Source organism: Paenibacillus sp. ATY16 (assembly GCF_003399985.2).
Classification (GTDB): domain Bacteria; phylum Bacillota; class Bacilli; order Paenibacillales; family Paenibacillaceae; genus Pristimantibacillus; species Pristimantibacillus glycanilyticus.
Map to the genome: position 1 here is coordinate 1 of NZ_NMOK02000024.1, position 57671 is coordinate 57671.

Genomic DNA, 57671 nt, shown 5'->3' on the forward strand with positions numbered 1-57671 from the left:
ACGAAGTGTCTACTTTTTAGTTTAAGTCCAATTTTGAAGCAAAGAGGCGAATAGAGCGCATTACGCTGGATGGAATCCAACGTAGCCTCAATTCGCCTCTTTTTCTGGTTATTTTATTGGACAAAATCCAATGGACCGCAGCAAAAGTGGGGGGCGCCAAGTGTCCTTTCGAAAGGGCTTTATCCCTGCAGCTCAAACGCCTCGGCAATCAATCGGTACGACTTCTTGCGAGCTTCGAAGTTGTGGATCGAGCTCATGACAAGTACTTCATCCGCTTGGTATTGCTCGGCCATCTTCAGTATGCCGGCTTTGACCTGTTCCGGCGTGCCGATAACTCTCCGCTCGCGAGCCCGGTTAATCCGGTACAGGTCGGACTCCGTATACGGATAATCGTAAGCCGTCTTTACGGATGGGAAGCTGAGCTGGTCGATGCCGTTCTCCAGCAGAAGGAAGAATAGATCCGTGCTGAGCGCAAGCTCGTTAGCCTCTTCCTCCGTATCCGCGCAAATGGCCAGAACGGCGATCATCGAATGCGGCCTGTCGTACAGCACGGACGGCTCGAAATTCTCATGGTAATGCTTCATCGCGGTCTCGCCGCCCGGCGTACCGAAAAACTGCGCAAACGCGTAGTTCGTTCCAAGCTGCGCGGCAATCCGGGCGCTCTCGTAGCTCGAGCCAAGCAGCCAGACCTCTGGTACCTGCTCGATGGAAGGAGCGGCATGCAATCCGGCAAAAGGATGGCCTTCCGGCATTTTTCCCCGGAGGTAACCGATTAAATCGATAATTTGCTGTGGATACTTGTTAATATCCACAAACTTGTTTTCCTGAAGCGCACGGGTCGCTGTTGGCATGCCGCCGGGGGCACGGCCAAGGCCAACATCGATTCGGCCAGGATGAAGAGCTTCGAGCAGCTTGAAGTTCTCGGCAACCTTGTAGGAGCTGTAATGCGGCAGCATGATGCCGCCGGAGCCTACGCGGATGCGCGAGGTTGCCGCGGCCAGATGGGCGATCAGAATTTCCGGGCTGGAGAAGGATAGCATTTTACCGGCATGATGCTCGGAGATCCAGTAACGGCCGTATCCCAGTCTTTCCGCTTCTTGTGCCAGACGGGTCGTGTCCGCCAGCGTGGAAGCTGCATTCTGTCCTTCGTTAATATGTGACTGGTCGAGAATACCCAGTTTGATCATGAGTGCGGTGCACCTCCTGTGCATGTAAGTATGTGCAACCTTGATTATACCCTAATTCGCGAACTGTTACAAAAATAAGTACAGTAGGCGTCAGGGCCGCATCCCGTGCCGCAAATATTGACTTCAGGCGCTATAAAGGGTATTATTACACAAGCTTGAATACGAATAGTAAGGGTGAAGATCTTGAATTCGAAACTTCAAATTAAGAGCGTAACCTTAGCGGACAAAGACCTGAAATCCGGTTTATTCCAGTACATTATGACGCTTGCCGACGGCTCCAGAGCAAGACTTTTCTACAGCAACAAGCCAGAGTGGCATCTGACAGGCGTAACGCGTCTGCTCAACGTTCCATGCCCGCTGTGCATGAAAGACTACTACTGCGGCTGCTTTGAGAAAAATGCAGAGCTGTTCGACCGTCAAGTGAATGAGCATGATTTTATTCCTGCTTCCATGAGAGCTTAAGCTTTCTAAAAATGATGAAACGGCTTCTGCCAGTGTGAACCATTGTCCTCAAGGACGGCGATTCACCTGGGCAGAAGCCGTTTGTCGTTTTGCCGATTACTAAACGATATTCATTCTAATGCTCCTCCTTCCACGATGTTAAAGTAATAATTGATCTGGTCCTCGCACACGGACATTCTATCTAGAGACTGCGGCGCACATACGATCAGGCGGGTTGCCGTCACCGGAAGCTGATTATCTCCAATAGGGTAGACGCCTTTTTCATTAACGCCAAAGTTTGACTCATTCTTCATCGCATAACTCGCGAATAACGGATCCAACTCAAGCTTTACATAGCGGTGATCGCCGCCTGCGGGTTTCAGCTTCAACAATTCAAGCTCCTGAACCCTATTGATGAAGTTATCTGCCAGGACGGTTTGTGGAAATTTCAGCCATCCATCCGATATGCTGCGCTTCAGCGTAATGGATTGTTCTGAAGCATGGTAGACAGCGCTTATGTGGGTATAGCGGCCATTTGCAACAGAATCAACGAATTGGAACACTAGCTCCTTCACTTCGCCATTTTCGTCCAACACGGTTTCAAAGCTCTCAATTCGGGCCTGATTGCTTACCGGCGCGCGGGCGATTACCATCTTCAACAAGCCATCCACTCCAAGCTGTTCGACTGATACATGATGCAAAATGTTCTGTTTAGGTGCGGAATCGAAATGATGCACGACAGGAGGCGTAACGATTTGCAGAACATACATAGCTAAACCAAGCAGAGCCGCCTTATCCTTAACCGAGAGATTGGGTCTTGGCTTCCGGAAAAATAGCAGGTAAACTACGAACCCCAGCGGCAGCCGCAATCCGTTCAATGTAAAGGTAAATCCGCCAAGCAGCATATGACCGATCAGCTTCCAGCCCAAGTTTTTCTCCGGTTCCGAGCGTCTGCGGTAAAGCATAATCAGGCAGGCAATAACAAGGAGAGGGATTAGGGCAGACAGCCAAATTGAAATGATCGATTGGTCCAGCTTCGTATACCCGTATAAATAGAATCCCGAGAACCGGACATGAACCCCTTGAGCAAACTTTGCGAGCTGCGTGTCAGGAATATCAATGGATATAGCATTTCCTGGACCTTCGCCGCCTCCGTAAGTTCCTCCGAGCACGTCTTTCCCGGTTGCATCGGTAATTATCCACTCCGGGCCGTTTGTATTGATGAAGCTGTCCTTGGTAATTAGCGCGATATTTAGAATCTGCCCGGATTTCGGGTTCGGATGCGGAACAACATTTAGCTGGATGTACAAATCCTTTTCGCGTTTGCTAACCTTCTCCAACACAATATCCGAATCAAATTTCTTTGCTACAACAAGATTAAGCTTGGTTTCGCCAATTTCCTTCGGAATCCATTCCGGCTTTAGAAAAAACTCTACCGCGACGCCTTCCTTAACCAACGAGAGACTGTACCCGTCTTGGTTAATAATCCGCTGATATACCGCAGAGCTGCGGTTATGGTAGAGCTGGATTAGCTGCACCGCGGTAAAAAGGATAACTGCGGCGAGAATGCCGGCAGCTATTTTCCAAGCTAATTTCCATTTCAATATGCGTACACCCCGCTTTCAATCCGTCTTATGATCCGCTGTATAAACCTATAACTATATACTTTGGAAAAACAAGGAAAGTTGCGATTGAGGAAAAGAATATGAGGCACTGGAACAATAATAATCGAAGGCAGGGGATACCTTGGAGAAAATTCGTCTTCGGGCATGCGCATTAATTGTGGAGAATGACGCGATTCTATTGATCGAGTTCAAGAACGATCATGACGACGGCGTGCATTATAACCTGCCGGCGGGCGGCGTTGAACCCGGGGAAACGCTCGTGGAAGCCGCGAAGCGGGAAGCTATGGAGGAAGCTTGCGTTGAGGTGGAAGTAGGTCCCGTAGCGTTTGTCTATGAATATCAGCCGGCGAAAAATAACTGTATTTACGGCGATACGCATTCGGTAGGGGTTACTTTTGCATGCAAGCTGAAAAAAGGTTCATCACCCCAATTCCCCGATACTCCTGATCCCACCCAGATCGGGGTCAAATGGATCCCGATTTCGGAGCTGCCTGCCATTATGCTGTATCCGGAGATTCAAGAGGATATCATCCATTATTGCCGTGGAGAGGCTTACCGCAATTATGTGGAGGAACACGAGATCCAGCAAAGCAAGCAGAGCAAGCTATGATCAAAAGTGAAGGGGCAGTCCTCAATCAATAAGCGGCTGCCCCTTTGCGCATCACATTTCCTTCAGCGCTTTGACTCCCAGCAGCTTTAATCCGTCTTCGAGAGTTTCGGCCGTCATGCGGACAAGCGCCAGCTTCGCGGCTTGTTCGGCTGTATTGCCGGTAATGATCTTCTCGTGGTGATAGAACCGGTTAAACATCTGGGCGAGCTCGATCAGATAACGGGCGGCAACGGAAGGCTCATAACGCTGCGCGGCTTGCGCAAGCGCATCCGGATAGCGCATCAAGGCCTTCGCCAGCTGCCAGGATGGGTCGCTTTCGGTATAGCGGTAATCGGCAGCATCCGTATATCCACCGGGTTCTACAGGAGCGCTGCTGCCCGCCTTGCGAAGCAAGCTTTGCGTTCTCGCGTAAGTATATTGCACGTAAGGCCCCGTCTCGCCTTCAAAGTTAACGACGTCCTCGAGCGAGAAGTTTACTTCATGGAGCCGCGAGTGGAGCAAGTCGCCAAAGATAACGGCGCCGACGCCAACGGCTTCCGCAACCTCGGCTTTACCGGCGAGAGCAGGGTTCTTGTCCTCGATAATGCGAAGAGCATGAGCTGCCGCTTCATCCAGAACATCCTCCAGAAAGATAACCTTTCCTCTGCGGGTAGACATTTTTTGCCCGTCCATCAGCATCAGGCCAAACGGGATATGCTTGCAATCTTTCGCCCAATCGAAGCCCATCCGCTCGAGCACCAGGAATAACTGGCGGAAATGCAAGGATTGCTCCGCGCCAACCACATACAGCAGCTCATTGCCCAACATCTGATCGTGCCGGTAGATCGCGGTGGCTAGATCGCGCGTGGCGTAGATCGAGGAGCCGTCGGATTTTTTGATGATGCAAGGCGGAAGTCCTTCTTCATCCAGCCGCACAACTAACGCGCCATCGCTCTCCTGGAGCAAGCCTTGACGGGTCAGTTGATCGACTACCGCATCCATCTTGTCGTTATAGAAGCTTTCGCCAAGGTAATGGTCGAAAGCTACGCCGAGGCGGTCGTACAGCTTGTTGAAGGCGGCTAGACTATCCTCGATAAACATTCGCCAATAGCGGTTGGCTTCCGGGTCGCCGCTCTCCAGCTTGACGAACCATTCCCGGGCTTCCGACTCCAGCTCCGGCTGGAGCTCTGCTTCCTCATGGAAACGGACGTATAGCTCGAGGTAGGCTTTAATCGGGTCCTCGGCTTTGCCGGCGGGGGCTCCCCATTTCAGGTAAGCCGTAATCATTTTGCCGAATTGGGTTCCCCAGTCGCCTAGATGATTAACGTTAACCGTATCGTAGCCCACCTTGCGAAGCAGGTTGTAAAGGGCGTTGCCAATCATCGTCGAGCGCAGATGCCCGATGCCAAACGGCTTGGCGATATTGGGGGAGGACATGTCGATAATAACGCGTTTGCCTCCGCCAATCTCCTGTATTTGCGCTCCGCCATTCCGTGCGAATTGTTCGATTACCGCGGCACGGTTGAACTTGAAGTTCAGGTAGGGACCGGCAGCGGATATCGTCCACCGGCTGCTCTCCGGCAGGGAAGCCGCCAGTTGTCCGGCGATTAGCGCCGGGCTTTGCTTCATCAGCTTCGACAAGGCAAAGCAGGGGAAAGCAACGTCGCCAAGCTGCTCGTTAGGCGGAAACTCCAGAAGCTCCTCAATTTGCTGGCTGGATAAAGAGCAGTGCTCCGCCAGGCTGACGGCAATCATTTCTTTTAACATAAGGCAAGCCTCCCGAAAAATGGTGGTCAAAATAAAACATAAAACCCCCGTCTCGTAAGAGACGGGGGTTCATCCCGCGGTGCCACTCTTGTTGCTTGCAGGCAGGCGGAAATGTGAAATAATCGCGCTGCTGGAAGCATCTCGCCGTTGTAACGGTTCTGAACCGGGCAGGCCTACTGAATAAAGGTTCGGCGAGCCATCTCCTGGGTCCTCTTCGCAAAAGGTGCCATCGCCGGCTTTCACCACCCCGGCTCGCTGCTCATGGTCATCGGCTTTGCTACTGTCCCGTTCCTCGATGTTATATAACGACCATCATACTTGATGTTATCTGAATAATCAATCTATTGTTTCATGCGATGGTTAAGAATTTGAATAAACGACTGGCAAGCCACGAAAGTCCGCATCACCGTAATCGGTTGTCCATCCTTATACAAGGCCATGGCGGGAACGGCGCGCAGCTCAAGCGGAGCGGCTGTCTGCGGGAACAGATCGACATTGACCGAAGCAACGGTCATTTCGCCGCGAAGAGAAGGGATGGCGGCCTCGAGCTGTCCGGCAATCGTATGGCAGGGGGTGCAGAAGGTGCTGCGGTACAGAACAAGCACGGAGCCTCCGCTCGCGATTGCTTCCTGCAGCTGTTGATCAGTTAGCTGGTTCAAAGACATAGGACGGTTATCTCCCGTATACTAAGATTGAATGATGTCCTCCATTGTATCATCCCAGCTTCAACTGCTCAATTGCCCCGCGAATGATCCGGCATGAAAAATCCATCCGCCGATCCTCCTCCTGCGTCAAATTAAGCTCAATAATTTCTTTGACGCCGCTGCGGGTAATGATGGCGGGAACGCCTGCCGCAACGCCCGTCTGGTTGTATTCTTGCTCGAGGATAGAGGAGACGGCGATGATACGGTGTTCATCGTACAGAACGGAGCGAGTAATGTAAGCAAGCGCATTGCCGATGCCGTAATGGGTGGAGCCCATGCGGGTGTAAATTTCCCAGCCTGCATTCTTGGTCTGCTCGGCAATTTCATTCAGCTTGAGATGGCCGAACCGGACGGGATGCTGGTTCAAAATATCCTGAATCGGCTTGCCGCCAATCGTCACATGCGACCACGCCGGGAATTGGGATTCCCCGTGTTCGCCCAGCACGTAGCCGTGCACGCTGCGCGGGTCGACGGAGAAATGCTCGCAGAGCAGCGTTTTGAGCCGGGCGGAGTCAATGGATGTGCCGGAACCTATAACCTGGCTTCGGGGTAGTCCTGACAGTTTCCATACGATATAAGTAACCACGTCAACCGGATTAGCCGCCGCCAGAAAAATACCGTTAAACCCGCTGCCCATAATCCGCGGAATGATATCGCCATAAATATCTGCGACCGTGCTTAGCATGCCCATCCGGTCCTGGCCTTTGGGCGGATAGCCGCCTGCGGACAAAATAACGACGTCCATATCTGAGCAATCCTCATACGTACCGGTATAAATCTTAGTGCGGGAATGAATAAATTCCATGCCATGCGACATATCGAGCGCTTGGGCCACTGCTCTGTCAGGAGTTCGTCCGATTAGCATGATCTCGTCGCATATCGACTGATTGATAAGGGAATACGCGCAGCTTGAACCCACGTTGCCAACCCCGACGATCGCTATCTTGCGCGCTTTGCTCCTCATGCCCATCCAGCCCCTTACCCAAGTGTTGTTACTTCTAGTATATGGGCTTGCATACCAATGATGTGACGGCGAAGTTACGGTCATGTTTGTCTTTCTTACGCTTCGGATAAGCGGACGAACATAGGTTGTGAGAATGGCGCTTCCGCCGTAAGGCTATGTCTAAAGTCTTGCCGGCGAAAGCGAGGATTAGCGTTAATGCGACTAAAATCTCCATGATCCTACATGATGCGACAAACATATTTAATATATTATATAGATTAATGTGAATTAAGCGAGCTAGAAAAAAGAAGAGATACCTATATTTTGTTTGAAAAGTAAGCTTTTTTGCCCAAATTCCCCCTAAATTCGTTCATTGGTCGTATTGATTGTATATATTAAATATATTATATTATTATATATGAAACCGCTTTCACCTTAAGAGGGAGAGTTATCCGATTCCGCGATTGTGTGTTATCCATTTTAGGAGGTGGAAGAGACAATGATTGTGAATGAGGCAAAAGCCGAAGTTATGCCGATACCCAAAAAAAAGAACCAGACTTGGTCTAGAGTTTGGTATTTCAGGCATGCGTACTTGTTTATGCTTCCAGCTGTTATTTGGTATTTGGTGTTCAGCTATTATCCGATGTATGGCGTTTTAATCGCATTTAAAGATTTTAAGTACAATCTCGGAATAATGGGAAGTCCATGGGAAGGGCTGCGGTTTTTCAAGCAGTTCTTGAATGATTCCAATTTTTATTCCGTCCTCAAAAATACGCTGTCGATCAGCGGTCTTAAGCTGCTGTTCGGATTCCCGGCACCGCTAGTTCTTGCTTTAATGCTTAACGCCGTGATGCGCAGCAAAATCAAGCGCATCTTCCAAACGATTTCTTACCTGCCGCACTTTGTATCCTGGGTCGTAGTCGTAACGCTGATGCAAAAAATTCTTTCTCCCAACGTTGGTCTTGTGAATGACATTCGCGAAAAAATGGGGCTCGATTCGATCTTTTTTATGGGAATGCCGTCCTTATTTTATCCGCTCGTCATTTCCTCCGACATCTGGAAGGGTATCGGCTGGGGATCGATCATTTATTTGGCCGCGTTAACCAACATTGATCCACACTTGTATGAAGCCGCGGAAATAGACGGGGCGGGCCGCTGGAGCAAGCTGTTCAAAATCACGCTGCCAACCTTGGTGCCTACGATCGGCATTCTGCTGATTTTCTCCCTAAGCGGCATTCTGAATGCCGGGTTTGACCAAATATGGCTAATGCAGACGCCAGCTACCTTAAGCGTCTCTGAGATATTGGACACCTACGTGCTTAAGACGGGTATCCAGCAAGGACAATTCGCTTATTCCACGGCGATCGGCTTATTCAAATCGGCCATCTCGCTCATCCTCATCATTACGGTCAACAAGATAGCCAAGAAAGTAAGCGACGTGTCTTTATGGTGAAGAAAGGCAATCTCTGCATGAATATATTGCTTCACAATTCATTTTAGGTAAATGCTTTCGAAGTATGAATCATCACAATGGCCAGAACGGCCATTAGGGTGACAATTCATTTTAGGAGGTGCGGGAATGGGCACGAGAAGAATGTCGGCAGCCGATAAGATATATTCGACCTTGAATTATACCGTTTTGCTCCTATTTTGCCTGACGGCACTCTACCCCTTTATTTATTTTTTGGCGCTTTCGTTTAATGACGGCTACGACGCCATGAAAGGCGGCATTTACTTATACCCTCGCGTTTTTACACTTGAGAACTACGCCAAGGCATTTAATAATCCGCAGGTTTTGAATGCCTTTTGGATTTCCGTTTCAAGGACTTTAATCGTTACCTTATGTTCCGTCATGCTGACTTCTTTGCTCGCTTACGGCCTTTCGCGAAAAGGTCTGCCGGGAAGGAAATACATCGTCTTTTTCTTCTTCTTTACGACCTTGTTCAGCGGCGGATTGATTCCGACCTTCATCTTGTACCGGCAAATTCATATTATCGATACGTATTGGGTGCTGGTGCTGCCCGTGCTGTACGACTTTTTTAACGCGATTGTCATGAAGACGTTTTTTGACGGGATCCCTCCCAGCTTGTCGGAGTCGGCCCGAATCGACGGGGCAAGCGAACTACAGGTGTTTGCCCGCATCATTCTCCCGCTTTCCATGCCGGTACTCGCAACCATAGCTTTGTTTGTAGGGGTTGGCGTGTGGAACGACTGGTTTACCGGGCAGTTCTTCATCTCGAAAGAAAACCTTCAGCCTGCGGCGACGTTCCTGAACAAAATGATAAGCGAAGCGTCCTTCCAGACCATGACGGGTTCAAGCGGCGGATCGTCCATCCAAAACATGAGCCAATCCCAAATGGAGCTGCGGGGCGTAACGCCGGAAGCGCTCCGAATGACGTTCGTCATCATCATTACCACTCCGATCCTTTGCGTGTATCCGTTCCTTCAACGGTTCTTCGTAAAGGGTGTGCTGGTAGGTTCGCTCAAAGAGTAGTCGCGAGGGGTATAAGAGGCATTGCCTTTTATATATACAATTAAAAAATGAGAGGGGCTTGTCAAATGCGTAAAACCAGATTAAAAGGTTCTCTTGGCCTGGCTGCCGCGATCCCGCTTCTTGCATTGTCGATGACGGCGTGCAGCGATAACGGGGGGAACAACGAACCAGATGCATCTGCGTCTGCAGGCAATGCAACGAATACGGGGCAAAAAGAAGCGGATGCACCAAAGCAGGTCACGTTAACGTTCCTGAGCGCCTGGAATGGCGGCGGAGCGGGTTTCCCGCAAGATCAAGAGAACAATCCGGTAGCAAAAGCGATTAGAGACAAGACTGGCGTCACGCTCAAGATGGAATCCATCACGACAAGTGAAGTCGAGAAGCTGAATACCATGTTCGCTTCCGGCACGGTTCCGGATATCGTAAACGCTCCGTACTGGTCGACAACCGGCGGTGAAGGCCAAGTTATCAAAAAAGCCGCTCTGGAAGGTCAGCTTCTTGACTTAACGCCTTATCTCGATAAATATCCGAATATTAAGAGACTGGTCACGACTGGCATAGCGAAGGACTTTGCCGAGTTTGACATGAATAGCCCTGATCTGAAGGGCAAGCAATATATCATTCCGACGGAGACGCCGGACGGTTCGATCGAAAGCATTCATAACTGGAATTACGGCCTTTATGCCCGCGGCGATATTTTGAAGGCGCTGAATGTAAATGCGGCGGATATCGATACGCAGGATAAGCTGTACGACTTGCTGGAGAAGATCAAAAACGGCAATTTCAAAGATATTAGCGGCAAGCCGGTTATCCCTGCCGGAACGCTGCACAACGGTTGGGATTCCAGCCAATTCACGAAGGGCTGGACGGGTTACAATATTTCGGACTTCCGCGAGGAAAACGGCAAGCTGACCTTCTGGGCTTTATCCAAAGACGAAGAAGACAAAATGATGTATTTGCGCAAGTTGATCCAGGGCGGACTGTTCGATCCCGAAGCATTCAGCAACACCGACACGACAGCGATGGAGAAGCTGACTACCGGCAAGCTTGCCGTATTCGGAGCTCAGCCTATGCTTGGCGATCTGTCCAAAACGTTGTATAAGACGAATCCGGAAATGCAATACGAGCTGCTTGGTCCAATGAAGAATAAAAATGGCGAAATCGCTACGCAGGTTGAGAAGCCAGGACGTTCCGGATTCCCTGCGATCTTCTTGAGCGCGAAGATCAAAGACCCGGATGCGGCACTGCGTTATATTGATTTCGTAAACAGCGACGAAGGCCGTCTGCTTGCGTACTGGGGTATTGAAGGCAAGGATTACACGATGGTGGACGGAAGACCGCAATGGATTCCGGACGTGAAAAAGAAATTTGACGACAATCCGGACTTGAAGCGCGACGAAGGACTTAGCTTCCTGCCGGGCAGATTCACTGGCGCATTCTCCGATACGGTGACATGGCCGAAAACGGATGATCAAAAAACGCAATGGGATAAGCTGGAGGAAAGCTTCTCGGCGAAAATGCCGATTAAAATCATTGATAAAGTAAGCGCCTCTTATCTTGAAAGAGAATGGCCGAAATATCAGCAATATCGCGACAAGGTAGGCAGCTTTGATTTTAACGCGGAATTGCAGAAAGCCTACTTCGCGAAATCGGATGATGAAGCTTTGAAAATCCTTCACAAAGCCCAAGACAAATTCAAGGATGCCGGTGTCGAGGAAATGACCGAGTTTGTCGCTCAAAAAGCCGCGGAACGGAATGACATTGGCTTCTAAGATAAAATAGGACTAACACAAATAAACCGCCCGGTCGCCCGGGCGGTTTATTTGTGTTTATTGCTCCATTCACAGTAAGCATGCGCATCGTCACCGTCGCCGCGAAACGCGGCCGGAGCCCATCCGAATCTTCGGCGCCGATTTTTTCGGCTTGGTGAAGACCGAGCTCTTCTTCGATGAGCTTGATGACGAGCCGCCGGTAATGACCTTGCCGGTCTTGCCGGTGGAGCTGCTGCTGCCTGATCCGACCGCAGTGGAGTCGGCGTTCTTCGAACGTTTTAAGATGGATCCGGTACGGTTCACCGTCATTGGCGGTGCTTTTTTCAGATCCTGATCGGTTGGCGTATGGTAAGTGGTCTTCGGTTTGTAGACATCCTTCTGGGAGTAACCGCGGTAATTGCCGTGACCGTACCTGCCGTTATCGAACAGATCGCTCAGCACGCTGGCGAGCAGGTAGCCCTCCAGGAAGCTGCTGCTGTAGTTGTTGCGTACGTATTCCTTGGAGTCGATCTCGATCAGGGAGTCCGAAGGATCATCGGGAGCCTGCTGGATCTGGATGACCTCATCGCTGTAGACAAGGAACATCCTCTCGGTACTTTCCGCAGACTGCTGCTCCGGCTTCTTCTTATCGACAAGCTGCTTGGCGACCTCCGGAACGGTCTGGTCCGCAGCCCGGTAGACGTAAGACGTCTGGCTGCCCGAACCGTTCACCGATTCAAGCGGGTACTTCTCCTTTACGGTGTCGGAGATGGCGCAGGCCGCAAGCATGGGAATGACGAGGCTGAGTAATAGAATAATTTTGATGCTATGAAGCCACCACTTCTTCATCTTGCTCCTCCTAAAAGAATTGCGAAGCAATTCTTACTTCGAAAGCATAAACTTAAAGAATTGCGAAGCAATTCTTGCTTCGAAAGCTTAATCTTAAAGATAGCTTCGCCCTATGCGCCCCGGATCACGCGGACATCCGCGGGCAGCACGGATTCGCCGACATACAGCATGAAGCGTCCGTCCAGCCATTCCACGCGGAGCAGCTTCATATCGTCGGACTGATACTGCCATACGTATTGCTCGCCGCCTTGCATAAACGGCGTTTTGCCGTTGGCCGCGATCATACCCGAGAAGTTCTCTTCCATGTGATAAGCCCGGTCATCCAGCTCAAGGGTAGTCGGTACTTCGTCAAACGTATCCAGTCTTCCGTCGATTTGCTCGTACAGCGCGAAAACGGTTCTTTCGCGTTCTTCAATCGAGAGATAGCGGATGTCGCTGCCGTCCTGCAGCGTCAGCACAACCGCGTTGCGGCTGCGGTTCCGGCTGCTGCCGGTTACTTGATACGTGACCAGGGAAACTTCGCATACATCGCCGGGAGCAAGAGACAAGATGCTTTTCTCCGCTTTCACCGGCTCAGGCTTTGCCATAATATTTTTAATCCGTTTAAAAATGCTCATCTAGGTTTACTCCTTCGTACGATCGTTCTGTTAGACCGAAGCAATAATCAGCGCACCCGCAATGTGAAGGGACCCGGCGATTAACGCGTAGCCGACCTTGCCCTCGTGAATGCCTTTGTCCAGCTGAATGCCGGCAATGGCACCAAATATAATCCGGAAAATCGCTTCGACAATCAGCAGGGTGATAAACGATACAAGCGAGATCACAAGAGCTTCCCACATGTAAGTTGCCTGTCCGATCGACGATGCAAGGATGTAGGCCTGTGCGCCCAGCTTCATGACGAAGCGGACCGCTACAGCCATATTACCATCTTTCATTTCCTTAAAATCATGGTATTTCGTGGACAATGAGTCTAAATACATGAGGATAAAAAGCAGCAGCGCCCCAGCGCCTGTCCACACCGGAATTTGAAGCAAATCCGTCCAAGTCATGACCATCTTTCCCCCAATAAAGTAATAGAACCGCAAAATCCGCCGGCGCTGCCGTTAAGCTATGGCGCCGGCGGACATGTTTGCGTCAGTCCATTTTATTCCATGCGAGCAGGAGCTATTCCTTCTTTTCGTACTGTCTCATCAGCGCGGCCAGCTCGTCTTCAACCGCTTTGTCCTTGCCAAGAGCCGCAAACTCGTCGTCAAGTGATTTGCCTTTGGACTGGGCAAGTTCGTTCGATGCTTCGGCGCGCGCTTCGGCTTGAAGCATTTTTTCTTCCATGCGCTTCAGGCCTGCGGAAGCGGAATCGGAGCTGAAGCCCGCAAGCGATTTGTTGATGTGCTCTTGCGCTTTGGCCGCTTGGTAGCGGGCAACAAGCGTCTCGCGTTTGTTTTTCATCTCGGTCAGCTGTTTGCGCATTTCGTCGAGCTTCGCGCGGAGGTTATCCGCCATCGCTTTGTTGTTGTCAAAGCTTGTTTTGTATTCGGCGGCTTTCGCTTCAGCCGATTTTTTCTCTTCCAGCGCACGGCGGGCAAGGTCGATGTTCTGAGCTTGAGCCGCGATATGCGCTTGCTCGCCGCGTTTTTCCACGAGCTGTGCTTGCTCTTCGTATAGCTGCTTGAATTTCTTTTCGAGGGCGATTTGGGCCGCTACGGCTTTTTCGGCATCCTCGAGATCTTCTTGCATGTCACGGATATATTGGTCAGTCAGCTTGATCGGATCTTCCGCTTTCTCAATCAGAGCGTACACATTCGATAAAGTAAGGTCACGAAGTCGTTTGAAAATAGACATTTTAAACATCCTCCCGGAATTTTCGATTTTCAATATTGGAGCTTATATCACCTACATACGATTATACGCTCGATTAGGTTTCATTTCGATAGTTCGGGAAAAAGTGGTGCCCGGTTTCACAAACGGCTGTTCGAGCATTTGAGGCAGCGTATCGGGTATTATTCAGCATGTTGTTAACCATGGTACGTATCACCGGGGGAAAGTGACGGCAATACTAAGACAACAGGGGCATCCGGGCATTGCAACGGATTATATCTTTTTCCTGTACGGGCAATTTAATTAATCCACAGGCTTATCCACATTATCAACATGTATAATCCCCAATTATAGTGGGCCTTTACATTAAGTTAATAACATATCCACAACAGAGGATGTCCACATAAAGTCCTAGTCCGGAAGTCAGGTCATACATGCAAAAATGTTGAGATTTGTCGGAGGTACTATTTGAAAATAAGGATTCGTTTGGAGTGGCTGGCCGTTATCGTTGCAGCCGCTGTCTTGTTGCCGCTATTATTTTTCAGCCCCGTCGGGGTTGCGAATAATGGCGACTTTTACCGCATGATGCTGGCAGGCGGTATCGCCTTCGCCGATCCCGGCGAATCTTACCGGGACAAGTATTTCGGATATTTTCATAGGTTGTATCATTACGGGCCGTTCTCGGCGGATAGATATATTTCCTCCCAGATCATCCCCGTTTTTATTGCGGGAATAATCGGCAGAGCGGTCAACTCGCAGACGTTTGACATCCGGATCCTATCGCTGCTGTATTCCGTGCTGTATGCCGCGGCCTTGTTTGTCATCGTTAAATTCAATAAGCAGCGTTCGATCGTCTTTAATACCGTGCTTATCGCAAGCTTGGCGCTTGTATTTCTGGATATCGGATACGTCGCTTATTTCAACTCGTTTTTCGGCGAAGCGGTCACCGTCATCTTTATGCTGCTTACGTTCGGATTGGCGCTTGCTTTGCCGCATTCGGACAAGCCTTCGGTCTGGCTTCTGACGGCCTTTTATTTGTCGGCGGTTTGTCTTGTCGGCACCAAGCTGCAAAACGCCCCAATCGGGCTCTTGCTTCTGCTGCTGGGCTTGCGTTACTGGAAGCTGCGTGCCGACCGGGCATGGCGATGGACGGTCGGAATCTGGTCAGCTGTGCTGCTGCTTGCTACCGTTACAATGTATGCCGCTGCTCCAAGCGGACTGAAGCATATTAACCTGTATCAAACGGTGTTCTTTGGTGTACTCAAGGACTCTCCGGACCCGGCAGCTGATCTCAGGGAGCTGGGTTTGCCGGAGGAATTCAAGGTGAATGCCGGAACGAATTTTTTTCAGAAGGATACGGTAATCAAGCAGGACGACCCCCGCATTCTTGCGGCGCTTGAGGGGATCAGCCATAAGGATGTGCTGCTTTATTACGCGAAACATCCGGACAGATTCCTGCAGAAGCTGGAGCGAGCTGCGAAGAACGGAATGAGTATCCGGCCTTTGTATCTGGGAAGCTACGAGAAGGAGGCGGGCAAGCCTTACGGGGCGGTCAGCTACGCTTATAGCACCTGGAGTACGTTTAAGCTGAAGGTTATTCCGAACAAACTTTGGTTTACTGCGGCATTTGCCGCGGCTTATCTGGCCGTGCTTGCCGTGGAGTATGCGAGGCGGGGGAGATCGGTGCAGCAGCGGCTGTATGTGGAGGCTTTGTTTGTTCTTGCGCTTGTCGGGATGTGTGGCTTTACCGTACCCCTTGTTGGCGACGGGGAGGCGGATCTCGGCAAGCATTTGTTCCTGTTTAACGTCTGCTTCGATATGATGATGGTCGTTAGCGTGCTGTATGTCGTGCGGATCATCGTGAAAAAAGCAGGGCTGCCGCGCGGAGCTTGACCTCCACGCGAAACAGCCCTGCTTTCTTTTGGACCTGATTAGCCTTGCGCGCCGGGACGGATACGGACGACGCCAATCTCGGTAGCGTTAATGGCAAACGCGTTGCCGCCTTGGTTAATCGTTGCGTTCGCCGATTGGCCGACGCGGACGTTTGTTGTGCCTTTGCTCCATTTGACAATGTTCTTGTCAGCGGATTTCGTTCTTTTACGACCCATTCGAATCACCTCCTCGCCATTGCTTGGACGACTGTAGAGGCGGATTAACGTTTGCGTTTCTTTTGCTTCGCCAGCTGCTTCATAATTTGCACGTTAACGGCGTTGCTCGCGAGCACGTTGCCGGCTTCGGCCGATGCCTTGGCCGTCTGATAAATATTAATAACGATGTAGTTGTTGCGGCCGACGCGGTAGCGGTAGGACTTCACGTTTTGATGAATCAAGGGGGGAGCCTCCTCCTGATAGACTGGTATAGTCTATGATTGATAGGTAGATTCGGTCGCGGCTAATATATTGATGAGGGTTGCGCAGGAAAGTATCGAGATGGGGGATTGATCTGGTTACGCAGGAAAGTATCTCCTTCCGGTTGCTGTTGTTATCTTGATATTCTGATTGAAGTTTTATCGGTAATATCAAGAGTAACAAAGGCAAGCGCTAACACTCCTCCATGAGATACTATTCCTTCTCCACCTATCAATCGGTGTGGGGGACAAAAAAAGAGTGGAACCGGCTTTAAGCCTAGTTCCACTCCTTTTGTCTCAAAAAAATAATCGATAGGATCCGAAGAGAAAACATCTCCTGGAAGAGTGTAACGCTTGCCTTTGAAATCGTGATAAAACCTTAGACAATTTATTCGAATATCACGATTTCAACAGCAACTGGAAGGAGATGTTTTATCGGCAGGATCATTATCGATTAAAACGCCCAGTTGCCGTTAACCAAGATAGGCTCGCGGGTTCCGTCTTCGGTGATGCCGTAGAGGTTGAGCTCGGCGGAGCCTACCATGAAGTCGGTATGCGCCATGCTTTGGTTCAGCCCTCTTTCGAGCAGCTCCTCGCGCGACAGGCCGGCGCCGCCCTTGATGCAGGACGCGTAGGCGCTGCCCAGAGCCAAGTGGCAGGAAGCATTTTCGTCGAAGATTGTTTTATAGAACAAAATATTCGAATCCGAAATGGGCGAGGTATGCGGCACTAGGGCAACTTCGCCGAGGAACTTCGCTGCGTCGTCGGTATCGAGCAGGCCTTTAATGGCTTCTTCGCCTTGCTCCGCCTTGAAATCGACTACGCGGCCGTTCTCGAAGGTGAACGAGAAGTTGTCGACGATATTGCCATTATAGCTGAGCGGCTTCGTGCTGGAGATGGTTCCGTTTACGCCGGTACGAAGCGGTGCCGAGTAGACTTCTTCGGTTGGCAGGTTCGGAACGAACCAGGTGCCTTGTTCATTTTGCTTGCTGCCGCCAAGCCAGATTTGATCTTTGGGCATTTCAAGCGTCAGGTCGGTGCCAGGGGCAACGTAATGCAAATATTTATAGGCTTTATCGTTCAAATATTGCGCCTTGGATTTCAGCTGTTTAATATGCGCTTCCCAAGCGGCGATTGGATCCGGCTGGTCGGCACGCACCATTTGGAAGATCGTATCCCACAGCTTTGCGACTTGCTCTTCCTGCGGAAGATCCGGGAAGACCTTGGCTGCCCATGCGGCGGAAGGGGCTGTTGCCAGCGACCAGGTAAATTTGAAAGCCTGGGACATTTGACGGTATTTCTCGTTAGCTTTGCGCGCCGTACGGTCCGCGTTGCGGATTTTTTCCTGCGATACTCCGCGGAGCAGATCGGGATCGGCGGATCCGATCGTAATGGAGGCAGCACCTTTTTCCGCCATCTCGAGCTTTTCGCCGGCGGACCATTTCGGCTCCTCCAGGAACGATTCAAGCGAAGCAAGATCATAATGAATGCGAGATACGGCGTCGTCATGCCAGAATACCTTCACTTGGTAGGCACCGGCTTCATACGCTTTTTTCACGACGAGTCGAACGAGCTCTGGCGCGTCAATTGTCGCATTAACCATAACCGTTTGCCCTTGTTGTATGTTCGCTCCGATTTTCACGATGATGTCCGCATAGTTGTTTAATTTTTGCTCAAAAGTCAGCACGGGGCTTCATTCCTCTCTCGTTAACGTTATGTATAGTTTCCTGTGGACCCTATAGCTATAGTATGAACTTATTTTCGAGGAATTTCAAAATGGTAGAGGAGAGGCAGAATGGTTTGGTTACCGCGCGAGACGGCGTTATAATAGCAGGGAAAGCTTTTACTGAGAAACGGAGTGAATATGCATGGAATCCATTTGGCAACAGAGAAAAGGGCAGCTGGCTGCTTATTTGAAAGAGAACGGCATCGATATCGCCTTTATTACGTCTCCGACGAATGTATATTATTTTACGGGCTTTTCCTGCAATCCGCATGAGCGGTTCCTAGCGTTGGCATTGGATGCGAGGACGGGGGAGGAGACGCTGTACATGCCGCTTCTCGACCTGTCGGCGGCGGAGCCGTTTGGTGGGAACGGCAAGCTTGTGCCAATCTCGGATACGCAGAATGCCTACGAGGTGCTGAAACAGCATACGGCGTCGGGTGTTGCAGCAGCGGGCATTGAGAAGGAAGCGGTCTCGATCGCCAAGGCTGAGCGGATTCAGGATGCTTTAGGCGGCGCGCGTTTTGTTGATCTCGAAGGCTTTATTCTGTCCCTGCGCACGAAAAAAAGCGAGGAAGAAATCAGCAAGGTGCAGAATGCCGTTCTAATGGTGGAAAAGGTTGTGGCGCATGCCGCTTCCCATGCCAAAATCGGCATGACGGAGCTTGAGCTGACGGCAGAGATCGAGTATCAGATGCGCAAGCTTGGCGCGGACCGTCCGGCGTTTGAATCCATCGTGCTGACCGGCGCCCGTTCCGCGCTGCCGCATGGCACGCCGGGCTACGACACGATCAAGCATGGCGACTTTGTGTTGATCGATATCGGCGTTCAGGCCGGCGGCTATTGCTCCGACATTACGAGAACGTTTGTGATGGGGGAGGCTTCCAAAGAGCAGCGCGCCATCTATGATACGGTGCTTGCGGCTAACATGGCGGGAATCGCCGCGGCAAAAGCCGGCGTAACGCTGGCTTCCGTGGATAAAGCGGCCCGCGACGTCATTGAGCAGAAGGGCTTTGGGCCGCTGTTCACGCATCGTCTCGGCCATGGCTTTGGCATGGATGTGCATGAGCAGCCCTCCGTTTCGGGGCAGAACCAATCGATTATCGAGCCGGGTCTGCTGTTTACGATTGAACCGGGCATCTATGATCCGGTGATCGGCGGCGTCCGGATTGAGGACGACGTGTACATTCAAGCGAACGGTTCCGTCCGCGTGCTGACCAGCTATCCGAAAGAGTTGATTTTGCTGGGTAACTAGTAGAGCCGCGTGACGGGGGGGCGCCTTCGGGCGTGGCCTCTTTCGTCGGCGCTACCCGGCGCTAACGGAACTACAACACCTTATTTGGCGTATTTGGGGCCGCTGCGATTTCTAACGAAACTCTGTAACGTTATTTGGGGCGAATCAGCCACATTCGGCTAGAAAATGGTCTAATAGCGATACCAGGTTTCGTTAGCTTTGGAAAACGGCCGTTTTGTCGGAAATAACGATACTACGTTTCGTTAGCGGGGTGGGGTGTGGACTTCAGGTCTGCCTGCAGCCAATTGCGTCCTTGCATCCTCGGCCCATATAGCCGGCAAAAAGAAATCCCTGCGTACCCTCAGGGATTTCTTTTTGTGCAAATTTGCAAGGCGTGGCGGATGCGGGAGGCAAGTTACTTAAACATATTCCTCAAAACCAACACCAGGTTCGCCGGCTTCTCGGCCAAACGGCGGGTGTAGTACGGGTACCACATCGTGCCGTACGGCACGTAGCAGCGGACGCGGTAGCCTTCTTGGGCTAGCTCGGCTTGCTTGCCCATGCGAAGGCCGTAGAGCATCTGGAACTCGAAGGCATCCTTCGAGATATTGTTCGCCTCGGCGAAAGCCTTGGTGAAGTTGATGACCTTATCGTCATGCGAGGCAACGGCGGTATATACTCCGTTCTTCAGGCGATGCTCGATGAGCTTTTTGAAGTTGCCGAGCACTTGCCCCGCATTCTGGTACGCCACCTCCGGGGGCTCTTTGTAAGCCCCTTTCACCAGCCGCAGATTAACCTTTTCCTTGCTCAGCGCCTTTACATCCTCTTCGGACCGGTGCAAATACGCTTGAATGACGGTGCCGACATTGGTCATCCAGCCGGCATGAAGCCTCCGCACCAGATCGATGGTCGCCTGCGTATACGGCGTATCCTCCATATCGAGCCGGACGAAAATCCGGCTGTACTTCGCCTCCGACACAACCGCCCGGATATTGGAGTGGCATTGCTCCTTATCCAGCGCAAGACCGAATTGGGTCGGCTTGAGCGAGACGTTGGCATTCACTTTGCGCCTCGCGATCTCGCGGACAATCTTTAAGTACTCATCCCTGTAGACCTCGGCTTCCTTCAAGTCCTTGATCCCTTCTCCAAGATGGTCCAGCGTCACCATAATGCCCTGACTGTTGAGCTCCTCCGTTCGATCCATCGCTTCTTCCAGATTGTCGCCGGCGATGAATTTGGAAGCGAGCTTGCGGCCGTAGCGGACGGACAGATGCTCCACAAGCTTGTTGCCGGTGATGCCTAGCAGTGTTCGGCGGTAAAGGCCTGCACCCATTGTCTATCGCTCCTTTCTAAGTAAAAAACATAACGTCCTGCCGGATGAACTATAAATGGAATAGTGAGCATGTATCGAAGGGGGATGCGGGTATGAGGGCAACATTTAAGAATGAACCTTTCACGAACTTTCAGTCGGAAGCAAATAATAAGGCGTACGATGCGGCGCTTGAATTGGTGGGTTCCAAGCTGGGCAGGGAATATCCGCTGGTGATCGGTGGCCTCCGGATTACGACGACGCGGACCTTGCCGTCCACGAATCCGGCCTCCAAAAATCAGGTGATCGGCGTAGTCTCCCAAGCGGATGCCAGTCTTGCGGAAGAGGCCATTCAGACAGCGGCTCGCACCTTCGACAGCTGGAAGTTTACCGAGCCAAACGAAAGGGCCAGGTATTTATATAAAGCAGCGGCGCTGTTGCGGCGGCGCAAGCATGAATTCTCCGCATGGATGACGGTTGAAGCGGGCAAAACGCGCGCCGAGGCCGATGCGGATACGGCGGAAGCGATAGACTTTATGGAATTTTACGCGCGCGAGCTGCAGCGCATAAGCAAGCCGCAGCCTTTGACTCCTCTTGACGATGAGGAGAATCAACTTTATTATATTCCGCTTGGCGTCGGTATTGTCATTCCGCCCTGGAATTTCCCCCTCGCTATTATGGCGGGCATGACCACGGCCGCTCTCGTATGCGGCAACACGGTTGTTCTGAAGCCGGCCAGCCCGACGTCGGTTATTGCGGCGCAGTTTTTCGAGCTGCTCGAGGAAGCCGGCGTCCCTGCGGGCGTTGTCAATTATTTGCCTGGTCCGGGCAGCGAGGTTGGCGATTATCTGGTGGATCATCCGCTGACGCGGTTCGTCAGCTTTACCGGTTCCCGAGAGGTGGGATTAAGGATAAACGAACGGGCGGCAAAGACGCAGCCGGGGCAAAAATGGATCAAGCGCGTCATTGCCGAAATGGGCGGCAAAGACGCGATCATCGTGGATGCGGACGCGGATCTGGATCTGGCCGCGGATTCGATTGTCGCTTCGGCCTTTGGCTTTTCCGGGCAAAAATGCTCCGCCTGCTCGAGAGCCATCGTCCACGAAGCGGTGTACGACGAAGTGCTCGCGAAGGTTCTGGACCGGACTAACCGGCTTAAGGTAGGCGATCCCGCTGATGCCAGCACGAATGTAGGGGCCGTTATCGATGATAAGGCATTCCGCAAAATCCAGGAGTATATCGAGATCGGCAAGGGAGAAGGCAGACTGGTCGCCGGTGGAGCATCCGATGATTCGGTCGGTTATTTTATCGAGCCTACGATCTTTGCGGATGTAGACGCGAATGCGCGCATTTCGCTGGAGGAGATTTTTGGCCCGGTGCTTGCTTTTACGAGAGCCAAATCGTTCGAGAATGCTCTTGAGATCGCGAACAATACGGAATTTGGCTTGACGGGGGCCGTGATCTCGAGCAACCGGGCGCATCTGGAGCAGGCTCGGCGCGAGTTTATGGCAGGCAATTTGTATTTAAACCGCAAATGCACGGGTGCGCTTGTTGGCGCCCATCCGTTTGGCGGGTTCAATATGTCGGGTACGGATTCCAAGGCGGGCGGCCGCGATTACCTGCTGCTGTTCACGCAGGCAAAGATCGTATCGGAGAGATATTAAGGAATGTAAGCGCCCGGCAAAGGGAGTTTGGCTCAGCGCCTCGAATAGAATACAATAGTGGAAGCGGGTACTTGGGAAATGCAGGATTCACGGAAAAAGGGGATCGATCATTATGACGCAGCAGGAAACCTATATCATCGCGCTGGACCAAGGGACAACGAGCACACGTGCGATTTTATTCGATAAAGCGGGGAACCCGCGCGCAATTGCCCAGACGGCGGTGGACTGCGCGTTTCCGCATCCGGGCTGGGTAGAGCAGGACGCCATGCAGCTGTGGGAAACCTCACTGAAGGTGATACGCGAGCTGCTTGCGAAGGAAGGCCTGAAGGCGGAGCGCATCGCCGCAATCGGCATCTCGAACCAGCGGGAGACGACGATCATCTGGGACAAAACGACGGGCAAGCCCGTCTATAACGCCGTCGTCTGGCAATCGCGCCAGACGTCTGGCATTTGCGAAGCGCTGAAGGAAGCTGGCCATGAAATGCCGATCCGGGAGAAAACCGGGCTATTGATCGACCCGTATTTCTCCGGAACAAAGGCGAAATGGGTACTCGACGAGGTAGAGGGAGCGCGTGACAAAGCCGCGGCCGGCGAGCTGTTATTCGGCACCGTGGACAGCTGGCTGATCTGGAAGCTGACCGGCGGAGCGGTTCACGTGACGGATTATTCGAATGCGTCGCGGACGCTCCTGTACAACATTCATGAGCTGAGGTGGGATGCGGACCTGCTCGAATGGCTGGACATTCCGGCTTCCATGCTGCCGGAGGTGCGCTCGTCTTCCGAGGTGTACGGCACAACGGAAGCGGCGTTGTTTGGCGGGCCTATTGCCATCGCTGGCGCTGCGGGCGACCAGCAGGCCGCTTTGTTCGGGCACGGATGCTTTGAGAAGGGCGAAGCGAAAAACACGTACGGTACCGGCTGCTTTATGCTGATGAACACCGGCACGGAGCCGATCCGTTCGGAGCATGGCCTGCTTACGACCATCGCCTGGGGCTTTGACGGGCAGGTGGAATACGCGCTTGAAGGCAGCGTCTTCGTAGCGGGCTCGGCGGTGCAGTGGCTTCGCGACGGCATGGAATTGATCGAGTCCTCGGAGGAGAGCGAAAAGCTGGCTTCTTCCGTGGATTCGACGGAAGGCGTTTACGTTGTTCCGGCCTTTGTCGGGCTAGGTACGCCTTATTGGGACAGCGAAGTCCGCGGCGCGGTATTCGGCATGACGCGCGGAACCCGGCGCGAGCATTTTGTCCGGGCAACGCTTGAGTCCATTGCGTACCAGACGAAGGATGTGCTGGACGCGATGGAGCAGTCGGCGGGCATTCCGCTGCAAACGCTATGTGTGGACGGCGGAGCGATCCGCAACAATTTGCTCATGCAGTTCCAGAGCGATCTGCTTGGCGTGCCGGTTGAACGGCCGGTCATCAGCGAGACAACGGCGCTTGGCGCCGCTTATTTGGCTGGGCTTGCGGTTGGCTACTGGCAGGGCCGCGGGGAGATTCTGGAGCAGCGGCGGCTGGACCTCGTTTTTGAGCCGGCGATGGCACAGGAGCGGGTAGAACAGCTGTATGCCGGTTGGCAGAAAGCCGTAAAGGCGGCAATGGCTTTTCGATAAGGGAATAGACCGTGGCAGTTCTTCATCATGCGTAATAGCATAATGGAGAAATGTTCGCGGTTTTCTTTTTTCCACAGAAGATAAAGAATTTGCGATAGGAGCTGTTCGTAATGGCAAGCGGGAACGGGCATGGGGGAGGACCAACTTTTAACGCTCTAAAGAGAGAGGAGCAGTTCGGGCGGCTGCAGGCGGAGGAATACGATCTGCTTATTATCGGCGGAGGCATTACCGGGGCGGGGATCGCGCTTGACGCGGTTACGCGGGGATTAAAGACGGCGCTGGTGGAGATGCAGGATTTCGCCGCGGGAACGTCAAGCCGCTCGACCAAGCTGGTGCATGGCGGTCTGCGTTACTTGAAACAGCTCGAGATTGGAGTTGTAGCCGAGGTCGGCAAGGAACGCGCGATTGTATACGAGAACGGGCCGCATGTGACAACGCCGGAATGGATGCTGCTCCCGATCTATAAAGGCGGTACCTTCGGGATGTTCAGTACTTCGCTTGGTCTTCGATTGTATGACTTTCTGGCAGGGGTCAAACGCGCCGAGCGGCGGAAAATGCTTGGAAAAGACGAGACGGTCACGCGCGAGCCGCTTCTGAAGCGGGAGGGCCTGAAGGGCGGCGGCTATTATGTCGAGTACCGTACCGACGATGCCCGATTAACGATAGAAGTGATGAAAAAAGCCGTAGAGCTCGGAGCTTGCGCGATCTCTTACGTGAAGGCCGAATCGCTGCAGTACGAGAACGGGCGGATCGTTGGCGCGGACGTGAGGGACCGCCTGACGGGAAATACGGGACAGGTGAAGGCAAAGGTTACGATCAATGCCGCAGGTCCTTGGGTTGACGCGATACGGGAGAAGGACGGATCCAAGAAGGGGAAGACGCTCCATCATACGAAAGGCGTCCATCTCGTATTCGACCAGAGACGTTTTCCGCTTGGTCAGGCCATCTACTTCGACTCGGAAGACGGGCGGATGCTGTTTGCGATTCCCCGCGACGGAAAGACGTATATCGGCACAACCGATACCGATTATAAGGAGGACCTTGTCCATCCGCGGATGACGGCTGCTGACAGAACGTATATTTTGAAAGCGGCTAACGATATGTTCCCTACGCTTGGGCTGAAAGCCGAGGACGTGGAATCGAGCTGGGCTGGCGTACGGCCGCTTATTCATCAGGAAGGAAAAGACCCGTCGGAGATTTCCCGGCGCGACGAGGTGCTGGTGTCGCCTTCGGGCCTTCTCTCCATGGCAGGCGGCAAGCTGACCGGCTACCGGAAAATGGCCGAGACGGTTATGGACCAGGCCGCAGAGCAGCTCGTTAAAGCCGGGCGGAGCGGTATAGGCGAGAGCCGGACGAAGACGCTTCCGATCTCGGGCGGCGATGTTGGCGGGTCGGGTGGATATAAGCGATTTATCGCGGATAAAAAGGCGGCTGCCGCCAAAGCGGGGCTTGCCGGCCCGGATGCGGAACGGCTTGTCCGCCGGTTCGGGTCCAACATCGATACCGTGCTCGGCCTTATGCCCGAAGCGCAGGAAGAAGCGATCCGCCGAAAGCTTCCGGTTACGCTCCTTCTTGAGCTGCTTTATGCCATCCGCCATGAGATGGCCTGCAAGCCGGTCGATTTCTGGATCCGCCGCAGCGGCAGCCTCCTGTTCGACCGCAGCCGGGTCATCCGCTGGAAGGACGGCGTGCACCGCTATATGGCGGAGCTATTCGGTTGGTCGCCCGGCGTCAGCGCGGCTTATGCGGAGCAGCTGGAGCGCGAGCTCCAGCTGGCGGTGAAGCCGATGGAGTAGGGCTAGTATGGTTATGCCGGGAATAGCGTGCCCGACAGCTGGATGATGATCGTTAGCGTTACGCTGCTGAGCAGGGTGGAGAACAGCACGGCCTGGGCTGCAAAGCCAGGCTCATTGTTGTATTCAAGGGCAAGTGCGGCACTGTTGCGGCTAGTCGGAATCGCGCTTGCGATAAAGAGCGCCTGCGCCGTAACGCCTTCTATATGCATGAGCTCAAGAAGCAGCCAGGCTATAACGGGAGCTGCCGCAAGGCGGAGGAGACTGCTCCACAAGACGGTAATCGTATGAAGCTTAAGCATCGTGGATGCCATCTGTGCGCCAATCGTGAGCAATGCGAAGCTGAGCATCCCGTCGGCAATGGTTGATAAAGGCGTCAGCAGCGGTTCCGGCATGTCAATATGGGCGAGCCGCAGCAGTGTTCCGGCGATAATGGCATACAGGACGGGCATTTTAACAAATTGCAGCAGCGATTTTTTTAGCCCGCTTGCCGCCCTGCTGGCATTCAGCAGGCCAAAGGTGAAGGTTGCGAACAGCTCAAAGGTTACGACCATCATCTGAATGGACATCGCAAACGGATCGTGCTTGAACGCCATGGCATTAACCGGGATACCGATATTGCCGTTATTCGTTAAGGCGATGCTGTTCGAGAAGCTGGCGGCAAGCGGCTTTGGGTGGCGAAGCATCCGGCTTACGCCATGACCGAGCAGGACAATCAAGATGAACTGCGCAGCGAGAAACAGGAAAATGGTACCGATCAAGGAAGCGGTCAGCTCGGCTTCATACACTTTTACAAAAGCAAGGGCGGGAATGTAGTAATACATAAGCATCTTGGAGAAACCGCCAAGCTCGAACTTGAACTTGCGATGGAGCAGTGCGCCGATTGCGAGCGGAATAAGGATCGGAACGATAATGTAGAGGAAGGTATGCCATATATTCAATGAGAGCAACTCCTTTGATTAGCTTGAGTGAATAACCACTTGCTCGCCTGGTGCAAGTACTTGACCGGCAAGCCCTCGCTGCAGAAGCATCTGAACGAAAAGAGAGGCATCCTGCTTAATGATAGGGAATGTATCGTAATGAATGGGAATGACGCGGCGCGCTTTAATCCATGACGCGGCAATTGCGGCGTCTTCCGGACCCATCGTAAATCGTCCGCCAATCGGCAGGAAGGCAATGTCGATATCGAAACGTTCCCCAATCAGACGCATATCGCCAAACAATCCGGTATCTCCCGCATGATAGAGGGTAAACCCGTCTATCTCGAGAATAATTCCGACCGGTGATCCGGTATAGACAATCTGGCCATCCTCGGATAGGGCGGATGAAGTATGAAGAGCCGGCGTCAGATTGACGCGCCCAAACGGAAAGTCCCAAGCACCGCCGACATGCATCGGCTCGACCTGAACGCCATGCCTTCCCAGATGGATAGCCAGCTCTTCAACGGCAATAATCGGGGCATGGTTTTGTTTTGCCAGCGGAATGGCATCGGTGATATGATCGGAATGACCGTGGGTCAGCAGGATGTACTGCGTCTTAATCTGTTCCAGACTCTTGGAGACGGCGAGTGGATTGCCGGTCAAAAAAGGGTCGATGATGACGGAAACGGCATCATGGGTCACTTGGATGCAGGAATGTCCGTGATAAACAATGCGCATAAGCGAGGCCTCGCTTTCAAAAAGAATTTTATAACCAATTTATATACGAACGTTTATATTTATGTTATATTATTGACAGTGAATAAATGTCAATCTTTTTTGTTTATTTTTGTCAAAGGAGCCGTGGAGCCTTTGTTATCGATAGAGAAACAGTTGCTGTATCTCCTGACCAGCGGGGACGGAGCCGGATCGGGCGCAGCCGTCGGCAGGCTTATCGAGGTGTATGAAGCGCGGGGCATCTCCCATCAGATTGTGCGCAACGCTCTTTCCAGGCTGAAGAAGGAAGGCTATGCCGAATCGGCGGAACGTTCCCGGTACAAGGCAACGCCTCTTGGCGAGGAATTCATCCGGATCATTAACGCTAAACCCGGTTTGTACGAAAAGGAATGGGACGGGCAGTGGTGCATGGTTATGTTCGAGATTCCGGAATCGGAACGACGCAGAAGGGATAGCTTCCGATCGGAGCTGTTACAGCTGGGGTTTGGTTCGCTTTATAAAAGCGTCTATGTCTCGCCATGGGATTACAGGGATGAGGTCATCCGGCTCGGCCGGCAGTGCGAGGTTGCCGGATATATAACGGTGACGAGTACAAGGATTGTACATAATGACATCACGCCGGAGCACTCCTTCCGTCTATGGCCGCTTGAGGAGCTGCGGGCGTTGTATCGAGATAAAGACCGATGGTTACAAGAGCACCTGGTACCTGCTTTGGCGTTGATTGAACATACGGGAGATGAGGACGGACTGCAATTATTTGTCCTTTTTCTCGAACTTGGCGAGATCATTGCGGAGCTTGGCTTACGCGATCCTATGCTTCCGGATCCGCTGCTTCCGGACGATTGGACAGGAAAGAGGCAAATGCAGCAGTTTCAGGCAAGCCTGCGTCAAATCGCGCAAGCGATACCCGAGCAATCGCCTTACCGCGCCTTTGTGGAGCATTTCCTCGGACGCTAGAGGAGATGCCGCATGAGCAAGGAGGAGCCTCACGGACAGTGAGGTTTTTTGCGCTGTTCTTTTTCCTCATTGCCGGAAATCTATTTCGCTGACTATAATAAAAGCGCATACAATTCCAATCCTGATAGGCAGTAGGGGGAACGTCCTTGTATACGATATTGCTGGTTGACGATGAAGCGGTCGTAAGGGAAGGCATCAGGGAGCGCATACCATGGGAGGAGCTTGGCTTTCGGTGCGTGGCGGATTGCGAGAATGGCGTGCAGGCGCTGGAGGAGATCGAACGGCTGCGGCCGCATATCGTGCTGACGGATATTAACATGCCGTTTATGGACGGGCTGGCCTTGTCCCGCGAAGTCATGGAACGGTATCCGGAGACAAAGGTCGTGATCCTGACCGGATACGATGATTTCGAATATGCGCAGCAGGCGCTGAAGCTGAAGGTAAAGGATTTCATCCTGAAGCCGGTAACGGCTGCCGAGTTCTCGGCGATGCTGCATAAGCTCCGGCTGGAGCTGGACGAGGAGAAGAGAGAGCGGGAGGATCTGGCCCGGCTGCAAAGCCAGCTGCATGAGAGCATGCCGCTCCTCAAGGAACGTTTCCTCGAGCGGATGTCGACGATGGCCTTAAGCGAGAAGGAGATTGCGTCGCGTCTGCACTATTTCCAGATTCAATTGACGGGACCTTGCTATCTGGGGCTGGCAATCGACACGGACCGGCTGGAGGAGCAGGGCGGCGCGGATACGGACCGGGAGCTGCTTAGGTTTGCCATATACAATATCGCGCAGGAGATTATTAGCGCGGAACCGGGGGCCGTTGTTTTCCGCAGCAGAGAGGAACGGGTGATGGCCGTCCTTGGCGGGGAGCGCGAGGAGCTGCTGCAAGAGAAGGCGCAGGAGCTGGCTGAGCGTATCCGGCAATCGGCGGTTCAATTCCTGAAGCTGACCGTTTCGGTCGGAATCGGGATGACCGTTCATAGCTGTACGAGAATCAGAGAGACCTGCAAGGCTGCGGCTGCGGCATTGGATTACCGGCTTGTGCTTGGCGACAACAGCATTATCAGCATACTGGACATGGAGAAGCGCAGAAGCTCGCCGGCCGGGCATCCGGCAGAGTTCGACCGCGAATTAATAGCGGGAATCAAGACGGGTACGGCGAATGAAGTAGAGTGGGCTATCGAAGCGCTTATCCAATATAATAAAGCGGAACTGACCAGCATCGACCACTGCTATTTGCGCATTCAAAGAACGATTCTTGCCGTCATGCAGGTGCTTGGCGATATTGGCTGCAAGGAATCCGAGGTGTTCGGAAAGGGCATTAACCCGATGACCGAAATTTACCGGTTCAGGACAATGGAAGAGATCGGGGACTGGCTGAAGACGGCCTGCCGGCAAGCGGTTCATAGCGTAACGGCAACACGCAACGATCAGTGCCGGTCGCAGATTGCGGAAGCGATCGTCTATCTGGAGTCCAATTACGAGGACGAGAATCTATCGGTGAAAGCCGTCTGCAAGCAGGTTCATATGAGCGTCAGCTATTTCAGCGCGGCCTTTAAAGCCCACACCGGCAGAACCTTTATCGAGTACCTGACTGCCGTACGGATGGACAAAGCGAAGGAGCTGCTGAAATTTACCGGCCTGCGAACCTACGAGATTGCCGCCAGAACCGGCTATAGCGATGCGCAGTATTTCAGCGTTTTGTTCAAGAAGCACACGGGGGAGTCCCCAACGGATTACCGTCATCGGACGGCGGCGGAACAGGCATGAGGCGCGCTTATGGAATTATTTAAATTCAAAAGCATTCAGACGAATATCGCCGCCGCCTCTGCCTGTCTTATTCTGCTAACGGCTATCCTGCTTGGCGTCATCTCTTACCAGCTGTCGGCCTCATCCGTCCGCGAGACGGCCCAGGACTATACGGCGGAGCTGATCCGCCAGGTAAACGCCAACATTCAGACCTACATTACCAGCATGGAAAATATATCGATGCTCGCGCTCAGCAACGAAGATGTCCGCGAGTTTGTAAGCGAAGCGGGCACTGCCGGGACAAGCCCGGAGGAGCTGGCGCGCGAGCAGCGGATCTCGGCATATTTTCACTCCATTATCGCTTCTCGCAAAGACATCGCTTCGATTAACGTGATTGGCTATAACGGCCGGTTCGTCTCGGACCGCGAGCATGTCGAGCTGAATCCAAGCGTCAAGCTGGCGGAACAGCCCTGGTACACCAGCGCGCAGGAAGCATCGGGCCGGATCGTCGTGTCTTCCTCCCATGTCCAGCATATGTTCAAGGATGAATACGACTGGGTCGTATCGCTCAGCCGGGAGCTGTGGAGCAAGGATCAGACGGAGCCGCGCGGTGTGCTGCTTGTCGACTTGAACTTCAGCGTTATCAACGACACACTGAACAACATTGACTTAAGCAAACGCGGGTACGTATTTATCGTGGATGAGAACGGCAATATCGTCTACCATCCGCAGCAGCAGTTGATCTACAGCAATCTGAAGTCGGAGAAAATCGACGAGGTGCTGGCAAAGGGCAGCGGTAGCTTTACGACAGAGGAAGGGAAAACAAGCCGGATCTATACGATTCAGGATACCGGCTTCGGCTGGAAAATCGTTGGCGTATCTTACGTCAATGAGTTAATCGGCAACAAACGCGAAATGCAGCTGTCGATGGTGGCGGCGGGAGTCTTTTGCTTAATTGTAGGCCTATTGCTTGCCGTCTTTATTTCTCGTAATCTGTCCCGTCCAATCAAGCAGCTGCAGGAGCATATGAAGAAGGTGGAGAAAGGGATCTTCAACATCCGGGTGCCTATCGGCAATCCGAGGGAAATTGCTTCTCTTGCCCGCACGTTTAACCTGATGGTCGTCAAGATCGAGGAGTTGATGAGCCAGGTCGTCCGGGAGCAGGAGATTAAGCGGAAGAGCGAGCTCACGGCGCTGCAGGCGCAGATTAACCCGCATTTTTTGTACAATACGCTGGATTCGATCATCTGGATGGCCGAGGGGAAAAAGACGGACGAGGTGGTTCTGATGACCTCCGCGCTGGCGCGGCTGTTCCGCTCCTCCATCAGCCGGGGACAGGAGCTGGTCCCGATCCGTACGGAGATTGAGCATGTCGCCAACTACCTGACGATCCAGAAAATCCGGTACAAGGACAAGCTGGATTTCCATATTGACGTGGATCCGGATATCTATTCGTACCGCACGCTGAAGGTGCTGCTCCAGCCGCTGCTCGAGAATGCGATCTACCACGGCATCAAGAACAGAATCGGGACGGGAACGATTCAGGTTACCGGCGGCAAGCGGGACGGTTATATTTGGCTGGAAGTAAGCGATAACGGCGTTGGGATGGAGGCGGAAGCGCTCCGAACCATTCTGGAGCCGAGGAGAAGCGACCGGGAAAGCAAAGGCGTTGGCGTAGTGAACGTCCACGAGCGGATCCAGCTTTATTTCGGCAAGGAGTATGGTCTGACGTACAAAAGCGTACAGGATGAAGGGACAACCGTAACGGTAAGGATTGCCGCCATTGAAGGCGATGAATTGGCGGGAGGTGTTGGCGCATGAGCGAGTACAGACGCAGATCGGCCTCTGTCGCCATTGCCGCGATTCTTATCGTAATTGCTGTCGTTGGCATCTATAAATGGGCTGCAAGCCAGCGTACGGAGAAGCCCGTCGACATCATCGTTACGGTAAAGGCACAAAGCTCGGCGATTGATTTCTGGAAGGTGCTGATCACCGGGGTTGAGGACGCGGCCAATGAATTCGGCGCCAATGTTCAGGTTATTGGACCTCCGTCCGAGACGGAGATCGATATTCAGATGGAGCAGCTGGAGCAGGCCATCCGGCAGAAGCCGGATGCGATCGTGATGGCCGCGACCGATTATAACCGGCTCGTTCCGGTTGCCCAGCAGATCGTTAAGGCGGGCATCAAGCTTATTACGGTGGATTCCCGCATTAACAGCGATGATGCGCTCAGCTTTATCGCAACGGACAATATAGCAGCCGGAGAGAAGGCCGGAGAAGAGATGGCCAAGCTGCTGCCGGAGTCCGCTTCCTCGAAAATCGCCATTATGAGCTACGTTTACGGAACCTCGTCGCAGCTTGAACGGGAAAAGGGCGTGCGGCAGTGGCTGGAAGGGCACTCGCATATTGAGGTGGCAAGCACGCTCTATAGCGAAGGCCGGCTCGAGAAGGCCTATGAGCTGACCAAAGAGCTTCTCACCGAAAATCCCGGCATTGAAGGGATTGTTGGGCTAAATGAGCCTTCTACCGTTGGCGCCGGCCGGGCCATTGAGGAGCTTGGGCTCAGCGGGAAAGTGAAGCTTGTAGGCTTCGACAGCTCGGTGGACGAAGTAAAGCTGATTGAAAGCGGCGTGCTGCAAGCAACCATTGTTCAGAAGCCTTACAATATGGGCTACCTCAGCGTAAAGACGGCCATCGAAGCGGTACGGGGCAAGAAGGTGCCGAAGCTGATCGATACGGAATCGGTCATTATCAACAAAGACAATATGTATACGGAACAAAATCAGAAGCTGCTCTTCCCCTTTGTGGGAGAGTAGCTTTTTCTTTTTTTTAATAGGATCAGAACAGATTTTTTTCAACTATTCAAATACATTATTCCATTCTGGCAAAAGCGAAAGCGTTTTAGAATGAGCTTAGTTACAGCGGGATGGAGTGATTGTGCATGAAGGACATACTCGTTCGCATGGAAGGAATCAATAAGTATTTTCCGGGCGTTCAAGCCCTGCAGGATTGCCGCTTCGAGTTAAGGCGGGGCGAGGTGCACGCGCTGGTCGGAGAGAACGGAGCAGGCAAGTCGACCATGATGAAGGTGCTGACCGGCGTCTATCAGAAGGATGGGGGAAGCATCGTATACGACGGAACGGAAGTCGAGATACCCAATTCGAAAACCGCGCAGAATTTGGGGATTTCAATCATCCACCAGGAGCTTAACCTAGCCCCCGATCTGACGGTGGCGCAGAACATCTATATCGGACGCGAGCCCCGGCGGGGACTTCGGCTGTTCCTGAACGAGCGGGAGCTGAGGCGGAAGGTCGAGCGGTTGTTCGAGCGGCTGAACATGGAGCTGGATCCGGATGAACCGGTCGCCAATCTTACCGTAGCGAAGCAGCAGATGGTGGAGATCGCCAAAGCGTTGTCTTACGACGCCAAGGTGCTCATCATGGACGAACCAACCGCGGCGCTGAGCGATACGGAGATCGATGATCTGTTCGTTATTATAAACCAGCTTAGAGCAAGCGGGGTTGGCATCGTCTACATCTCGCACCGGATGGATGAGCTGAAGCGGATTACCGACCGGATTACCGTCATGCGGGACGGTCGATACATCGATACGGTGCCGACGGCTTCCGTTACGAACGAGCAGATCATTGCGATGATGGTTGGCCGCGAGATCTACGACAGCACCAAGCAGAACCGGATAGCGGAGAACAGCGAGACGGTTCTTGAGGTGAAGGGGCTAAGCCGTAAGGGAGCGCTCGACAATATCAGCTTTAAGCTCCGCAAAGGAGAAATCATCGGCTTCGCGGGGCTCATTGGAGCGGGTCGGACCGAGGTGGCGAGAGCGATTTTTGGCGCCGATCCGATCGATTCGGGCGAGATAACGGTGCATGGCCGCAAGGTAGTAATGAAGCAGCCCTATGACGCGGTGCAGGCGGGAATCGGATATTTGTCGGAGGACCGCAAGCGGTACGGCTGCATCGTGGAGATGGATGTGAAGACCAACGTGGCTGTCGCTTCGCTCCGGCAATACGTGAATGGGGTAGGCTGGGTGAACCGGAGCAAGATTGCGAAGGCGGCCGAACAGATTGTCGAGATGCTGAAGGTGAAGACGCCTCATATCGACCAGGACGTCAAATTCCTCTCCGGAGGCAATCAGCAGAAGGTTGTCATCGGTAAATGGCTGACTCGCGATTGCGACATTCTGATCTTTGATGAGCCGACCCGCGGGATCGATGTTGGAGCAAAAAGCGAAATCTACAAGCTGCTGAACGATCTCGCCGCCAAGGGGAAATCGATCATTATGATCTCCTCAGAGCTTCCGGAGATTTTGCGGATGAGCCACCGCATCATCGTGATGTGCGAAGGGCGCATCACGGGTGAGCTGGACCGTGAGGAAGCCACGCAGGAGCAGATTATGAGATATGCGACATTAAGAGCTTAACAACGGAGTTTAGGGGGAATCTCTATGAAAATGCAGCCAAAAGCCGAAATGGCGCAGCTTGGCGGCAAGCAGACCGCGATTATTCTGAAGCCGGGCGTTCTGCAGCAGGTGCTTGCTTTTGCCAGTCTGATCGTCCTTATTCTCGTATTCACCTTTTCGTCCAGCAACTTTTTTCAATTCTCCAATATCGTAGGGATTCTGCTCTCAACCGCGGTGACCGGCGTCCTGGCGCTAGGCTCCACGTTTGTCATTATTACGGGCGGCATTGATTTGTCGGTCGGAACGGTGATGACCTTAAGCGCGGTAATGACCGGGGTGTTTATTACGTATTGGGGGCTGCCGGTTCCGATTGGCATTATCGGAGGCATCCTGACGGGTGCCGTCTGCGGGCTGTTGTCCGGCGTGATGGTCGCCAGGCTTAAGATCCCGCCCTTTATCGCCACCCTTGCCATGATGATGATCGCCAAGGGTCTTGCCCTTGTCATCTCCGGCACGAAGCCGATCTACTTCAACGATCATCCGGTGTTCAGCGAGGTGTCGCAGGGATCGTTCTTCGATAAGCTTATCCCGGGCTTTGCCATCCCGAATGCCGTTGTCATCTTCTTCATCGCCGCCATTATCGGAAGCATTCTATTATCCAAAACGATCGTCGGCCGTTACAACTTTGCCCTTGGCAGCAATGAGGAAGCAACCAGGCTGTCCGGCGTTAACGTGAACTATTGGAAAATCGTCATTTACACCCTTACCGGTGTCTTCACCGGTCTGGCGGGCATTCTGATTGCTTCCCGGCTCAACTCCGCGCAGCCTGCGCTTGGCGCCGGTTACGAGCTTGAGGCTATAGCGGCGGTTGTCATTGGCGGTACCTCGCTCAGCGGAGGGAAGGGGACAATCGTCGGTACGGTTATCGGCGCTCTGATTATGAGCGTGCTGACGAACGGCCTTCGCATCTTGTCCGTTCCGCAGGAGTGGCAGACCGTTGTGGTCGGCATCGTCATCTTGCTTGCGGTCTACGCGGACATTCTGCGCCGTCGCAAAGCGTAATTCCGGTTCACGCTAGAAACTCTGGCGCCTTCGCAAGTCTCGCGGGCCGAAGAGCCAGTGATTCTATATAGGATGATTGAGTCCAAAGATCTGATTGAGTCCAAAGATCTGATTGAATCCAAAGATCTGATTGAATTCAAAATCAAAGGGGAGATTTCGGTGAAAAAGGTTACGGCATTGCTGGTAGTTGCGTTAATGACGATTGTTATGCTTAGCGCCTGCGGGTCGAATAACTCGGACAATTCGAAGAACACGGGCAATACGGGCGGCAAAACCAGCACGAACAACGGCGGAACCAAAGCGAGCGGAGACAAAATTTACATCCCGATTATATCGAAGGGCTTCCAGCATCAATTCTGGCAGGCGGTAAAAGCCGGGGCGGAGAAAGCCGCCACGGAGTTCAACGTGGAGATCACCTTCGAAGGACCCGAGACCGAAGCGCAGGTCGACAAACAGATCGAGATGCTGCAGGCCGCTCTCGACAAGAAGCCTAGCGCGATTGGTTTTGCCGCTCTCGACAGCCAGGCTTCCGTTCCGCTCCTGCAAAAAGCGAAGGACGCAGGTATTCCGGTTATCGCCTTCGATTCCGGCGTAGACAGCGATATTCCGATTACTACCGCTTCCACCAATAACGTGGCCGCCGCTGCTCTCGCTGCCGACAAACTAGCGGAGTTAATCGGCGGAGAAGGAGAGATTGGCGTCATTGTGCATGACCAGACCTCCGTTACGGGCGTTGACCGCCGCGACGGCTTCGTGAACCGGATCAAAGAAAAATATCCGAATATTAAGATTGTCGACATTCAATACGGCGGCGGCGATCATCTGAAATCGACGGACCTGGCGAAAGCGATGATTCAAGCTCATCCGAATATTAAAGGCTTCTTCGGCGCGAACGAAGGCTCTGCGGTTGGCGTGATCAACGCCGTAACCGAGCTGAAGAAGGAAGGCCAAATTACCGTAATCGGCTTCGACTCGGGCAAAGCTCAAATCGACGCGATCAAGAGCGGCGTGATGGCCGGAGCCATTACGCAAAATCCGGTCGGCATCGGTTACGAGACGGTTAAGGCAGCCGTCGAAGCGATTCGCGGCGAGAAGGTAGAGTCCACCATCGATACGGGCTTCTATTACTACGATAAGTCCAATATCGACAGCGATGAAATCAAAGCGGTACTATATGAATAGGCAGTAAAATAGTGGAACACAATAGCAGTCGGGTGTCATATAAGATGACGCCGGCTGCTATTTTTTTGTCCGCGATTTTTGAAAAGACCTGAGGATTGTGTTACCCTAAAAAGAAAAGGTTGGAGGTCACGATGGCAAAAGAGCACAAAAAAATATCCGGTTTAGAGATTTTTAAAAGGGCCATTTTTATCACGATTGGTTCGGTATTAATGGGTGTTTCACTGGAATTATTCCTCGTACCAAATGATGTAATCGACGGTGGTATCACCGGTATCTCCATTATGGTATCCGAATTAACCCACTTGCCCCTTGGTCTATTCATCTTCATCCTGAACATTCCGTTCCTGTTCATCGGCTTCAAGCAGATCGGCAAAACGTTTGCCGTATCCACTCTCTACGGCATCGCCGTAATGTCGATTACCACGCAGCTGCTTCATCACGTACATGCCTTTACCGAAGAAAAACTGCTGGCCGTCCTGTTCGGCGGGATCATTCTAGGAGCGGGCGTTGGTCTGGTTATCCGGTTCGGCGGTTCCCTGGACGGCACGGAGATTCTTGCGATTCTGGCATCGAAAAAATTCGGCATGCCGGTCGGACAGATTATCATGATCGTCAACGTCTTTATCTTTATCCTCGCAGGATTTGTGTTTGAATGGAATTCCGCGATGTATTCGATGGTCACCTATTATCTCGCAACCAAGGTCATGGACATTGTTGTTGAAGGTATCGAGGAATCCAAATCCGTCACGATTATTTCCAGCGCGTACGAAGAAATCGCCGAGACGATTATGACGCGCCTGGGACGCAGCACGACTTATATCCAGGCACGCGGCGGTTACTCCAGGGAAGAAACGCAAATGGTTTATTGCGTAGTCAGCCGTCTGGAAGTGGCGAAGCTGAAAGCGATTGTGCATGACATTGATACGAGAGCGTTTATCGCGATTGAAAATGTTGCCGACGTACAAGGCGGCGGCTTTACGAAGAAAAGCATCCACTAAACTGGATTAAAGCTTGTTTAGCAGTGAAGTGAGCCGTTCCGGGTAATCGGTAATGATGCCTGCGACTCCCGCCTGGATCAGACGCTTCATCTCGACCGGTTCATTGACCGTAAACACGTTATAGATAACGCCATGCTGGGTGGCTTCCGCAACCCAGTCCGGCAGCACGGCAAAATGCGAGGCATGCAGGGCGGTAGCTCCAATCGACAAGGCGTATTTCCACGGACGGTATAAGCCTTCCATGTACAAGATGCCAGTCCGAATTTCCGGAGCCAGCCGCTTGCACTCGATAAGCGAATAATGATTAAAGCTGGAGAGGATCACCTGATTCTCCATGCCGTAAGCACGAACGGTTTCGATTACCTTTTGCTCCAATCCGGGGTAAGGTACGATGCCGTTTTTTAGTTCGATGTTGATGATCGTCCCGGTCCGCTTGGCGAGGTCCAGCAGCTGCTCCAGCGTCGGAATTCTTGCCTCCTTGAAATGCGGAGAGAACCAGCTCCCGGCGTCCAGCTGCAGCAGATCATCGGACAACGTATCCGCAACAAGGCTGTTCACGCCGGTTGTCCGCCTCAGCATTTCATCGTGGATGAGCACCAGCTTGCCGTCCTTGGTCATCTGCACATCGGTCTCGATTCCCGTTGCGCCAAGCTCAATCGCCTTCTCGAAGGCGATCATCGTGTTCTCCGGATAATTGCCGGAAGCTCCCCGGTGCGCATAATTCACAAGTGTAGTCATAACCGTTCTTCCACTCCCATCTTCATCATAAAATTGAATTGATTTTACTTTACTTCCGATTTGTTTGCGGCATATTAATCTTAATGATGTTTATGCTCAAATTGCCGATTGCATACCCCCTAGGGGTATGATATGATAAGACTATGCCATACCCCCTGGAGGTATTTAAAGATGATTGAACAAGAGAAGACCGAGCATTGCCATTCGACCGAACCGGAACAACAAGGTGCCGAGCGGAAGAGCCATCATTCCGATAAAATGAAATCCAATCTCGTATCGCGCCTGAACCGGATTGAAGGTCAGATCCGCGGCGTTAAGGCAATGATTGAGAAGGATACGTATTGCGATGATGTGCTGAACCAGATTGCCGCGGTGCAGTCTGCGTTGAACGGTGTTGGGAAGCTTCTGCTGGAAGGTCATCTGAAAAGCTGCGTGATCGAGCGCATTCAGGCGGGAGAAAGTGAAGTTATTGACGAGCTGCTCGTTACCGTAAATAAATTAATGAAATAAGATCGGGAGGGATTTGTGTTATGGCAAATGTTACGTTGAAGGTCGAAGGCATGTCTTGCGGACATTGCGTAAACGCGGTGGAGAAGGCCGTTACCGGAGCAGGCGCAAGCGGCTCCGTGGATTTGGCTGCGGGCAAAGTAACCGTCCAGTATGATGAGAAAAAGGTATCGCTTGATGCGATAAAGGAAGCGATTGAAGATCAAGGCTACGATGTCGTTTAACCGGCTATAAAGAGGCGCTGCCAACTCCGACGGAGTCAGGCAGCGCCTTTTTGCTAGTCTGGGATGAGCTGCGCTTACGTTGTACTTTATGCAGGTTAATGAGGCATCTTTGGTCGATGCAAGGTTCTACATTGCACGGAATGCAGCATATCGGTGCAAAACAGCCCACAATGGCTCCAATAGGGACAAATATCCTGCATTCTGTACAACATAACGCGCCCGTTTTACCTGATATAGGCGAATATCCTGCAGTTCGTACAACGTACGTTTTCTGGCATTTAAAAGCCCTGAAGGCCCTTATCCACGCGGGATTGAGGGCTTTTTGACCTCTCCCTGGGTGATTAGCTTATACCGGCTGTGGGTATATTGTTAGGGATAAATGGAAGGGGCGAATATCGCGCATGATGCATAAACGCAATCGGAAAAATCGAAATCGCACGTTACATATCGGACTAATGGCCGTTCTTTTGTCGGCTGCCTATACATCCAGCCAAACGGGCTGGGCCGCATCCGGTTCCGCCGCAGCAGCTGCTGCGTCCGCATACGGAGTAACCTTTAATCAAGCCGGCACGCGGCTAACGGGCGACACCGCCGCCGGTCATGAGCATCATCATGCTCATGAGGAAGGGCATAACCAGAGCGCTACCGTACAATGGAGCTTCTTGCCGCAGCAGCCTGAGGCCGGCAATAACGCAACTATTCAGCTTAACTTCAAGGATACGCACGGCCGTCCGGTTCAAAATTTCACTTTAAGCCATGAGAGGGAGATTCATCTCATTGCGGTCAGCAGCGATCTGAGCGAATTTCAGCATCTTCATCCGGTCGATGAAGGACAAGGGCAATTTACGGTCGATACCGTCTTTCCGAAAGGCGGAGCCTATCAGCTCTTCGCGGATTTTGTCCCCGCGGGAGGAACTCATCAGGTTGCTCAGGCAGAGGTGACGGTAGGCGGCAAAACAGCTGCCGCCGTTCCGCTTGTACCGGACAAGAAGCTTGTTGAGACGGCCCAAAATACCGTCGTATCGCTGCAAACCGGCGAGCTGCACGCGGGTAAGGAAACGCCGCTCGCTTTCTCCTTCAAGGATGAGGCAACAGGGGAACCGGCGGGAGATATGGAGCCTTACCTCGGCGCGGCCGGTCATGTGGTCATCGTCAGCTCTGATCTTAAGCATTATTTGCATGTTCATCCGAAGGAGGGGCAGACGGCGGGACCGGAAGCATTATTCGAGACGACCTTCCCTGCTCCGGGGCTTTACAAGGTATGGGGCCAGTTCCAGCGCCACGGCGATATATTTACCGCTTCCTATACGATTAAAGTCGTTGAATAAGCATAGCAGCCCTTGTCCTTGCGCAACCTAGGTCAATAATGGAAGCGAAGGGATGGTCTTGTGAACCATGAATGATAAGGTTATTTCGATTCTCGAAGGGAAAATCCGGCATATCGACAGCGAGGACGGGGAGATTTATTTGGTTGGCCCCATTAAGCTGCCGGTTAATCTGGATGATCAAACGGCTATATTTCATTGGTATTGCTGGCTGTTATGCAAGGAGGAAGTAGACAAGCTCGAGGATATTATAGATAAGCTGTCCGGCGCCAATCTTGCGGAGATGCAGCAGTCGAGCGTGCTTGTCTATGGGGATTTCGAGCATGCGGACGATGCTTTCATCCGGATGCACAGCATCTGCCATACGGGAGACATATTCGGCAGCAAGCGCTGCGACTGCGGTTACCAGCTGCATCAGTCGATGAAGATGATCGTGGCGCACGGGACGGGGGCGCTCTTTTACCTGGCGAATCATGAAGGGCGCGGTATCGGGCTGTTCAGCAAAGCGATGGCTTATTTGCTTCAGGAGCAGGGCTACGATACCGTAGAGGCGAACCTTAACCTCGGGTTTGTGGATGATGCGCGCAACTACGGCGATGCAATCCGGGTACTGCGCTCCTTACGGCCGAAGGATAAGCCGGTTACGCTCATTACGAACAACCCTCGCAAGCTGGATGCGCTGCGCAATGCCGGGCTTGACGTGGCAGACCGGATTCCGCTCTGGGGAGACGTGTCGGAGTATAACGAAAAATATTTGCAGACGAAGATCAACCGCTCGGGTCATCTCGTCAGCGGTTGTCCGGAGCAGTAGCGGCATTCCATATAATGAGTACGTCACATCTCCATAACTCCTGTGATATAATTCAAGAAAAAGCGCAGGAAGCGGTGAGGTCGCGTGACTTGGCAGACGAATCGGGACGGGGAAGTGCCTGAAGTCATTCATGAAATCATACTTGAAAGCTTTCGGCTTGCCTTTCAGCTGTTAGGCACGCATTGGCGCACCGTCGGAAAAGGCTGGTCCTACAAGGAGCATCAGCATCCGCTGCTGGAGCTCAATATCGTGCTTCAGGGGAGCCAGGCAACCGTGATCACCGGCAAGGAATACATCCAGCGGGCAGGGGATCTGCTGCTGATCCGGCCGGATGAGGTTCATCACAGCCGTAACGCTTCGGATGAAGCGATGACTTATTTTTCGATGCACCTGGATGTGGACGACCCGGATTTGTTTTGCTTGCTGAGCCGGATCGAGCAGCATTTGTTCCGGGCGGAATCGCCTACCATGCAGCAGCTGATGCCTCATATTGAAGAATTGATGGAGATCTGTTCGGGCGAGCCGGAAAGCGATATCGCTAGGCGGCTGGATATCCGGGTGAAGGTCATGCAGATCCTGCTGATTCTAACAATGGAAGCAAGAAGCCTGACGCAGCCCTATTCCGGAAGCGCCGGACGGCCCCAAGGCGAATCATCCGTTCCCTTATTGCGCCACCGCGAGCAGAGCTCCCTGGAGAAAAAGGTTCAGACCTTGTTCTCCGAGCCGTATATGCGCGATCTTCAGAGGGATGAGGCAACCCTGCCTTCCTTCCGCTGGGTGGGAGTGTTTACGTTTCAAATGGAGGACAAACCGTTCTGGCAATCGACCGACCGTTTCTGGATGAAGGAACAGCTGACTGAGGATATGAAGGAGCTTGGGACAGTCGTTGTTATCGATGATCCTCCTTTTATGAATGCAGCCGTTCTGACCTCGAGGCATGCGGTTCCGAATATGGAAGAGATCGTGCTCAAGAAAAAAAGAGAACTTGAAGAGCGGCTAGGCATTCCGATCAAGCTGGGCTTTGGCGGGATTACCGCGGCGGTGTCGGAGCTGCGTTCCTTGTACCTGAACAGTCTGCGGCAGCTGGGGCATACGGAGGAAACGGACGGGAAGCTGCTCCGTTACGAGTTCGTGAGCCGCATTATTCGTTCCGCGATGCAGATTATGGAGACCGAGTACGGTGACAAAGGGCTGTCTCTCGTCAGCCTGGCGAAGCGGCTTGGCGTGACGCCCAATTATTTAAGCAATCAGTTCAGCTCGCAGACCGGCGCTACTTTTACTCACCATCTGACGAGCATTCGGATACATGAGGCCATCCGGCTTATGAGAGAGACCAATTTGAAAATCTATCAGGTGGGCGAGCTGGTCGGTTATGCCGATCATACCTACTTCAGCCGTTTATTCAAATTGACGGTTGGGGTCAGCCCCGCGAAATACCGTTTGTCCGAGCAGTCATTTTAACCGATTCGGGCAAATGCCTCAGTACCCCGGGGAACCGGGGTTTTGCAATTTTGTTGCAAAATGAATCGTAAACGCTTACATTTTATCTTAAGATAATCCAATAAATCTTAACTTTTTAACATTGCTGATGGTGTAACCCTATGTGACACTGAGGGTAGGTATTGACGACGAAGATAAACGTCTGAAAGGTGGTGCTCGCATGTACAACGTACTTGTTGTAGATGATGAACCGTTTATGCTGGAGGGCTGGAGGACCATGGTCGATTGGGAATCGCATGGGTTCCGGCTTTGCTGGGCGGTTTCGGACGGCAGGGAAGCGCTTGAGGTTATGGAGCGGGAAGTGCCCGATCTTGTATTTACCGATCTGCAGATGCCGGTTATGGATGGGCTTGAGCTGATCCGGCAAATGAAGCAAAACCAAGGGCTGAAAGAGATAAAAACGGTGATTGTGAGCGGGTATTCGCGGTTTGACGCCGCGCAGTTTGCGATCCGTCATCAGATAGAGCAGTACCTGTTAAAGCCGCTTATCGAAGAAGAGATACATGAATTGCTCGATTCGCTTCGGTTAGACATGGACCAGCGGAACAGCATGGAGGCATCGGCGAGCGAATCGTTATCCATCGTATTTGCCAGAGCGCTGCAGGAGGAGAGCGAGGAGGCTCGGATAGCCTTGACCTCCCATCTGGGCTGCTTGCCGGAGGCAACGGGGAGACTGATTGTTTTGGACGCAAAGGCTGGAAAGCCCGGGCCGACTATGGAAGAAGTGGAAGCTGAATTGTCAGGGCTGCCGGCCGGCTTCGGATGCATGGAGGAGCCATCGGGTTCAATCGGGCTGCTGGTATGGTCCCCGCAGCAGGATGGACAGGAAGAGGGATTAGACGCGGGCATTAGGCGGATGGTAGAGAGGCTTTCCGGCCGGTGGCCTTCGTGTTCGATTTATGTTAGTGGGGAAACGCGGGGCTGGAGGCATCTGAGACAGCTGAATACGCAGCTTCAGGAGCTCCGAAGCAGAGGCTTGTACAAGGGACGGGCGGGTGTCTTTTGGTATGAGCACAGGGATGAACAGACGCATTGGCGGTGGGAGGATGCGGCAAGCCGGGCAGAGGCTTTATTAGCGGCGGTAGAACGTAACAATTTTTCCGCAATAGAACAGGCTGCCACCGCACTCGTTGAGTTTGTTGAAGGAACCCATAAACCGGCAAGCAGCTTGACGGCAACTCTCTCGTATCTGCAGGGCGGACTGCTTCGCGCTTATCATAAAGCCGGCGGGGATCCGGCCAATCCGCCTGAATGGATTCTGCCTCCATACGGCCTGCTGGGGAATGTGCGGGAACAGTTGTCGGCAGCGTGCCTGCAGGCAGCCGGGCAGATCGACGAGCTGAACAGCAAGAGGCCGGAAGGCCGGCTCCAGGAGGCCGTTGCCTTCGTAACCGATCATTACCGGGAGAAGCTGCAGCTGAAGGACCTTGCGGAGCTATTCCGCCTGAACCCGGTTTATATGGGCCAGCAGTTCAAGAGGGTAACCGGCTATTGCTTTAACGATTATATGCATCTTCTGAGGATTAAGGAAGCGAAGAAGCTGTTGCTTCGAACGGATCTGAAGGTGTCCACCATTGCGAACGAGCTTGGCTATCACAGCACGGAATACTTCGGCTCCGTCTTCAAGTCCCTGACGAAAGTATCGCCATCGGCTTATAAATCAAACCAAAAAGGGGATTGTCTTGAGTGAAGAACAGGCTGTTTTCGAATAAAATCAACGATATTCCCCTAAACCTGAAGTTTCTAATGATTTACTTGTTATGCATCCTCATTCCCATTATCGGCATCAACGTTTTTTTCTACCAGCAGAACTCGGACAATATCCGGATCCGCGAACAGGAGAACCTTCGCAAATCGATGGACCGGGCCGCGGCGGAGCTTCACAGCATGATTGACGAAAGCGTTGCGGTGAGTCATTCCATCGAAGGCGATGATTCCCTGAACGAGGTGCTCGACAAAACCTACGACAGCCCTGTCTCCTCTTACGAGAGCTATGACAGCGTTCTCCGCAATAAGCTGAAGCGTTACATGCCGGTGTACCCGAACATTTTGGAAATCCGGATTTATACGTATAACCATACCATTCAGACCGGTAACAATTATTATGTCATTAATGCCCCGGAAGAAAAAAGTCCTTGGCTGGGGCCTTTGCTAAGCCAGCCGGGTCATGCTTTTCGCGTCATTGCTTATTCCGAGGCGTCGGGAACTACGGGCCTGGCAAAGAAAATAAGCGTTATCAGCGACATGGATCAAGGCTTTAGCATTGTAAAGCCGCAATACCGCAAATTTCTAAGGATCGATTTGAACGTGGATAAAATCTACGATATTTTGAGCAGGGAAAGCGACAGCCTGCAGCTGGAGCTGGTAAACGATCAGAATCAGGTTGTGGCGGAATCGGGCGGACGCGGCAAGTCGGTTTATGATGCCGATATGTCGGATTGGGCAAAGGGAGACGTTTTTGTATCCAATCTGGGCACAGTCAGTTACGTGCAAGGATGGAAATTGGTTGGCAGGGCTAACAACGACCGGATTACGACTCTTCTGGATGAGGCGCGGCGTTCCATCCTGTGGCTTGCGGTCATAAGCACGCTTATTCCTTCGCTGTTAATATTCGTTATGCTCCGTTCTTACCATTATCGGATCAAGAAGTTGGCCCGGCATATGGACCGCGTGCGCAACGAGCGGTTTGATCAGGTCACTCTCCCGGAAGGAAAAGACGAGATTGGCGGACTTATTAACACCTACAATATGATGACCAGGAAAATCAATACGCTGATTAACGACGTCTACAAACTCGAGATTCATCAGAAAAGCCTGGAGGTCGAGCGGGTGCGAATGGAGATGAATATGCTTCAGAGCCAGATGAATCCGCATTTCCTGTTCAATACTTTAAATGCCCTTCTTGTTGTGGCGACGAAAAACGGTTACAAGGATGTGACCGAAATTATAAAAAGCCTATCGCTTCTTCTCCGGAGGCTGCTCCGGCGGGCAGACGATCTGGTACCGCTGAAGGAGGAGCTGCAGTTCACCTTGATGTACCTGCAGATTGAGAAATTCCGTTTCGGCGATCGGTTTGATTATGTTGTTGATATTGATCCGCTTGCGAATGACGTCCGGGTACCGATCATGAGCATTCAGCCGCTGGCGGAGAATGCCTGCAAGCACGGGCTGCAGGCGATTAAAGGCGGAGGAGCCGTCAGAATCGAGGCTCGCATGTCCGAACGGGGGTTAACGGTCTCCGTGGCCGATAACGGAATCGGCATGGAGCAGGAGGCACTGGACCGGATTCAGCAGGCGGTCCGTTCGGAGCATGCGATGGAAGGACATGTCGGTCTTCGCAACGTGTACCGCAGGCTGGAGCTTTTTTACCATGAAAGCGTACAGTTCCGGATGATGAACGGCCCGGAGGGCGGGCTGACCGTGAGTTATCAAATACCTCTTCACCAGCTTGAGAATAACCAGACAAAGCCGGGCGCGGCTTCGTAATTGGAAAGGGGGAGCAGTATGTACCGTGTTTTGCTCGTTGATGATGAGCCGTTTGCAATAGAGGGTCTTCAATTATTAATCGATTGGAAGAAGAATGGATTCGAGGTGGAATCGGTCTGCGGAGACGGCGAAGAAGCAGCCCGCCTGATCCGGGAATCCAAGCCCGATTTAGTCGTTACGGATATTCGCATGCCGATCATGGACGGACTGGAGCTTATTTCCCGGATGAGGCTGGAGGGCCATAAACAGACTAAATTCGTCGTTATGAGCGGCTACAGCGATTTCGAGTATGCAAGGCGCGCTTTGCAGCTGGGCGTCTCGCATTATTTGACCAAACCGATTATGAGCGATGAAGCCGATGAAGTGCTGGAATGTTTGAACAAAACATTGGAGGAAGAGAGCCGCAAACAGAAGGTTGTCCGCTATACGGAGCGCTGCGCGCAGAGACGCGCGTTAACCGCATTGCTTCGCGGCGAGGAACTTTCCGATGCTGACCAAACTTCCATTAAACGCATCTCCGCAGAGGCTGCCGGATGGGTATACATGCGTGTTGCAGTGGACGAATCGGAATTAGCATCCGCGGTGGAAGAGGTTGAGAAACTGCTTGAGAAGGGCCAAGTCGAAGGAGGAGCCGGAGGCTGCATATTGGATCAGGAGCTGACCTCTTTCGGGATGGCCTGTATACTTCGGGACGACAGCAAATCGGCTATGCAGGATGCGGCAGAGCTTCTTTACAAAGCGCTCCGGGGATCGGTTCGCGGAAGCCTCAGCATGGTAGTCGGCAGTCTGGTGAAGGAGCCGGAGCAGCTTGGCAGCTCTTACCGGCACGCCGAGGAAGCGGGTGCTTATCTCTTTTATGACCGTAGAGAGAGACCTCTCTACTATGACGAGATTAAGGAGCAGGGCTTTGCCTATGATTCGCATCTATGGGAGGCAGCCGAAAAAATCATTGAGGCCGTTGAAACCAATGATGAAGAGAGGATTGTAGAGCGCCTGCAGCAGATCTTTGATCATTTCGCCGATAAAAGAACGATGCCTTCCTTGATCTCCGCCTTTTCTACCCACATTATGGTGCAGTGCTCCGGCATTTACAAAGAGCTTGGCGGGGACGCGGACCAGATGCTGGAGAAGACCGGGTATCCGCTTGTTGGGGCGAATGAGCATTCTTTGATGAAGCTGCATGCGTTTTTGCTGAGCTTTTGCCTAATGTGCCGTGAAGAATTGTCATTGTGCCGAAGCCGGCAGCAGGGAGGAACTATTGCCAAGGTAGAGGAATATTTGCGCCAGCACTACTGCGAATCCGTTACGGTGAAGGAGATAGGGGAAATCTTTTATATGAATCCGGTTTACCTGGGGCAGGCTTTTACCAGAAAATACGGCGTCAGCATTCATGAATATATTCATCAACTGCGGATGAACGATGCGAAGAAACTGCTCCATAACCAGGATATTTCGGGGTCAGCACTGGCGGAGAGGCTTGGTTATTGCAGCTATCAACATTTCCTGAAGCAATTCGAGAAACGCTTCGGCATGAAGCTTGCCGAGTATAAAAAAACAATACCCCACCTTAAATCGTAGGGGTATAATGCTTAACTCTGATTATGATGTAAACGCATTCAAATGCTTCATAATGTAGAGGTAAGCACACAATCCGTAGGAGGAGAAGCAAATGGGGGTTAAAGCAAAAAAGCCATTGTTGACAACTATGGCAGTCGCGGTTGCCTTGAGTTTAACGGTTGCAGCGTGCAGTAATGGCAATAACGGTGGCAAAAATAGTAACAGCGATGCGTCCGCTGCGCCATCTGCATCTGCGAACGCAGGCAATTCGGGCACAAATGCAACGGATGAGGCATTGAAGCCAATCGAGATCTCCGCTTTTATCGGGGCTCCTGGCCAATCGCCAACACCGGACAACAAGCTGTTCAAAAAAATTAAAGAAGATCTGGGCATTACGTTTAAGACGGAATTCCTGGTAGGCGACCTTGAGCAAAAGCTTGGCGTTATGATTGCCGGCGGCGACTATCCTGATTTGATTACCGCGGACCCTAAGCTTGTATCGGCGGGTGCTGTTATTCCGCTTGAAGATCTTATTGAGCAGTATGCTCCGAAGCTGAAAGAGCATTACGCGAAATACTGGAACCGGATGAAGGATCCTTCCGACGGCCACATTTACTGGCTGCCTAACTACGGCGCGTATCAAGGCAATGTGAACGAAACGTTCTACAGCGGTCCAGCCTTCTGGATTCAAAAAGCCGTACTGAAGGAATTCGGTTATCCTAAACTCCAAACTCTTGATGATTATATGAAGCTGATCCGCGAATATCAGGCCAAATATCCTGAAATCGACGGTCAGAAAACAATCGGCTTTACGACACTCGCGTCCGACTGGCGGACATTCGGCCTGCTGAATGCGCCTGAGCATCTGACAGGACATCCAAACGACGGCGGCGTTGTTGTAGACAATGGCGTGGCAAGCGTTTTCGCGACGCAAGACATTTCGAAACGTTACTACAAAGAACTGAACGGCCTGTACAACGAAGGGCTGATGGATAAAGAAGCATTTACCCAAAACTATGACCAGTATTTGGCGAAGCTGACTCAAGGCAATGTCCTTGGTATGTTCGACCAGCACTGGAACTTCCAAACCGCGGAAGACTCTCTGAATACGCAAGGCAAGTCCGACCGCACTTATGTAGGCTTCCCGCTTGTTTATGACACAAGCATTAAGGACTACTACCGCGACCGCGCCGTTATCAACTTGAACAACGGCTTTGGTATTTCGGTAGACGCGAAGGATCCGAAACGCATTATTCAAGCGCTTGAACAGCTGATGGATGAGAAATACCAAAAGATGTTCACTTGGGGCGAAGAAGGCGTTGACTATCAAGTTGGCGCGGACGGCAAATACACCAGAACGCCTGAGCAACGCAAAAACTACGAGGATCCGGCTTGGAAGCTTGCCAACCTCGGAGACGGCATTTACGGATACCTGCCTAAGATTGAAGGTACTTTGAGCGACGGCAATGCAACATCGCCGGGCGGAGACCCTGTAGAATTCTATGACAGCTTGAAAGATGTCGACAAAGAAGTTCTGAATGCTTACGGCCACAAAACATGGACGGAATTCTTCTCGATGCCGCCGGATAACCCGGTTTACTACCCGGCTTGGCAGATCGACCTGATTGACGGCTCCGATGCTTCGATTGCCAACAAGAAAATGACGGATGCTTCGCTGAAATTCCTGCCTAGAGCGATTATGTCGAAACCTGATCAATTCGATAAAGTATGGCAGGATTACGTAGACGAGTATAAGAAAATCAACGTAAAAGCCTACGAGGACCGCATTAACGAACAAATTCAATGGCGTATTAAAAATTGGAGCACCAATTAATGTAAGGCAGCAGAAAGCGGAAGGGATGAAGCAGACTGCCTCAGCCCTTCCGCTTTATCTTTGGAGCGGAGGAAGGAAGAGAGATGGCGAAACCTGTAGATACTATAGCTGTTGAGGCTGCTATCCAGCCTAAGAAGACCCGCAAATCCAAGCGGTTCAAAAACCAGGGTCAGCTTATGTGGATGTCGCTGCCCGTACTCATTTATGTCATGCTCTTCTCGTATTACCCGATTTGGGGCTGGACAATGGCTTTCCAGAATTACAAGCCGGCAAAATCTTTTGGCGAGCAAGAGTGGGTTGGCTTAAAGCAGTTTAAATTCTTGTTTACCGATGACAGTTTCTTGCGCGTTTTGCGTAATACGATTGGCATGAGTGCCATTAACATGGTATTAGGCTTCGTAACGGCCATTGTTTTCGCGATTCTGTTAAACGAAGTGAAGAACAAGCTGTTTAAGCGTTCGATTCAGACGATTTCGTATTTGCCGCATTTTCTATCGTGGATTATCGTAACTGGAATTGTTGCAACTTCGCTGTCCGTGGATGGCGGTATCGTCAATGAAGTATTGATGAAGCTTGGGATTATTCACGAGCCTATCATGTGGCTTAGTGAGCCTAAATATTTCTGGGGCATTGTTGGCGCATCGCATGTATGGAAAGAAGTCGGTTGGAATGCAATCATCTATCTGGCGGCGATTACCTCGATTGATCCATCCCTGTATGAGGCGGCGGAGATTGACGGGGCTAACCGTTACCATAAGATGTGGTATATAACGCTGCCAGGCATCAAGTCCATCGTTATTATTTTGCTCATCATGAACCTGGGCTGGATTCTGGAAGCTGGCTTTGAAGTGCAATATTTGCTTGGCAATGGCGTTGTAGTCGATTGGTCGGAGACCATAGATATATTCGTACTGAAATACGGACTCAAGCAGGGCAACTATTCGCTTGCAACCGCAGCAGGTATATTCAAGACGGTTGTCAGCATCACGCTTATCTACGCCGCCAATACGATAGCGAAGCGATTCGGCGAAGAAAGGCTTATTTGATAAGGAGGGGATTACAATGAGAAAAAGAACACTTCAGCTTGAGCCGGCGATTTTTGGTACAGTCAATGCCATCATCATGATATTGCTGGCCGTAGTTACGCTCTACCCCTTCTTGAATACGCTAGCCGTATCCTTTAATGCGGGGCTTGATACGATTCGGGGCGGTATTTACGTCTGGCCGCGGGAATGGACGCTTCAGAACTATAAGGCGGTATTTGTTACAGGCACCGTATTTAATGCCTTCTTTATCTCGATCGCGCGTACCGTACTGGCAACCGTGCTCAGCTTGTTCCTTACGACGATGCTGGCCTATACGGTAAGCCGGAAGGAATATGCTTTCCGTAAGCCAATAACGATTATTATCGTAATGACGATGTACTTTAACGCGGGTCTGATTCCGTATTACTTCTTGGTTAAGGACCTTCACCTTCTCAATAACTTCCTGGTGTACATCGTTCCTGGCCTGGTTAGCGCTTTTAACATGATCGTCATCCGCACGTATATCGGTACGTTGTCGGAGAGCCTGATCGAGTCGGCAAAAGTAGACGGTGCTGGCGACTTCCGCATCTTCCTGCAGGTCATTCTGCCGCTCTGCCAGCCGGTACTCGCAACGGTAGCCTTGTTCGTGGCGGTAGGACAGTGGAACTCTTGGTTCGATACGTTCCTGTTCACCTCTTCCAAGCAGGAGCTCAGCACGCTTCAGTATGAGCTGATGAAGCTTCTCTCGTCGGCGATGAACTCCAACAGTAATCCGGCGCTGCAAAACGGCGGCGATGCCAGCGCGGCAAAAGCAATGGTTACGCCTCTGTCGATCCGCGCTGCCATTACAATCGTCGCATCCTTGCCGATTCTCGTTGTGTATCCGTTCCTGCAGAAATACTTCGTTGTCGGCATGCAGCTCGGCGGCGTAAAAGAATAACCGTACGACAAAAAGACCATCCTAAGGGGCAATGCCCTAATGGATGGTCTTTTTTGTCGTGGTTAAAAAGCGACTGCGCATTGAGCGCTATTTTAGGTAAAAGAGGCGAACTGCGCATTCGAATGTTCTTCCGATCGCCATTGCTCGAGGATTCCTTGAATCAACGGGTAAAGTTGGAATCCTTGAGCAAAAGCGAACGTTACACTTCTCCAGAATCATTCGAATTGCTCCGTCTGCCTTTTAACCACTTGTATTAATTAAAGGGTTAGCTCAGTTACAAGCTTACTGAGCATTATGTAAATTCGGCAGTCAGGGTAAGCTGACTGCCGAAACGGTCCCCAAAAAAGAAAAGGTGAGGGAGCGCAGCGGAAATAACGTACTGGAGAAGTGAAACGTTCGCCTTTGCCCCAGAATTTCATCCGCAATAAGCGGATTACATTCGAAGAAATTCGGGGGCAACAGCGATCGGAAGGACGTTATTTCCGCGCAGCGGCTGCCCATCTTACATCTCTCTAATCTAAGCTGCCACTAAGCGCAGCTACCTCACCTTAGTAAATCTCTACATCATTAGGATTAGTCCGTCCAACTTCCTTGCTCAATTCATCGAAGGATTTCACTTTGCCATGCGTTGGATGCTGCGTATGCTTACGCTGCTTCCAAGCGTTTTCGCGGCGGTTTTTTGGCGATGTCATGGTCATTCCCTCCCTTCCTAAGCAATAGGTTGGCGCTTTGGGCACCGAATCATGCAGAAGAGAACGCTCATCATAATTTAGGCGAAATAGGTAATCATAACCTGTATTAATGAACGGTGGTGACAACAGTGCCGACGAAAACCAAGGCCAGAAGCTTACCCGAAGGGAAATTGGATCATTACGCGATTAACAAGTTCCAGGATGTGCCCATCCGGCCCACTCTAGAAGCGAACGGCAAAATAATGGAGGAGCTCTTTAAAGACAGCTCGGATATCGTGATGCGCGAATTCGAAATCGAGAATGGTCCCAAGGCTCTGCTCTGCTATGTGGACGGGATGGTTACGACCAGTGCCGTGGATGCGGCAATGAAGGCGCTTATGATCCTTGAGGGCGGCGAGTTTACCATTGACTTGATAACCGAGCATACGCTTCCGGTTGCCCAAGCCTCCAAGATACAATTCTACAAAGAGCTGCTTACCAACCTGTTGTCGGGCGACAGCGTTCTGTTCGTTGACGGGCAAGATACTGCGGTCTGCCTAGGCCTCAGAGGCGGCATCCGACGCAGCGTAGCCGAGCCGGAGACGGAAACCGTGGTTCGTGGTCCGCGCGAAGGCTTTAACGAGCATCTCCGTACGAATACGTCGCTTGTGCGAAGCAAGATCAAGTCGCCGCGGCTCAAAATGAAGTCCTTCGTGATCGGAACCGAGACGAATACGAACATCATCCTTACCTATATGGCCGGAATCGTTAACCCCAAGCTGCTGCAAGAAGTGGAAGACCGCTTAAGCCGGATTCATATCGACGGCGTATTGGAGAGCGGTTATATCGAGGAGTTTATCCAGGATCAAGGCTTCTCTCCGTTCCCTCAAGTGCAAACGACGGAACGTCCGGACACGGTGGCGGCATCGCTTCTGGAAGGCCGGGTTGCCATCCTTGTAGACGGCACGCCGTTTGCCTTGATCGCTCCGTTTGGCTTCTGGCAGTGGCTGCAGGCAAGCGAGGATTATTATGAGCGGTTTATGGTAGGCACTTTATTGCGGTGGCTGAGATTATTCAGTTTGTTTGTCGCCTTGTTTTCCCCGGCATTGTATATCGCGGTTTCTACCTATCATCCGGAGATGATTCCGACCAACCTGCTGCTAAGTATCGCGGCCTCGCGCGAAGCGATTCCTTTCCCCGCCGTCGTGGAAGCGTTAATTATGGAGATCGCCTTCGAGGCGCTTCGCGAAGCGGGCGTACGGCTGCCCCGGATTGTCGGTCAGGCCGTCAGTATCCTGGGAGCGCTTGTGGTTGGCCAGGCGGCGGTTCAGGCCGGTATCGTGTCTGCCGCAATGGTTATCGTCGTCTCGATGACAGGTATCGCTTCCTTTACTTTGCCCCGTTACAATGCGGCGATCGCCATCCGGATGCTCCGTTTTCCAATCATGCTGCTCGCTTCGGTCTTTGGCTTGCTTGGGATCATGATCGCGGCTATGGTTGTTGTTGGTCACTTGGCGAAGCTGACGACGTTTGGCATTCCTTATCTCGCCCCGGTTACACCGGTTGATCTAAGCGATATGAAGGATGTCATGGTTCGCGCGCCTTGGTGGAAGATGCGGAGGCGTCCGAAATATTTGACTCCCGACAATCTAGAGCGTCAGCGTCCGCAGCCCGAATAAGCAGGAGAGGAGTATCCTATATCCGTATGAAAATAATCCGAATATGGCGTGTGGTTTCCATCAGCGTATGTGTAGGCATGCTCCTCACGCTGACGGGATGTTGGGACCGGCGTGAAATCAACGACGTCGCTTTTGTACTGGCAAGCGCCATCGATAAAGAAGACGATAGCTTCAGGGTTAGCGTTCTTATACCTCTCCCAGGCAATATGGGAAGCATGGGCGGCGGAGGCGGCTCCGGCGGGCAAAAGCCGTTCGCCATCAAGACCGAAACCGGCAAAACGGTTCGCGAAGCGGTCTCGAAGCTCCAGTTCCGCCTGCCAAGACATCTGTTTTTCGGTCATCGGCGCGTCATTATTATTGGTGAAGACCTGGCAAGGACCGAAGGGGTAAAAACGGTTATCGATGCCTTGACCCGTACGCCGGAAAATCGGCTAACCGCCTTTATAGCCATAACAAAAGGCAAAGCGGTGGATGTGCTGAACGCCGATACGCGCCTTGAACGCTTCTCCGCGGAATCGATGAGGGAGCTTCTTCAATCCGAGGCAAGCGTACGGATTTCCGTGAAAGACATTATCAGCAAAATTATCGCGGTTGGCGAGGATGCCTTTTTCCCTTATATAGAGAAAGTAAAGACAAATGTGAAAGGCTCCGAGGCGGAGGATGTTCTCATTGAAGGCTTTGCATTGACTAATGACGGTAAAATGACTGGGGTTGCCAAAGGAAGCACGGCAATTGGCGTCCGGTTGCTCAACCAACAATTCCGTAAATACGATGAAACCTTTAGTGATCAAGGCAATTACCTTACCGTATCCATCAATGAGGCTAAGATCTCTATTAAACCGATCATTCAGAATGACAATATCACCTTTCGTATTCATTCGAAAGTGAAAGTCAGCGTTAACGAAGACAGGAACCTGAACAGAAACTATGACGATTACGAGCAGCGCAAGCAGATCGAGCAACTGGTGTCCAAGCGGGTTGTGGAAGACATCAAGCTCGCGCTGGATAGCATGCAGCATGCCAATTGCGATGCCATCGGATTTGGACTTCACGTATACCGTGCATACCCTCAAATATGGACCAAGCAATACCGTAATGATTGGGATGCGATTTTCCCGAAAGTGAAATTCGAAGTTTCCGCAACGGCGAACTTGTACAGGTTCGGGATGACCAGCGAGAATCTGGGAAGGAAGGATCAATAGATGGATTTAGGGTTTATCGTTTTTGTGATCTTTCTAGTGATTGGCACGGCGATGGTGAAATGGAAAAACATGAAAAACGGATCAAGCAAGGCGATGTTTTTCACAGTGGTGGGTGTCATCGCCCTGTTAATCGTTTTTTGCGTCAACCACAAAATATACTCCATTATGAACATAACCTTCATGCGGGCAATGGTCATGGGCATTTACGTTCTGATGAGAGGGCAGGGGGTCTAGCATGCAGGACCGGATGAAAGTTACGACCATGCAAATGTCTATGCTGGTTGGATCATTGCTGATTGCTTCAAATATGAACACGATGCCGACGGCTATTACGATGGCTTCCAATCAAGATGCTTGGTACGCTTATTTATTTCCGATTCCGTACGGTATCTTTATGGCGTATTTGCTGTGGAGGCTGATGCGCTTCAACCCGGAAAAAAATATGTACGAAATGATGCAGTATTCCTGCGGCAAATGGCTTGGGGGGCTGCTGAACGGGATATTAATTGCTTATCTGATGCTCGATTTAATTAGCCAGCTGCGCATATACAGCGACTTTTTCAGCTCTTCCATTCTGCTGCGCACGCCGCAGATTTACATTTTGCTCATGACAATGCTTCTATTGGCTTATTATGCTGGGGGGTCCATGGAGCATTTGTTTCGGACGAACGTTGTGTTCATCACATTGTTTCTCTCCCTCTTTGCGTTTACGCCGCTGCTGCTGTTGAACGAGATTGATATGCAGAAGCTGAAGCCGTTTCTAAGCGGCGGCATTGCCCAGCCTTTAAAAGGGGGAGTGCTCGCCTTGGGCTCCTTCACGGATTTGATCATATTCGGATCCTTCCTGCATCATGTGAGGAAGCCTCGCGATATCTACATAGCGATGAAAATGGGCGTCATTTACTCCTCTATGATGTTAACGATCTGGCTGTTTTGCGTCGTTAGCGTCGTAAGCCCGATTCTTTCCTCAAGGGTTCTCTATATCGGCTGGATTCTGGTGCAGCAGATTCACATTACCGATTTCCTGGACAGAATCGACCTGTTCCTTATATCGCTATACGTGCCGGTGCTGCTGATCAAATACGCTGCGCTCTACATAGCCATCCTGACGGGAATTGCGTCCTATACGAAGAAAAAGAAATTCGATTTTATCAATTTGCCAATGGGGATCGTCATTACGATACTGGCGGCCATTTCATTCGATAATACGGATGAAGTTTCGTTATTTTACGCTTTTGGCATGCTGCCGTTATCGTTTGGCGTACAGATCCTGTTCCTTGGAAGCTTGTTTATTGGACTTGCCGTCCGGAAGAAAAAGAGTATGCCGCCCGATTTGAAAATATCCGGTTACGGAATAGGGGTATGGCTGACGCTGGCCGGCGCGATCGTCTCTGTGCTTGCGGGTACGATGGTCGGCAATATGCGGGGGATTTATGGCGATACGGGAGCCACCTTGTTTATCTGCTTCCTTGTGTTATGCGTCTTTCTGAGCTTCAAGGAGTACAGCAAAGGATTTGCATCAAGAGGGAAAAACAGCTAGAAATGGATAACGGCACCCATAAGCGGGTGCCGTTGGCTTGTGTACCTTATATTTAACCTCGGCGGTTTGTACTTCATGCAGCATCATGCTGACCGCGTGGTTCATATCCCTTGTTAATTGCAACAAGATTTGTGTGAGATGTTCATCTTGCGCATACTCTGGGTTGCTTTGCGTAACGGGCAAAGCAGCTTGTAAGCATACTTTAAAACAACGAAAGCCCTGCCTCTCTTCCGTCCTTGCGGCTCCTAGACCGCGCCAGTGTGAATCAAAGTTCTTACTGTTCGTAAGGATTGGAATTAACAGAAAAAGAAAAATCGAAATTCGAGGAAATCATGAATTTTTCTGTTTTTGGAGGGATATACAGGGGTTAAATATAACACAACTTTTATAGTATACAATCACTCGCCAGAAAAAGTCAAGTAAAAGTAAGAAAATGTTAGGTCCATTTGGCTGCCCACAGCTTCATTTGCTTCAAAATCGCATGCAGGTCTTCGCCTTTTGGCGTAAGCGTATATTCAACCGTCACGGGTACGGTAGGGAATACCTGCCGTTCAAGCACGCCTTTTTCCTCCAGGTGGCGAAGCGTACTGGTCAATGCCCGCGGACTAACCGCCGGAATCAGACGTTGAAGTTCACCGAATCTTTTTGTACCGCAGAATAACTCTCTGATCACAAGAAATGCCCATTTGCCGCCTATAACGTCCAGCGTTTTCTCGATATTGCATTCAATCGTTTCTGGTTCCTTCGGAATGTAATTATTCGCATTCATGAC

At 51.9% G+C, this 57671-nt stretch carries 51 protein-coding genes and 1 pseudogene (1 of these 52 running past the window's edge); 34 read left to right on the forward strand and 18 right to left on the reverse strand.

The window, feature by feature from the left end:
• Positions 1-179: 179 nt before the first annotated feature.
• Complete coding sequence (locus tag CFI03_RS15155; RefSeq protein WP_248757855.1) at positions 180-1187, reverse strand: LLM class flavin-dependent oxidoreductase; 1008 nt, start codon at positions 1185-1187, stop codon at positions 180-182.
• Between the two features lie 183 nt (positions 1188-1370).
• Here CFI03_RS15155 and CFI03_RS15160 point away from each other — a divergent pair, with 183 nt between their 5' ends.
• The gene (locus tag CFI03_RS15160) at positions 1371-1649 is read left to right on the forward strand and encodes a hypothetical protein (protein WP_041613660.1); all 279 of its coding nucleotides are present in this window, start codon (positions 1371-1373) and stop codon (positions 1647-1649) included.
• Positions 1650-1759: 110 nt separating this feature from the next.
• Here the strand turns inward: CFI03_RS15160 and CFI03_RS15165 are convergent, their stop codons facing one another.
• Complete coding sequence (locus CFI03_RS15165) at positions 1760-3232, reverse strand: hypothetical protein (RefSeq protein ID WP_248757856.1); 1473 nt, start codon at positions 3230-3232, stop codon at positions 1760-1762.
• Positions 3233-3374: 142 nt separating this feature from the next.
• On the opposite strand from CFI03_RS15165, the gene CFI03_RS15170 reads away from it, so the two are divergent.
• Positions 3375-3863 (forward strand): NUDIX domain-containing protein, encoded by a 489-nt coding sequence (locus CFI03_RS15170; RefSeq protein WP_248757857.1) that lies wholly within the window; start codon positions 3375-3377, stop codon positions 3861-3863.
• 51 nt (positions 3864-3914) lie between these two features.
• Here CFI03_RS15170 and argS read toward each other — a convergent pair whose 3' ends face one another.
• From argS to CFI03_RS15185, 3 genes are all read right to left on the reverse strand, one after another.
• Positions 3915-5609: an arginine--tRNA ligase gene (gene argS, locus CFI03_RS15175; RefSeq protein ID WP_248757858.1), complete on the reverse strand. Its 1695-nt coding sequence runs from the start codon at positions 5607-5609 to the stop codon at positions 3915-3917.
• A gap of 341 nt (positions 5610-5950) precedes the next feature.
• On the reverse strand, positions 5951-6274 hold the full coding sequence (locus CFI03_RS15180) for a thioredoxin family protein (RefSeq protein WP_248757859.1): 324 nt from the start codon (positions 6272-6274) through the stop codon (positions 5951-5953).
• A 49-nt stretch (positions 6275-6323) separates the two neighbouring features.
• Positions 6324-7277 carry an L-lactate dehydrogenase gene (locus tag CFI03_RS15185; RefSeq protein ID WP_127495403.1) on the reverse strand — a complete coding sequence of 318 codons (954 nt, stop codon included), beginning with the start codon at positions 7275-7277 and terminating at the stop codon, positions 6324-6326.
• A 478-nt stretch (positions 7278-7755) separates the two neighbouring features.
• Between CFI03_RS15185 and CFI03_RS15190 the strand changes: the two genes are divergently transcribed.
• The 3 genes from CFI03_RS15190 to CFI03_RS15200 all read left to right on the forward strand — a co-directional run bounded on the left by CFI03_RS15190 (position 7756) and on the right by CFI03_RS15200 (position 11522).
• Positions 7756-8709 (forward strand): ABC transporter permease, encoded by a 954-nt coding sequence (locus CFI03_RS15190; protein ID WP_127495402.1) that lies wholly within the window; start codon positions 7756-7758, stop codon positions 8707-8709.
• 126 nt (positions 8710-8835) lie between these two features.
• Positions 8836-9750 carry a carbohydrate ABC transporter permease gene (locus CFI03_RS15195; protein WP_201008338.1) on the forward strand — a complete coding sequence of 305 codons (915 nt, stop codon included), beginning with the start codon at positions 8836-8838 and terminating at the stop codon, positions 9748-9750.
• A 65-nt stretch (positions 9751-9815) separates the two neighbouring features.
• A complete protein-coding gene (locus tag CFI03_RS15200) occupies positions 9816-11522 on the forward strand; it encodes an extracellular solute-binding protein (RefSeq protein ID WP_201008339.1) in 1707 nt (568 codons plus the stop codon).
• Positions 11523-11612: 90 nt separating this feature from the next.
• On the opposite strand, the gene CFI03_RS15205 is transcribed toward CFI03_RS15200, so the two are convergent.
• The 4 genes from CFI03_RS15205 to CFI03_RS15220 form a co-directional block, all read right to left on the reverse strand.
• Positions 11613-12350 carry a DUF4247 domain-containing protein gene (locus CFI03_RS15205; protein WP_127495399.1) on the reverse strand — a complete coding sequence of 246 codons (738 nt, stop codon included), beginning with the start codon at positions 12348-12350 and terminating at the stop codon, positions 11613-11615.
• Between the two features lie 110 nt (positions 12351-12460).
• Positions 12461-12967, reverse strand: a complete 507-nt coding sequence (locus tag CFI03_RS15210) for a DUF4178 domain-containing protein (protein WP_201008341.1) — start codon at positions 12965-12967, stop codon at positions 12461-12463.
• Between the two features lie 30 nt (positions 12968-12997).
• Complete coding sequence (locus CFI03_RS15215) at positions 12998-13399, reverse strand: DUF350 domain-containing protein (RefSeq protein WP_127495397.1); 402 nt, start codon at positions 13397-13399, stop codon at positions 12998-13000.
• A 115-nt stretch (positions 13400-13514) separates the two neighbouring features.
• Positions 13515-14189, reverse strand: coding sequence for a PspA/IM30 family protein (locus tag CFI03_RS15220; protein ID WP_127495396.1), 675 nt, complete (start codon positions 14187-14189; stop codon positions 13515-13517).
• 151 nt (positions 14190-14340) lie between these two features.
• Here CFI03_RS15220 and CFI03_RS15225 point away from each other — a divergent pair.
• Together CFI03_RS15225 and wsfD are read left to right on the forward strand one after the other, a co-directional pair.
• Positions 14341-14472 (forward strand): annotated as a pseudogene (locus tag CFI03_RS15225) (DinB family protein); the annotation flags it as partial.
• Positions 14473-14633: 161 nt separating this feature from the next.
• Positions 14634-16058, forward strand: a complete 1425-nt coding sequence (gene wsfD / locus CFI03_RS15230) for a glycan biosynthesis hexose transferase WsfD (protein ID WP_248757860.1) — start codon at positions 14634-14636, stop codon at positions 16056-16058.
• A gap of 38 nt (positions 16059-16096) precedes the next feature.
• Here the strand turns inward: wsfD and CFI03_RS15235 are convergent, their stop codons facing one another.
• The 3 genes from CFI03_RS15235 to CFI03_RS15245 all read right to left on the reverse strand — a co-directional run bounded on the left by CFI03_RS15235 (position 16097) and on the right by CFI03_RS15245 (position 18199).
• Positions 16097-16273 carry a hypothetical protein gene (locus CFI03_RS15235; RefSeq protein WP_167200763.1) on the reverse strand — a complete coding sequence of 59 codons (177 nt, stop codon included), beginning with the start codon at positions 16271-16273 and terminating at the stop codon, positions 16097-16099.
• A gap of 44 nt (positions 16274-16317) precedes the next feature.
• The gene (locus tag CFI03_RS15240; RefSeq protein WP_164775479.1) at positions 16318-16494 is read right to left on the reverse strand and encodes a hypothetical protein; all 177 of its coding nucleotides are present in this window, start codon (positions 16492-16494) and stop codon (positions 16318-16320) included.
• Between the two features lie 472 nt (positions 16495-16966).
• Complete coding sequence (locus CFI03_RS15245) at positions 16967-18199, reverse strand: aminopeptidase (protein WP_127495394.1); 1233 nt, start codon at positions 18197-18199, stop codon at positions 16967-16969.
• Between the two features lie 181 nt (positions 18200-18380).
• Between CFI03_RS15245 and CFI03_RS15250 the strand changes: the two genes are divergently transcribed.
• Complete coding sequence (locus CFI03_RS15250) at positions 18381-19490, forward strand: M24 family metallopeptidase (protein WP_248757861.1); 1110 nt, start codon at positions 18381-18383, stop codon at positions 19488-19490.
• A gap of 394 nt (positions 19491-19884) precedes the next feature.
• Here the strand turns inward: CFI03_RS15250 and CFI03_RS15255 are convergent, their stop codons facing one another.
• Positions 19885-20802, reverse strand: coding sequence for a proline dehydrogenase family protein (locus CFI03_RS15255; RefSeq protein WP_248757862.1), 918 nt, complete (start codon positions 20800-20802; stop codon positions 19885-19887).
• 92 nt (positions 20803-20894) lie between these two features.
• Between CFI03_RS15255 and pruA the strand changes: the two genes are divergently transcribed.
• The 3 genes from pruA to CFI03_RS15270 all read left to right on the forward strand — a co-directional run bounded on the left by pruA (position 20895) and on the right by CFI03_RS15270 (position 25847).
• The gene (pruA, locus tag CFI03_RS15260; RefSeq protein WP_248757863.1) at positions 20895-22442 is read left to right on the forward strand and encodes an L-glutamate gamma-semialdehyde dehydrogenase; all 1548 of its coding nucleotides are present in this window, start codon (positions 20895-20897) and stop codon (positions 22440-22442) included.
• Positions 22443-22554: 112 nt separating this feature from the next.
• Entirely contained in the window at positions 22555-24051 is a 1497-nt protein-coding gene (gene glpK, locus CFI03_RS15265) for a glycerol kinase GlpK (RefSeq protein ID WP_248757864.1), read from the forward strand.
• 110 nt (positions 24052-24161) lie between these two features.
• Positions 24162-25847: a glycerol-3-phosphate dehydrogenase/oxidase gene (locus tag CFI03_RS15270; RefSeq protein ID WP_248757865.1), complete on the forward strand. Its 1686-nt coding sequence runs from the start codon at positions 24162-24164 to the stop codon at positions 25845-25847.
• 11 nt (positions 25848-25858) lie between these two features.
• On the opposite strand, the gene CFI03_RS15275 is transcribed toward CFI03_RS15270, so the two are convergent.
• Together CFI03_RS15275 and CFI03_RS15280 are read right to left on the reverse strand one after the other, a co-directional pair.
• Complete coding sequence (locus tag CFI03_RS15275; RefSeq protein WP_248757866.1) at positions 25859-26785, reverse strand: AEC family transporter; 927 nt, start codon at positions 26783-26785, stop codon at positions 25859-25861.
• An 18-nt stretch (positions 26786-26803) separates the two neighbouring features.
• Positions 26804-27502, reverse strand: coding sequence for a metal-dependent hydrolase (locus CFI03_RS15280; RefSeq protein ID WP_248757867.1), 699 nt, complete (start codon positions 27500-27502; stop codon positions 26804-26806).
• 132 nt (positions 27503-27634) lie between these two features.
• Between CFI03_RS15280 and CFI03_RS15285 the strand changes: the two genes are divergently transcribed.
• The 8 genes from CFI03_RS15285 to CFI03_RS15320 all read left to right on the forward strand — a co-directional run bounded on the left by CFI03_RS15285 (position 27635) and on the right by CFI03_RS15320 (position 37860).
• Positions 27635-28456, forward strand: coding sequence for a PaaX family transcriptional regulator C-terminal domain-containing protein (locus CFI03_RS15285; protein WP_248757868.1), 822 nt, complete (start codon positions 27635-27637; stop codon positions 28454-28456).
• Between the two features lie 146 nt (positions 28457-28602).
• Positions 28603-30219, forward strand: coding sequence for a response regulator (locus tag CFI03_RS15290; RefSeq protein ID WP_248757869.1), 1617 nt, complete (start codon positions 28603-28605; stop codon positions 30217-30219).
• 9 nt (positions 30220-30228) lie between these two features.
• The gene (locus tag CFI03_RS15295) at positions 30229-32019 is read left to right on the forward strand and encodes a cache domain-containing sensor histidine kinase (RefSeq protein WP_248757870.1); all 1791 of its coding nucleotides are present in this window, start codon (positions 30229-30231) and stop codon (positions 32017-32019) included.
• Positions 32016-33014 (forward strand): substrate-binding domain-containing protein, encoded by a 999-nt coding sequence (locus tag CFI03_RS15300; protein WP_248757871.1) that lies wholly within the window; start codon positions 32016-32018, stop codon positions 33012-33014. The genes CFI03_RS15295 and CFI03_RS15300 overlap by 4 nt, the downstream gene beginning before the upstream one ends.
• Positions 33015-33139: 125 nt before the next feature.
• Complete coding sequence (locus tag CFI03_RS15305; protein WP_248757872.1) at positions 33140-34639, forward strand: sugar ABC transporter ATP-binding protein; 1500 nt, start codon at positions 33140-33142, stop codon at positions 34637-34639.
• Between the two features lie 48 nt (positions 34640-34687).
• Entirely contained in the window at positions 34688-35680 is a 993-nt protein-coding gene (locus tag CFI03_RS15310; RefSeq protein WP_127495436.1) for an ABC transporter permease, read from the forward strand.
• 159 nt (positions 35681-35839) lie between these two features.
• Positions 35840-36862 (forward strand): substrate-binding domain-containing protein, encoded by a 1023-nt coding sequence (locus tag CFI03_RS15315; protein WP_481857688.1) that lies wholly within the window; start codon positions 35840-35842, stop codon positions 36860-36862.
• A 131-nt stretch (positions 36863-36993) separates the two neighbouring features.
• Complete coding sequence (locus tag CFI03_RS15320; protein ID WP_127495382.1) at positions 36994-37860, forward strand: YitT family protein; 867 nt, start codon at positions 36994-36996, stop codon at positions 37858-37860.
• Positions 37861-37866: 6 nt separating this feature from the next.
• Here the strand turns inward: CFI03_RS15320 and CFI03_RS15325 are convergent, their stop codons facing one another.
• Positions 37867-38598, reverse strand: a complete 732-nt coding sequence (locus CFI03_RS15325) for a glycerophosphodiester phosphodiesterase (RefSeq protein WP_248757873.1) — start codon at positions 38596-38598, stop codon at positions 37867-37869.
• A gap of 171 nt (positions 38599-38769) precedes the next feature.
• Between CFI03_RS15325 and CFI03_RS15330 the strand changes: the two genes are divergently transcribed.
• From CFI03_RS15330 to CFI03_RS15380, 11 genes are all read left to right on the forward strand, one after another.
• Positions 38770-39108 (forward strand): metal-sensitive transcriptional regulator, encoded by a 339-nt coding sequence (locus CFI03_RS15330; protein WP_127495380.1) that lies wholly within the window; start codon positions 38770-38772, stop codon positions 39106-39108.
• Positions 39109-39128: 20 nt separating this feature from the next.
• A complete protein-coding gene (locus CFI03_RS15335) occupies positions 39129-39329 on the forward strand; it encodes a copper ion binding protein (RefSeq protein ID WP_248757874.1) in 201 nt (66 codons plus the stop codon).
• 401 nt (positions 39330-39730) lie between these two features.
• Positions 39731-40657, forward strand: coding sequence for a hypothetical protein (locus tag CFI03_RS15340; protein WP_248757875.1), 927 nt, complete (start codon positions 39731-39733; stop codon positions 40655-40657).
• Between the two features lie 67 nt (positions 40658-40724).
• Positions 40725-41465, forward strand: a complete 741-nt coding sequence (locus tag CFI03_RS15345) for a GTP cyclohydrolase II (RefSeq protein WP_127495377.1) — start codon at positions 40725-40727, stop codon at positions 41463-41465.
• Between the two features lie 84 nt (positions 41466-41549).
• Positions 41550-42926, forward strand: coding sequence for an AraC family transcriptional regulator (locus CFI03_RS15350; protein ID WP_248757876.1), 1377 nt, complete (start codon positions 41550-41552; stop codon positions 42924-42926).
• 199 nt (positions 42927-43125) lie between these two features.
• Entirely contained in the window at positions 43126-44655 is a 1530-nt protein-coding gene (locus CFI03_RS15355; protein WP_248757877.1) for a response regulator, read from the forward strand.
• Complete coding sequence (locus tag CFI03_RS15360) at positions 44652-46451, forward strand: sensor histidine kinase (RefSeq protein WP_248757878.1); 1800 nt, start codon at positions 44652-44654, stop codon at positions 46449-46451. Before CFI03_RS15355 ends, CFI03_RS15360 begins: the two co-directional genes overlap by 4 nt.
• Before the next feature lie 18 nt (positions 46452-46469).
• Positions 46470-48029 carry a response regulator transcription factor gene (locus tag CFI03_RS15365; protein WP_248757879.1) on the forward strand — a complete coding sequence of 520 codons (1560 nt, stop codon included), beginning with the start codon at positions 46470-46472 and terminating at the stop codon, positions 48027-48029.
• 91 nt (positions 48030-48120) lie between these two features.
• Complete coding sequence (locus tag CFI03_RS15370; protein WP_248757880.1) at positions 48121-49842, forward strand: ABC transporter substrate-binding protein; 1722 nt, start codon at positions 48121-48123, stop codon at positions 49840-49842.
• An 83-nt stretch (positions 49843-49925) separates the two neighbouring features.
• Complete coding sequence (locus CFI03_RS15375) at positions 49926-50888, forward strand: ABC transporter permease (RefSeq protein ID WP_127495371.1); 963 nt, start codon at positions 49926-49928, stop codon at positions 50886-50888.
• 16 nt (positions 50889-50904) lie between these two features.
• Positions 50905-51807 carry a carbohydrate ABC transporter permease gene (locus CFI03_RS15380; RefSeq protein ID WP_127495370.1) on the forward strand — a complete coding sequence of 301 codons (903 nt, stop codon included), beginning with the start codon at positions 50905-50907 and terminating at the stop codon, positions 51805-51807.
• Positions 51808-52355: 548 nt separating this feature from the next.
• On the opposite strand, the gene CFI03_RS15385 is transcribed toward CFI03_RS15380, so the two are convergent.
• Positions 52356-52499 carry a DUF6254 family protein gene (locus CFI03_RS15385; RefSeq protein WP_164775478.1) on the reverse strand — a complete coding sequence of 48 codons (144 nt, stop codon included), beginning with the start codon at positions 52497-52499 and terminating at the stop codon, positions 52356-52358.
• 128 nt (positions 52500-52627) lie between these two features.
• Here CFI03_RS15385 and CFI03_RS15390 point away from each other — a divergent pair, with 128 nt between their 5' ends.
• From CFI03_RS15390 to CFI03_RS15405, 4 genes are read left to right on the forward strand one after another with little or no spacing between them, the layout of a single operon-like run.
• Positions 52628-54157: a spore germination protein gene (locus CFI03_RS15390; protein WP_248757881.1), complete on the forward strand. Its 1530-nt coding sequence runs from the start codon at positions 52628-52630 to the stop codon at positions 54155-54157.
• A 26-nt stretch (positions 54158-54183) separates the two neighbouring features.
• The gene (locus CFI03_RS15395; protein WP_248757882.1) at positions 54184-55359 is read left to right on the forward strand and encodes a Ger(x)C family spore germination protein; all 1176 of its coding nucleotides are present in this window, start codon (positions 54184-54186) and stop codon (positions 55357-55359) included.
• The gene (locus tag CFI03_RS15400; protein ID WP_248757883.1) at positions 55360-55593 is read left to right on the forward strand and encodes a hypothetical protein; all 234 of its coding nucleotides are present in this window, start codon (positions 55360-55362) and stop codon (positions 55591-55593) included.
• A gap of 1 nt (position 55594) precedes the next feature.
• Positions 55595-56899, forward strand: coding sequence for a GerAB/ArcD/ProY family transporter (locus tag CFI03_RS15405; protein WP_248757884.1), 1305 nt, complete (start codon positions 55595-55597; stop codon positions 56897-56899).
• Positions 56900-57335: 436 nt separating this feature from the next.
• On the opposite strand, the gene CFI03_RS15410 is transcribed toward CFI03_RS15405, so the two are convergent.
• A protein-coding gene (locus CFI03_RS15410) for a winged helix-turn-helix transcriptional regulator (protein ID WP_248757885.1) crosses the window boundary here: on the reverse strand, positions 57336-57671 show its 3' portion. The gene runs 3 nt beyond the window's last position; 336 of the gene's 339 nt are visible here — the last part of the coding sequence; its start codon lies beyond the right edge, outside the window; its stop codon occupies positions 57336-57338.

What these genes read in the sequence shown, in the direction of transcription:
- CFI03_RS15325 (WP_248757873.1), bottom strand. Translation starts at nt 38,598, where the DNA reads ATGACTACACTTGTGAATTATGCGCACCGGGGAGCTTCCGGCAATTAT.
- CFI03_RS15255 (WP_248757862.1), bottom strand. Translation starts at nt 20,802, where the DNA reads ATGGGTGCAGGCCTTTACCGCCGAACACTGCTAGGCATCACCGGCAAC.
- pruA (WP_248757863.1), top strand. Translation starts at nt 20,895, where the DNA reads ATGAGGGCAACATTTAAGAATGAACCTTTCACGAACTTTCAGTCGGAA.
- CFI03_RS15185 (WP_127495403.1), bottom strand. Translation starts at nt 7,277, where the DNA reads ATGAGGAGCAAAGCGCGCAAGATAGCGATCGTCGGGGTTGGCAACGTG.
- CFI03_RS15200 (WP_201008339.1), top strand. Translation starts at nt 9,816, where the DNA reads ATGCGTAAAACCAGATTAAAAGGTTCTCTTGGCCTGGCTGCCGCGATC.
- CFI03_RS15215 (WP_127495397.1), bottom strand. Translation starts at nt 13,399, where the DNA reads ATGACTTGGACGGATTTGCTTCAAATTCCGGTGTGGACAGGCGCTGGG.
- CFI03_RS15220 (WP_127495396.1), bottom strand. Translation starts at nt 14,189, where the DNA reads ATGTCTATTTTCAAACGACTTCGTGACCTTACTTTATCGAATGTGTAC.
- CFI03_RS15370 (WP_248757880.1), top strand. Translation starts at nt 48,121, where the DNA reads ATGGGGGTTAAAGCAAAAAAGCCATTGTTGACAACTATGGCAGTCGCG.
- CFI03_RS15395 (WP_248757882.1), top strand. Translation starts at nt 54,184, where the DNA reads ATGAAAATAATCCGAATATGGCGTGTGGTTTCCATCAGCGTATGTGTA.
- CFI03_RS15305 (WP_248757872.1), top strand. Translation starts at nt 33,140, where the DNA reads ATGAAGGACATACTCGTTCGCATGGAAGGAATCAATAAGTATTTTCCG.
- CFI03_RS15295 (WP_248757870.1), top strand. Translation starts at nt 30,229, where the DNA reads ATGGAATTATTTAAATTCAAAAGCATTCAGACGAATATCGCCGCCGCC.
- CFI03_RS15300 (WP_248757871.1), top strand. Translation starts at nt 32,016, where the DNA reads ATGAGCGAGTACAGACGCAGATCGGCCTCTGTCGCCATTGCCGCGATT.
- CFI03_RS15375 (WP_127495371.1), top strand. Translation starts at nt 49,926, where the DNA reads ATGGCGAAACCTGTAGATACTATAGCTGTTGAGGCTGCTATCCAGCCT.
- CFI03_RS15205 (WP_127495399.1), bottom strand. Translation starts at nt 12,350, where the DNA reads ATGAAGAAGTGGTGGCTTCATAGCATCAAAATTATTCTATTACTCAGC.
- CFI03_RS15310 (WP_127495436.1), top strand. Translation starts at nt 34,688, where the DNA reads ATGGCGCAGCTTGGCGGCAAGCAGACCGCGATTATTCTGAAGCCGGGC.
- CFI03_RS15330 (WP_127495380.1), top strand. Translation starts at nt 38,770, where the DNA reads ATGATTGAACAAGAGAAGACCGAGCATTGCCATTCGACCGAACCGGAA.
- CFI03_RS15195 (WP_201008338.1), top strand. Translation starts at nt 8,836, where the DNA reads ATGGGCACGAGAAGAATGTCGGCAGCCGATAAGATATATTCGACCTTG.
- CFI03_RS15320 (WP_127495382.1), top strand. Translation starts at nt 36,994, where the DNA reads ATGGCAAAAGAGCACAAAAAAATATCCGGTTTAGAGATTTTTAAAAGG.
- CFI03_RS15385 (WP_164775478.1), bottom strand. Translation starts at nt 52,499, where the DNA reads ATGACATCGCCAAAAAACCGCCGCGAAAACGCTTGGAAGCAGCGTAAG.
- CFI03_RS15210 (WP_201008341.1), bottom strand. Translation starts at nt 12,967, where the DNA reads ATGAGCATTTTTAAACGGATTAAAAATATTATGGCAAAGCCTGAGCCG.
- CFI03_RS15280 (WP_248757867.1), bottom strand. Translation starts at nt 27,502, where the DNA reads ATGCGCATTGTTTATCACGGACATTCCTGCATCCAAGTGACCCATGAT.
- CFI03_RS15400 (WP_248757883.1), top strand. Translation starts at nt 55,360, where the DNA reads ATGGATTTAGGGTTTATCGTTTTTGTGATCTTTCTAGTGATTGGCACG.
- CFI03_RS15235 (WP_167200763.1), bottom strand. Translation starts at nt 16,273, where the DNA reads ATGGGTCGTAAAAGAACGAAATCCGCTGACAAGAACATTGTCAAATGG.
- argS (WP_248757858.1), bottom strand. Translation starts at nt 5,609, where the DNA reads ATGTTAAAAGAAATGATTGCCGTCAGCCTGGCGGAGCACTGCTCTTTA.
- glpK (WP_248757864.1), top strand. Translation starts at nt 22,555, where the DNA reads ATGACGCAGCAGGAAACCTATATCATCGCGCTGGACCAAGGGACAACG.
- CFI03_RS15355 (WP_248757877.1), top strand. Translation starts at nt 43,126, where the DNA reads ATGTACAACGTACTTGTTGTAGATGATGAACCGTTTATGCTGGAGGGC.
- CFI03_RS15250 (WP_248757861.1), top strand. Translation starts at nt 18,381, where the DNA reads ATGGAATCCATTTGGCAACAGAGAAAAGGGCAGCTGGCTGCTTATTTG.
- CFI03_RS15335 (WP_248757874.1), top strand. Translation starts at nt 39,129, where the DNA reads ATGGCAAATGTTACGTTGAAGGTCGAAGGCATGTCTTGCGGACATTGC.
- CFI03_RS15340 (WP_248757875.1), top strand. Translation starts at nt 39,731, where the DNA reads ATGATGCATAAACGCAATCGGAAAAATCGAAATCGCACGTTACATATC.
- CFI03_RS15380 (WP_127495370.1), top strand. Translation starts at nt 50,905, where the DNA reads ATGAGAAAAAGAACACTTCAGCTTGAGCCGGCGATTTTTGGTACAGTC.
- CFI03_RS15405 (WP_248757884.1), top strand. Translation starts at nt 55,595, where the DNA reads ATGCAGGACCGGATGAAAGTTACGACCATGCAAATGTCTATGCTGGTT.
- CFI03_RS15190 (WP_127495402.1), top strand. Translation starts at nt 7,756, where the DNA reads ATGATTGTGAATGAGGCAAAAGCCGAAGTTATGCCGATACCCAAAAAA.
- CFI03_RS15180 (WP_248757859.1), bottom strand. Translation starts at nt 6,274, where the DNA reads ATGTCTTTGAACCAGCTAACTGATCAACAGCTGCAGGAAGCAATCGCG.
- CFI03_RS15345 (WP_127495377.1), top strand. Translation starts at nt 40,725, where the DNA reads ATGAATGATAAGGTTATTTCGATTCTCGAAGGGAAAATCCGGCATATC.
- CFI03_RS15365 (WP_248757879.1), top strand. Translation starts at nt 46,470, where the DNA reads ATGTACCGTGTTTTGCTCGTTGATGATGAGCCGTTTGCAATAGAGGGT.
- CFI03_RS15155 (WP_248757855.1), bottom strand. Translation starts at nt 1,187, where the DNA reads ATGATCAAACTGGGTATTCTCGACCAGTCACATATTAACGAAGGACAG.
- CFI03_RS15270 (WP_248757865.1), top strand. Translation starts at nt 24,162, where the DNA reads ATGGCAAGCGGGAACGGGCATGGGGGAGGACCAACTTTTAACGCTCTA.